The organism is Pantoea sp. B623 (assembly GCF_024814475.1).
GTDB lineage: Bacteria > Pseudomonadota > Gammaproteobacteria > Enterobacterales > Enterobacteriaceae > Pantoea > Pantoea ananatis.
Genome location: NZ_JANUXM010000004.1, coordinates 915914 through 973584 on the forward strand (window position 1 = coordinate 915914; position 57671 = coordinate 973584).

The following is a 57671-nucleotide window of genomic DNA, read 5'->3' on the forward strand; positions in this document are numbered from 1 at the left end:
CCCCGAACGCAGGCCAAATGGTGCGTTCCCTCCAGGCTGCTGCGCACCTTTATCCCAGGCCAGCGTTGCAGAATGGCAGCGAGCCCGCCGGTATGATCGAGATGTCTGTGGCTTAGGATAACCTCCTGCAGTACCAGACCTTTATGTTGTAACCAGGGCGTAATCACGCGTGTTCCTGCATCACTGTGTTGCCAGCGTGGCCCCGTATCGTACAACACGGCCTCACGGCCCTGACTGATGACCACGCTCAAGCCATGCCCGACATCCAGCATATCAATGCGCCATTCCCTTTCCGGTTTATAGTGGCGGGAAAACACCATGGCCAGTGCGATAGCGCTGCAGCTCCACGGCAGGCTGAACAGTGCACCAGTGCGCCAGACCAGCAAGCCGCCCCACACCATGAGCATAAAAAAGGCTGCCCCCTGCAATGGCCACCAGCCCGGCGGCAACAGCGCCAGGCTGGTTAACAGAAAACGAAGAGAGCCATCTGCCGCCAGCCAAAACCAGGTGGAGAGTGCCGGCACCGGTAGCAGCATCGCAACCAGTATTAACGGCACCGTGACAAATGACACCACCGGGATGGCCAGCAGATTGGCTATCAGCGCCGTTATACTAATGCCGTTGAACAAGCCCGCCTGTAACGGCAGCATCAAAATCATCATGCCTGACTGCAGGTGGAGAAGCTGTATCGGTAACCAGCGGCGTGCGTGCCGAAAGCGCGCCGCCAGTGGGAACCAGTGGTACCAGGTCAACAGCATGCCCACCGCCAACACAGAAAGCCAGAAGCTGTCAGAGAGTACCGTAAGCGGATCGACGGCAAGCAGTAAACCCACACACAGCGTCCAGACTTGCCAGCTACTCAACTGCACGCCAACGAAACGTGTTACAGCCCAGAGTGTCAGTGCCAGTAATGCTCGCTGCGCAGGTGCATGCGCGCCGGAAAGCCAGGTATACAGCGCGGCAAAAAGCCAGCCCATAATGACAGGATACAGATAGCTGACAGCGCGGGCCGGAAACAGAATCTGGCTTCCTCGTGCCAGTAACCACCCTGTCCCTGCTGCCAAAGCAATGTGCATGCCTGAAATTGCCATAAGGTGCGCGGTACCGGTCTCCCTTAACAGCTGTCGGGTCGCCTCGCTGAGGTTGTCCCGGATGCCAAAGGCTAACGCTTCAAGCGTGGCTGAGGCAGGCAAGTGGCCGTTTTGCTGACGATGGTGAGTGATAAATCGCCAGCGCACGCTGCAGGAGGCGTGCGTGATGGTCTGGGAAACAATACGGCCCTGCACGGGTGCATGATTCGCCATGGCGAAGCGCTGCGCATCAAACGCCCCTTCGTTGAGCCTGGCATGCACCGCTCTCAGCCTGAGCATCATCTTTCCACGCTGACCGGGGCAATACTCACTGGCGTTATCCGGCAACGAAAGCCACGCAAAGCGCGGCGGAAAGAGAATGTGATCGTCCACTTTTAGCAATCTGACTCTGATGCGCGAATGCGCCTGATGGACGTCCTCAATTTGCACATCAAACTTCCCCGGGGCAGCAATCATCATTTCGGTGTCTTTTACCAGTGATTGTGCATTAAAAAGCCCCCAGGCCGTGAACAGGAGCGCCACGCCGGCGATGCGGATCCTGCGATGAGACAAGGCAAGCAGGCAGACACCACTCAACAGCAGCACCACTATGGTGAAAGGGGAAGGAAGCCCGGGTAACACCAGTAAGGGTAACGTCGTGATCGCGGCGATTCTTGCCAGTAAAATCCATGTCAACATAATGCATCCCGCTCCTGTCGTGCCACAAGTATGCCGCACGACTTCTCAGGATAAAGCGTATTCGTTGTTCACCAGGTGAAGGATCGCAGTAAAAATCGGCCGTTGCAGCGAAGAGACATTTTTCTGGAAGAGAGATCCATCGCAGGTGACAGGCAAAAAAAAACGACATCCGGAGATGTCGTTTAGGCGGTTCGGTATCGGCTTAGCCGTAAATGTTTGCACGGTCACGCAGTTCTTTGCCCGGCTTGAAGTGGGGAACGTATTTACCTTCCAGATCCACTTTGTCACCCGTTTTCGGGTTACGACCGGTGCGCGGAGCACGATAATGCAACGAAAAGCTGCCGAATCCCCGGATTTCAATGCGTTCGCCCTGTGCCAGCGTCGTGGCCATGTGCTCCAGCATTTCTTTGACTGCATCCTCAACGACTTTCGCCGGTATATGAGTATGCTGTCCCGCCAGCCTTTCAATCAGTTCTGACTTGGTCATGTAACCTCCGGTTAATCCCTACAGGAATGTATGACAGCTTTTACCGAAACCGGGCGAATAAATCCGCCCGGTGCAAGGTCGATTACTCGCCTTTAGCCGCTTTGAACGCTTCAGCCATAGCGCTAGAGAAGTTGCCTTCTTCCTGTTTGGTGTTAACAGTATTGATGGCTTCTTTCTCGTCAGCCTGGTCTTTCGCACGAACAGACAGGCTAACAACGCGGTTTTTACGGTCAACGCCGGTGAATTTAGCTTCAACGTCGTCGCCTACGTTCAGAACCAGCGTAGCGTCTTCGATGCGGTCCAGTGAAGCTTCAGAAGCGCGCAGGTAACCTTCAACGCCGTCTGCTAATTCAACTGTAGCACCTTTAGCATCAACTGCAGTCACTTTACCGGTGACGATGGCACCTTTCTTGTTCAAAGTGATGTAGTTGTTGAACGGATCTTCTGCCAGCTGTTTAACGCCCAGAGAGATACGCTCGCGCTCTGCATCAACCTGCAGTACAACGGCAGCGATTTCGTCACCTTTTTTGTACTCACGAACGGCTTCTTCGCCAGTCGCGTTCCAGGAGATGTCAGACAGGTGAACCAGACCGTCGATGCCGCCGTCCAGGCCGATGAAGATACCGAAGTCAGTGATTGACTTGATTTTACCTTCAACGCGATCGCCTTTATTGTGAGTCTCGGCGAACTGCTGCCATGGGTTAGATTTGCACTGCTTCAGACCCAGGGAGATACGACGACGCTCTTCATCGATGTCCAGAACCATTACTTCAACCACATCGCCTACGTTAACAACTTTAGACGGATGGATGTTTTTGTTGGTCCAGTCCATTTCTGAAACGTGTACCAGACCTTCAACGCCTTCTTCGATTTCTACGAAGCAGCCGTAATCAGTCAGGTTGGTCACACGACCAGTCAGCTTGGTGCCTTCTGGATAGCGCTTAGCGATAGCCACCCATGGATCTTCGCCCAGCTGCTTCAGACCCAGAGATACACGGGTACGCTCGCGGTCGAATTTCAGGACTTTAACGTTGATTTCATCGCCAACATTCACGATCTCGCTTGGATGCTTAACGCGCTTCCAGGCCATATCAGTAATGTGCAGCAGGCCGTCAACGCCGCCCAGATCAACGAACGCACCGTAGTCAGTCAGGTTCTTAACGATACCTTTGACTTCCATGCCTTCCTGCAGGTTTTCCAGCAGCTGATCGCGCTCTGCACTGTTCTCAGATTCGATAACCGCACGACGTGAAACCACGACGTTGTTGCGTTTCTGATCCAGCTTGATCACTTTGAATTCAAGCTCTTTGCCTTCCAGGTGCAGCGTGTCACGCACTGGACGCACATCTACCAGTGAACCTGGCAGAAACGCACGGATACCGTTCAGCTCAACTGTGAAGCCACCTTTGACTTTGCCGTTGATAATACCGGTAACAGTTTCAGCTTCTTCGTAAGCTTTTTCCAGCGTGATCCAAGCTTCATGACGCTTAGCTTTCTCACGGGACAGCAGAGTTTCACCGAAGCCGTCTTCCACTGCGTCCAGAGCAACGTCAACTTCGTCACCAACCTGGATTTCCAGTTCGCCGGCTGCGTTTTTGAACTGCTCTGCAGGAATTGCAGATTCAGATTTCAGGCCCGCATCAACCAGAACAACGTCTTTGTCGATAGAGACTACGACGCCACGAACGATGGAACCCGGGCGGGTTTCGATTTCTTTCAGAGATTCTTCAAATAGTTGAGCAAAAGATTCAGTCATATTGATAATCTTAGGATTCTTCAATTTAACGTCCATCTGACTTCATGTCGGATGGGGTTGTTTCACATGCCCTGCACCGGATCCCTGGCACAGGGTTAATACAATTCGTTTAAACCAAAATGTTAAATGCCCAGCGTTTTGCGGGCATAATCTAGCGCTTTATCAATAACTTGCTCGATAGACATCTGTGTTGAATCCAACACTAACGCATCTTCAGCAGGCACTAATGGCGCTATAGCGCGGTTACGATCGCGGTCGTCGCGCTCTTTTATCTCGGCTAAAAGGCGATCAAAGTTAACATTAAAGCCCTTGTCCTGCAACTGTAGCATACGTCGTTCTGCACGGACTTCCGGGCTGGCATCAAGGAAAATCTTCACAGGCGCGTCGGGGAAAACAACGGTTCCCATATCACGCCCATCGGCAATCAGGCCGGGAGCCTCGCGAAAGGCGCGCTGGCGGCGTAACAGGGCTTCACGCACGCGAGGAAATGCCGCAACGCGCGACGCGGTATTGCTCACTTCCTGGGTGCGAATTTCGCTGGTGACTTCTTCGCCTTCAAGGATGACCTGCATCTCACCGTTCTGTGAGATGAAGCGCACATCAAGGTGAGCGGCAATCGGCACCAGTCCTTCTTCAGATTCGATATCAACCTGGTGATGTAATGCAGCTAACGCCAGAACACGGTAAATCGCGCCAGAGTCCAGTAAATGCCACTGCAATGCTTCCGCCATCGCTTTGCACAGGGTGCCCTTTCCCGCACCACTTGGCCCATCAATAGTTATGACCGGGGCAGTTGCTGTCATTATTCCCTCCTGTTGCTGCGCGCATTTTGGCCAGTTGGCCATCACAAATGTCGGGCATTATACGCTGCCCTGCGACACGGCGTTACCCTTAAGAGAGAAGGTTAGGCGAAATTTCGTCTGAAAAAGGGCTTTTTGACGCGAGAAATGAGACAGGGAAAACGGCCCGGTGAAATACTCACCGGGCACAGGACTCAGGCGTTATGGCTAATTTTTGCCAGCTGCTCAAAATAGTCAGGGAAGGTTTTAGCAGTACAGCCCGGGTCAAGAATTGTTACGGGCGTATCTGATAACGCCACCAGCGAAAAACACATAGCCATACGATGGTCGTTATAGGTTCCGATGTCAGCATGCATCAGCTTAGCCGGCGGGGTAACACGGATAAAGTCGTGCCCTTCTTCGACTTCAGCCCCGACTTTACGGAGTTCTGTTGCCATCGCCGTCAGGCGGTCGGTTTCTTTAACCCGCCAGTTGTAGATATTGCGCAGTTGGGTCGTGCCTTCAGCAAACAGCGCGGCAGTGGCAATTGTCATCGCGGCATCGGGAATATGGTTCATATCCATATCAATAGCCTGCAGCTTGCCCGCCGTACAGGCAATGAAATCGTCACCCCACTCGATGGTGGCACCCATTTTTTCCAGCACGTCGGCAAAACGAATATCGCCTTGTACGCTATGACGACCGATACCGGTCACGCGCACAGTGCCGCCTTTAATCGCGGCCGCCGCCAGGAAATAGGACGCAGAAGACGCATCGCCCTCCACCAGATACTCCCCCGGTGACTGATACTGCTGTTTTCCCTGGATCAGGAAATGCTGGTAGTGCTGATTTTCAACCTCCACGCCAAAACAGCGCATCAGGTGCAGGGTAATGTCGATGTAGGGTTTCGAGACCAGATCGCCTTTAATCGTGATTCGCGTGTCTTCTTGAGCTAACGGCGCCGTCATCAGCAACGCGGTCAAAAACTGACTGGATACGCTACCGTCAACGGTGACCTCTCCGCCCGTAAAGCCGCCAAGCAGACGAACAGGTGGATAATCCGTATTCTCAAGGTAATCGATTTGGGCGCCGCCCTGACGTAGCGCGTCAACCAGATGCCCTATCGGCCGCTCTTTCATCCGCGGTTCGCCCGTCAGCACCACATCCTGCTCGCCAAGGCACAGCGCCGCAGCCAGCGGACGCATAGCCGTACCAGCATTGCCCAGGAAGAGTTCAACGGGTTGTGACGCCTGAAGCGGTCCGCCCTTTCCGGTAACGTCGCAAACGGTACGATCGCTGGAAAGCGTGAAATCGACGCCCAGAGCCTTAAGCGCATTAAGCATGTGCTTAACATCATCACTGTCCAGCAGATTAGTGAGTCGGGTTTTGCCGTTCGCCAATGCGGCCAGCAGCAGCGCGCGGTTTGAAACACTCTTGGAGCCGGGCAAATTAACCGTGCCATTTACGCGAGCAATGGGCTGAAGGGTCAGGGAATCTTGCATGTGAAACTCTATCCTCAAAAAAACGACAACTCCGCCGTATGGCGGAGTCAGGTGTCAGCAATCCCACTGACTGGGGAATAATCAGCCGTGGCGGCGTTCGAAATCGATCATGAAGTCTGTGAGGGCTTTAACACCTTCCAGCGGCATCGCATTGTAGATGGATGCACGCATGCCGCCAACAACGCGATGGCCTTTCAAGGCATGCAAACCTGCTTTAAATGACTCTTCCAGGAACAGGCTGTCGAGTGACGCATCCGCAAGTTGGAAAGGAATATTCATTCGCGAACGGTTCAGCAGAGCGACATCGTTACGGTAGAAATCACTCTTATCAATGAGGTCGTAAAGCAAGCCCGCTTTTGCCTGATTAATTTTTTCAATTTCACCGACGCCGCCTTTCTGCTTCAGCCACTTGAATACCAGACCGCTCAGGTACCAGGCGAACGTTGGCGGCGTGTTGAACATGGAGTCGTTTTCCGCCAGAACACTGTAATCCAGAATGGAAGGCACACTTTGATGCGCTTTACCTAACAGATCGTCCCGGACGATGACCAGCGTAATGCCCGCCGGACCAATATTTTTCTGCGCGCCGGCATAAATCACGCCATAGCGGCTGACATCAATAGAGCGGGATAAAATCGTGGAAGAGAGATCGGCAACGACGACCTTGTCGCCAAAATCAGGTTCTTCATCAATGGCAACGCCGTCAATGGTTTCATTCGGGCAGAAGTGCAAATAGGCTGCCGCATCGCTGACGTCCCACTCACGCATAGGCAGAATGGCGCGTTTTCCCTCAAGGGTCGTTTTGACATCCAGCGTGCGGGGAGAACAATATTTTGCCGCTTCTTTAATGGCGCTGTGCGCCCAGTAGCCGCCGTCGGCATAATCCGCACTGGTGGCGCTGCCCAGCAGGTTACCCGGTACCGCAGCAAACTGCGCACGTGCGCCGCCGTGGCAGAATAAAACTTTGTAATTAGAGGGGATTTTTAGCAGATCACGGAAGTCCGCTTCCGCTTCCTCGGCCACCTGAATAAACTCCTTACTGCGGTGACTGATCTCCATTACTGAAGTCCCCAGACCATGCCAGTTTGTCAATTCTTGTTCTGCACGGCGGAGCACTTCGCTCGGCAGCATCGCTGGCCCAGAGCTAAAATTATAAATTTGCGTCATTTCCCTCACCACTGTCATATCGAACGGTTATGAATAACGATTCGGTTTTATCACTGCATTCTGGTGGCTGCAATCATAAATCTAACACCGGTCACATTTTTTCAGCACGGCGCACCGGAGGTTATGTTACCAATGCAAGCCAACACAAAATATTGTGAGGGACGTTCCTTTCACTCGCTGCCGGTATTGGCAGACAAACCCTGACATGAGAAAACGTCCAGTAAAATTGCAGCGACTTGATAGCGAACAGGCGGTAAAAAACGTATCATTGCGCGCTTTAGGCACCCTATTCACAGAGAGAGCGGCACCATGACGCAAACTTTTATCCCGGGCAAAGATGCCGCCCTGGAAGACTCCATTACGCGTTTCCAGACCAAACTGCAGGATCTGGGCTTTAATATAGAAGAAGCTTCCTGGCTTAATCCCGTTCCACACGTCTGGTCTGTGCATATTCGCGACCGCGACTGTCCACTCTGCTTTACCAATGGCAAAGGTGCCAGCAAGAAAGCCGCCCTGGCTTCCGCATTGGGTGAATATTTTGAGCGCCTGTCCACGAACTATTTTTTTGCCGATTTCTGGCTGGGTAACCGCATCGCTCAAGGCGATTTTGTTCATTACCCCAATGAAAAATGGTTTGCGCTTCCGGAAGATGACAGCCTGCCAGAGGGGATCCTGGACTCACGCCTGCGTGCCTTTTACGATCCTGAAAATGCGGTGGCCGCATCAGACCTGATCGATCTCCAGTCGGGTAACAGCGAGCGCGGTATTTGCGCCCTGCCTTTTACCCGCCAGTCCGATCAGCAAACCGTCTATATCCCGATGAACATCATTGGCAACCTTTACGTATCGAACGGCATGTCGGCCGGCAATACGGCCAATGAAGCGCGGGTGCAGGGATTATCCGAGGTCTTTGAGCGCTACATTAAGAACCGTATCATTGCCGAATCGATCAGCCTCCCAGCCATCCCTGAGTCAGTGATGGCGCGCTACCCTTCCGTGGTCGAGGCCATTGCGCGCCTGGAAGCTGAAGGCTTCCCAATCTTTGCGTATGACGCGTCGCTGGGCGGTAAATATCCGGTTATCTGTGTGGTCCTGTTTAACCCTGCCAATGGCACCTGTTTCGCGTCCTTCGGTGCGCATCCGGACTTTGGCGTTGCGCTGGAGCGCACCGTTACTGAACTGCTCCAGGGCCGCAGCCTCAAGGATTTGGACGTCTTTACCCCACCCACCTTTGATGATGAAGAAGTGGCAGAGCACGCCAATCTGGAAACCCACTTTATTGATTCAAGCGGCCTGATTTCCTGGGATATGTTTAAAGAAACGGCCGATTATCCGTTTGTTGACTGGACGTTTGCTGGCACTACCGAGCAAGAGTTCAGCACGCTGATGGCCATTTTTGCTGCCGAAGATCAGGAAGTTTATATCGCGGACTACGAGCACTTAGGCGTTTATGCCTGCCGCATTATTGTGCCGGGCATGTCCGATATCTATCCGGCCGAAGACCTGCTGCTGGCAAATAACAGCATGGGCGCAGGCATTCGTGACACGCTGCTTGCCCTGCCCGGCAGCAACTGGAATCCAGAAGAGTACCTTGATCTCATTTCGCAGTTGGATGAAGAAGGTTTTGATGACTTCACCCGCGTCCGTGAGTTACTTGGCCTGGCAACGGGTAAAGATAATGGCTGGTATACCTTACGCATCGGGGAGCTTAAAGCCATGCTTGCGCTGGCCGGCGGCGATCTGGATCAGGCATTGATCTGGACAGAATGGACCATGGAATTCAACGGCTCCGTGTTCAGCCCAGCGCGGGCAAATTATTATCGTTGCCTGCAAACTCTGCTACTTCTGGCCATGGAAGACGAGCGTAATCCACTGGAATATCACGCCGCCTTTGTCCGTATGTATGGCGCAGAGGCGGTAGAAGCGGCATCCGCAGCCATCAGTGGTGAAGCAGCCTTCAACGGTCTTCAGTCGGTAGACAGCGACCTGACCGCTTTCCCTGCTCATCAGGCGCTACTGGCGGCTTATGAAAAATTGCAGCGTGCCAAACGCCGCTACTGGGAAAATGCCTAAGCTGGCGTTGAACATTCACGCGGGTTAGCCTGACAATCATGCCTGAGGCACTGAACCTGTTCAGTGCCTTTTTATTGATCCTTATGTATTCCTGCCATTAATAGATTAATGTCATTATTTTTCTGCTAAATAGCGACACCAACAACCTATCTTATTAACAAATCTTCAATATTTCAGCCTTGATTACGCCCTCTCGTTAAACAAAACCTGTATTATTTAAAATAAATTTATTCATTATTTTTCATGACGTTAGTTCCAAAAACCACCTTTCTTGTTAAACCTTTACCGTTGTTGCTCTGCTGGACATGATCTATATCAACTTTAATCACAGGTGCATTTGTTATTATTTTTTTCAGACAACTTTTGGAGTGAGTTAGTGTGAAAGCTGACAATCCTTTTAATCTGTTATTACCCGCCGCGATGGCAAAAGTGGCTGAAGACGCTGGCGTCTACAAAGCCACCAAGCATCCGCTGACGACAACCTTTCTCGCGTTTACCGCAGGCATGTTTATCTCCATCGCTTTCGTGTTTTACATCACAGCCACCACCGGCAGCGGTGAAATGGCTTACGGCATGGCTAAGCTCGTCGGGGGGATATGTTTCTCACTCGGGTTGATACTCGTTGTGGTATGTGGTGCCGACCTGTTTACCTCCACCGTGCTGATCGTCGTTGCGAAAGCGAGTGGCCGCATCACCTGGGGGCAACTGGCACGTAACTGGATCAACGTTTATGTTGGTAATCTGGTCGGTGCGCTGTTTTTTGTCGCGCTGATGTGGTTTTCCGGTGAGCATACGGTGGCCAACGGCGCATGGGGTTTAAACGTGTTGCAGACTGCCGACCATAAAATGCATCACACGTTTGTTGAAGCGGTCTCTCTGGGTATTCTGGCTAATTTGATGGTCTGTCTGGCGGTCTGGATGAGCTATTCAGGACGGACCTTAATGGATAAAAGCCTGATTATGATTTTGCCGGTGGCGATGTTTGTTGCCTGTGGTTTTGAACACAGTATCGCAAATATGTTTTTAATTCCTTTCGCCATCGTCATTCGCGATTTTTCTGGCCCGGAATTTTGGCATGCTGCGGGCGCGACGGCAGCACAGTTTCCGGCCCTTTCTGTGAAAAACTTTATTTTCGACAATCTGATTCCAGTCACGCTCGGCAACATTATCGGCGGTGGAGTGCTGGTCGGATTGACCTACTGGGTAATTTACTTACGCGGTGGACACGAAGCGCACTAATCCAGCCTCGAGGGTTCATCCCAACCGGATCGACCCAAGAGCAAAAGTCTCCTTAAATAAGGCAGGTATAATATGACCGAACTTAACGCAAAACTGGCCTCAGCCTGGCAGGGTTTTACTGAAGGCGAATGGCAGAACAGCGTCAACGTACGCGACTTCATCCAGAAAAACTATACGCCGTATGAAGGCGATGAATCTTTCCTCGCTGGCGCCACCGAAGCCACCACTAAACTGTGGGAAAGCGTGCTGGAAGGCATTAAAGTTGAAAACCGTACCCACGCACCCGTCGATTTTGATACCGATCTTGCTTCTACCATCACCTCGCACGATGCCGGCTATATCAATAAATCACTGGAAAAAGTTGTTGGCCTGCAAACGGAAGCGCCGCTGAAACGCGCCATTATTCCTTTTGGCGGCATTAAGATGGTCGAGGGTTCATGTAAAGTTTACGGGCGCGAACTCGATGCTTCACTGAAAAAAATCTTCACCGACTATCGTAAAACGCACAATCAGGGCGTGTTTGATGTTTATACCCCTGACATTTTACGCTGCCGTAAATCAGGTATATTAACCGGCCTGCCTGATGCCTATGGTCGTGGACGCATCATTGGTGACTACCGTCGTATCGCCTTATACGGCATTGACTACCTGATGGCCGATAAGTTTGCTCAGTTTGCGTCTCTGCAAAGCGATCTGGAAAATGGCGTCAACCTGGAAGCCACCATTCGTCTACGCGAAGAAATTGCTGACCAGCATCGGGCGCTTGGACAAATCAAAGAGATGGCAGCCAAATATGGTCACGATATCTCAGGTCCGGCGACCAATGCAGTCGAAGCCGTTCAGTGGACCTATTACGGCTATCTTGCCGCAGTAAAATCACAGAACGGTGCAGCCATGTCCTTTGGCCGTGTTTCAACCTTCCTGGACGTGTTCATTGAGCGCGATCTCAACGCCGGTAAGCTGAACGAAGCGCAGGCGCAGGAACTGATTGACCACCTGGTGATGAAACTGCGCATGGTCCGCTTCCTGCGCACGCCTGAGTACGATGAACTGTTCTCTGGCGACCCCATCTGGGCAACGGAATCGCTGGCCGGTATGGGCGTTGATGGACGTACGCTGGTGAGTAAAACCACCTTCCGTTTCCTCAATACACTGTACACCATGGGCCCTTCACCTGAGCCTAATATGACCATTCTGTGGTCTGAGAAGCTGCCGGTTAACTTTAAAAAGTATGCGGCGAAAGTGTCTATTGATACGTCATCACTGCAGTATGAAAACGACGACCTGATGCGTCCCGATTTCGACAACGATGACTATGCAATTGCCTGCTGCGTCAGCCCAATGATCGTCGGTAAGCAAATGCAGTTCTTCGGTGCCCGCGCCAACCTGGCGAAAACCCTGCTCTACGCAATCAATGGCGGCGTGGACGAAAAACTGAAAATGCAGGTCGGACCAAAAGAAGCCAAGATTACCGATGAGGTGCTTGATTTTGACGTGGTAATGGCGCGTCTGGATCACTTTATGGACTGGCTGGCGAAACAGTACGTCACTGCACTGAACATCATCCACTTCATGCACGATAAATACAGCTATGAAGCCGCGCTGATGGCACTGCACGATCGTGACGTTTACCGCACCATGGCATGCGGTATTGCCGGACTCTCTGTCGCGGCCGACTCGCTGTCTGCCATCAAATACGCGAAGGTGAAACCGGTGCGTGATGAAGATGGCCTGGCCATCGATTTCGACATCGAAGGAGAGTATCCGCAGTTCGGGAATAACGATCCCCGCGTTGACGATCTGGCCTGCGACCTTGTTGAACGCTTTATGAAAAAGATTCAGCAACTCGAAACCTATCGCAACGCTGTACCGACCCAGTCTGTGCTGACCATTACCTCTAACGTGGTTTACGGCAAGAAAACCGGTAATACGCCAGACGGTCGCCGTGCAGGCGCGCCTTTTGGTCCGGGCGCTAACCCGATGCACGGTCGCGATCAGAAAGGTGCCGTGGCCTCGCTGACCTCGGTGGCGAAACTGCCCTTTGCTTACGCAAAAGACGGTATCTCCTACACTTTCTCTATCGTTCCTAATGCGTTAGGCAAAGATGACAACGTGCGTAAAACCAATCTGGCAGGCTTGATGGACGGTTACTTCCATCATGAGACCAGTATTGAAGGCGGTCAGCATCTTAATGTGAACGTAATGAACCGGGAGATGTTAATGGACGCGATGGATAATCCTGAAAAATATCCTCAGTTAACCATTCGCGTCTCCGGCTACGCCGTTCGCTTTAATTCGCTGACAAAAGAGCAGCAGCAGGACGTGATCACCCGTACCTTTACACAATCGCTGTAAGCGCTGTCGCCATCAGCCCTTTCTGAGGCTCCTTCATGGAGCCTCATATTCAAAGTCTGCTTTGGTCGTTGTCTGAGATACGGATAACCACCAAAATTGATTTCCTGTTCAGAGCACACCAGAGAGTGTGCCACCTGCTCCGCAGGCTTACCTGGAGAAACATCGCAATGTCAGCCATAGGTCGCATCCACTCATTCGAATCGTGCGGAACCGTAGACGGTCCCGGCATCCGGTTTATTACCTTTTTCCAGGGTTGCCTGATGCGTTGCCTTTACTGCCACAACCGCGATACCTGGGACACGCACGCCGGTAAAGAAATCACCGTTGAGGCGCTGATGGCGGACGTTCTGTCCTACCGTCACTTTATGAATGCCTCTGGCGGTGGCGTCACCGCATCGGGTGGCGAAGCCATTCTTCAGGCTGAGTTTGTGCGTGACTGGTTTCGTGCCTGCAAGGCAGAAGGCATACATACCTGTCTGGATACCAATGGTTTTGTTCGCCGCTACGATCCGGTCATTGATGAGTTACTGGACGCAACAGATTTAGTGATGCTGGACCTTAAACAGATGAATGACGAGGTTCACCAGATTCTGGTTGGCGTATCTAACCATCGCACGCTTGATTTCGCTCGCTACCTACAGAAAAAAGGCAAACGGACATGGATCCGTTTTGTCGTCGTGCCTGGCTACTCAGATGACGACGATACCGTTCATCGCCTGGGAGCGTTTACCCAGGATATGGCGAACGTTGAAAAGATCGAGCTTCTGCCTTATCACGAACTGGGTAAACATAAGTGGATCGCGATGGGCGAAGAGTACAAGCTTGATGGCGTGAAACCGCCCACTAAAGAGACGATGGAGCGGGTAAAAAACATTCTTCTCCGCTACGGACATGAAGTCATGTATTGAAAACGGGGCGGAGATCACTACCGCCCCGCAGGAACCTTTCAGGAAGGCGCACTGACCACCATGCAACAACGAGGCACAGTGCTGCCCTCTGCAGAAGGCATTCAGGCATGAGCCACGGGCGTGGCATGATGATCGGCTTTACGCAACAGCATCACCAGGTAAACCAGCGCCACTGCCGCAATCATAACGAACAGTAAGCGGTCTGAGTAACTCTGCATCAGCATTGCTGTCATGCTCGGCCCCGCCAGACTGCCCAGCGTATAGCTCAGTAACAGCGCCTGATTCATGGCCACCAGTTCGTGATGCGCCACGGTTTCGCAGGCCCACGACATCGCCACAGGGTAAAGCGTAAAACCCGCCAGCCCCAGAACAAACAAGGCAGGTGCCATCGCGGCATTGGTTAGCATCGCAATCGCGCCCAGGATTACCACAAATACCTGCACACGCAACACCATCATGCGGCCAAAGCGATCGGCAAGGCGCCCAATCGGCCACTGCCCGACAATACCTGAACTAACGAGTAACGCCATCCAGTAACCTACGTTTGCATCGCTCATGCCCTGATGGGAAAGATAGAGCGGCATCAAGCCATATAACGAACCTAAAACAATCCCGGAGATGATGCAGCCGTTGATGCCCAGGCGCGAACTGCGGCGGCGTAGCATGGGTAAGATACGGCCACCCGGCAAGGCTTCAGCCGGATCACGGCTGGCAGCAACCTGTGTGAAGATCAGCGGTAAAATGGCACAAATCACCGTCGCGGTTACCCAGGGGATCACACTTAACAGCTCTGTGGAAAGTTTGCTCACCAGTAGCTGCCCGGCAACCGTTCCCAGATAATAGACAATCATATAGGCAGCCAGGAGCTGCCCACGGTTACGCACCGTGCCGCTGCACAATAAAGCGCTTTCAACCACGACCCAGACTAAGGCGCAGCCGACACCCGCGCTAAAACGCAACAGCGTCCATGACCAGAAGCCTGCCAGCACCATCATACACAGGGTTGCCACCGCAAACAGGCCGGTTGCCAGATAATAACTACGGTTAAATCCATACTGTTTAATCAGCCAGCCCGCCAGCAACGTGCCAAGCAGATTGCCGGTGTAATACGACGAACTCACCACGCCCACCTGCCAGGTAGCCAGAGCATCATGCGTCAGCCAGAGAGGCACTAACGTATTCAGCACAGCAATTGAAACTGTCATTAACAGCAGGCCGCAAAGCAGCAGTATCACAGGACGTGACCAGGTCGACATAGGGAATTAAAACCAAAAGAAATGAAGGAAATTGCGCGCAGTTTGCCACTGCGTTATTTAAAGTCAACGGGGCCAAACGCACCGCAGCACATTTTGCTGCCCGACAATTTAATTTATTTATCTTCAGTAAGTTAGCGGCATATTTTACGTCAGGGAAAATAAAGCTATCTTACTGATAATGTAGATTTTTACGCTTTCGGCATCGGGATATATCGATGACGTTTATTTGTGATAAATTCTGATACCGTCCTTTGGCATCGATCCGTCTTTCGGACCAAAAAAAAACCCAGCAGCCGCTGGGTTTTTCAGAGAATAACGGGCGATTAACCAATAAATTCCAGGCCCTTCATATAAGGACGTAATACTTCAGGCACGGCGATGCGGCCATCCTGCTGCTGGTAGTTTTCCAGCACCGCCACCAGCGTGCGTCCCACGGCCAGACCGGAACCATTTAATGTATGGACCAGACGCGGCTTTTTATCCTGCTTACCGCGGGTCCTTGCCTGCATACGGCGAGCCTGGAAATCACCCATGTTTGAACAAGAGGAGATTTCACGGTACGTATTCTGCGCCGGTAACCACACTTCTAAATCGTAGGTTTTGGTCGCACCAAAGCCCATATCGCCGGTGCACAACAGCACTTTACGATAAGGCAGATTCAGCAGCTGTAAGACTTTTTCGGCGTGGCCGACCAGCTCTTCCAGGGCATCCATTGAGGTTTCAGGCGCCACTATCTGTACCATCTCGACTTTATCGAACTGGTGCATACGGATAAGCCCGCGCGTGTCACGGCCATAGGAACCCGCTTCAGAGCGGAAGCATGGCGTGTGAGCCGTCAGCTTAAGCGGCAGGTTTTCTTCCTGGACGATTTCATCGCGTACCAGATTGGTCAGCGGCACTTCGGCAGTAGGAATCAACGCATAGTGGCTGCTTTCTGACTCTTCTTCCAGCGGCCGGGTGTGAAACAGATCTTCACCAAACTTTGGCAACTGTCCTGTTCCGTACAGGGTCGCATGGTTGACCAGATAAGGCACATAGGTTTCCAGATAGCCATGCTGCTCGGTATGCAAGTCAATCATAAACTGGCTGAGCGCCCGGTGCAGGCGGGCAATCTGGCCCTGCATCACGACAAAGCGTGAACCGGTGAGTTTGACCGCCGCAGCAAAATCCAGGCCTTTCGCGGCTTCGCCCAGCTCAACATGATCTTTCACCTGAAAATCAAACTGACGCGGCTCACCCCAGCGGCTGATTTCCAGGTTCTCGGTATCGTCTTTACCCAGCGGTACAACATCTGCAGGCAGATTCGGCAGCGCCAGGCTGAAGTCACGAATCTGATTTTGCAGTTCATCCAGTTCTGCTTTGGCAGCATCCAGGCGTTCGCCCAGGCTGTTCACTTCCTGACGCAGTGGCTCGATGTCTTCCCCACGTGCTTTGGCCTGACCGATGGATTTGGATCGGGAGTTACGCTCGGCCTGCAGATTTTCAGTTTCTACCTGCAAGACTTTGCGACGCTCTTCGAGCGAACGCAGCATTTCCACATCCAGTTTGAATCCTCGGCGTGCCAGTTTTTCTGCGACTGCGTCTGGCTCATTACGCAGCAGATTGGGATCGAGCATGCTTATCCTGTGTATTTATGAGTTGAAAGAAGGGACGCATTCCAGCTGGAATGCGTTGAAAACATTGACCACATTACCGCAACGTCTGTTTTAGCGGTAGCGTTTTGTCTGGCTATTTTGATCGAGTTCAGTAAGCCAGGCCAGCTTTTCGCCAATTTTGCCTTCAAGACCGCGTTGGGTGGGATGATAGTAACGTGTTTGTGCCATTTCCGGAGGGAAATAGACCTCACCAGCCGCATAGGCGTTGGCTTCATCATGGGCATAGCGATAGCTTTCACCCAGGCCCATTTCTTTCATCAGCTTAGTGGGGGCATTGCGCAGATGATCGGGAACATCAAAATCAGGGTGGTCGCGCGCATCGCGCATCGCCGCTTTAAAGGCGGTATAAACGGCATTACTTTTTGGCGCACAGGCGAGATACACGATGGCCTGAGCAATCGCCCGCTCCCCTTCTGCCGGACCCACGCGGGTGAAACAGTCCCACGCCGATATCGCCACCTGCATGCCGCGCGGATCGGCATTGCCCACGTCTTCAGAGGCAATGGCCAACAGACGACGCGCGACATACAGCGGATCGCCACCTGCGGTAATAATACGGGCGTACCAGTAGAGGGCAGCATCGGGTGCTGAACCGCGAACAGACTTATGTAACGCAGAAATAAGGTCGTAAAAGCGGTCACCCTTGTTATCAAACCGTGCAGATCGCTCCCCGGCAACTTCAGTCAGCAGTTGTGGCGTCAGTTCTCTTTTGCCTTGCGCGTTGGTTTCGGCCATATCGGCCATCATTTCCAGCGTGTTAAGCGCACGGCGCGCATCGCCGCTCACCAGCTCAGCGATCATGCGGCGCGTATTATTCGGTAACAGGATATCGCTGTTGCCATAGCCGCGATCGGCATCTTGCATGGCCTGGTCAAGCACCTGCTCAATGTCTTCTGTGGTCAGGGATTTCAGTAGATAAACGCGGGCGCGTGACAGCAGTGCGGAATTAAGCTCGAAACTGGGATTTTCAGTGGTGGCGCCAATGAAGGTAATGGTGCCGTCTTCAATATGGGGCAAGAAGGCATCCTGCTGACTTTTATTGAAACGGTGCACCTCATCCACGAAAAGGATGGTGCGCCGGCCGGCCTGCTTGCTCAAGCGCGCACGCTCTATCGCTTCACGAATTTCTTTGACGCCGGAGGTGACGGCAGAGATGCGTTCAACGTCCGCGTTACCGTAGTGCGCGATAATCTCGGCCAGCGTGGTTTTGCCTGTTCCCGGCGGCCCCCAGAGAATCATGGAATGCAAATGGCCAGCCTCAATGGCGCGCGGCAGCGGTTTCCCCGCAGCCAGCAGGTGCTGCTGACCAATATAGTGCTTCAGGGTTTCTGGCCGCATACGCGCGGCCAGAGGTTTAAAATCTTCGCTGGAGAAATCCAGAGACAGGTTGCCCACTACCACCTCACTGACGTTGATCATCCACCGTGACGCCTTTCGGCGGGGTGAAAGTGAATTTATCCGGGCTGATAGGGCCGTTTTTCTGGCTCTTCAGCTGGTAGTTACTGCGCTGTCCATCCTGCTCTACGGCGCTGAACTGATTAATAGTGCCATCTGGCGTTACGTCGATAGTGAACTGCTTGAGGTTGCCGTCGCTTTTCTTCGGGGTCAGTTCAAATTTATCGCCCTGCTGCTTAACGTTGTATTGCTGCCAGTCGCTGGACTGATTGCGGGCAATTAACATAAACGGCGTATTGCTGGTAGCATTCTTTAACAGACTTACCGTAGCCTGCTCTACAAACGGGTTGTAGAACCATAACGATTTTCCGTCAGAGACAATGACGCTCTCGTCAGGCGCGGTCATGTGCCAGTTAAACAGGCTTGGGCGCTTGACCCACAGTTCACCTTCTCCATCCTGCACGTTAGCACCGCTGCCATCGGTCACCTTTTGCGTAAAGCTGGCGTGGAAGCTGTTTACTTTATTCAAACGCTGTTGCAGGTCACTTGATGCATCAGCGAAAGCGCTGGCTGAACCCAAAGCGGCCAACAGGCCTAAGGCAATTACGCGTAATTTCATCTGCTTAAATCCTTATTAAATCGTTTCCCGTTGATAACGCTACTAAGCCTGGTCGCTGTCCTGCGTTTAATACAGGAGAAAAAACCGAAAGCCTAATCAACTATGGGGGTAAACGGCTAAAAAACAATGAGCCAGCAAGAACTGGCTCATTGATTTATGTTTCAAAGCTTATCGTTCAGGCTCTACATATCGTGGGGAGGCGGTGACAGCACTTCGCGGTTACCGTTATGTCCCGGTGCCGAAACGATGCCCTGGGCTTCCATCTGCTCAATGATGCGCGCGGCGCGGTTATAGCCAATACGGAACTGACGCTGAACGCCTGAAATCGAGGCGCGGCGCTTGTCCACCACGAAACCCACCGCCTGATCGAACAACGGATCCAGTTCTTCATCGCTGTCGATGCCGCCCGCACCTTCGCTCTCTTCGCCCGCTGTAATGCTTTCAATGTATTGCGGACGTCCACGCGCTTTCCAGTCCTGGACCACCGCATGCACTTCCTGATCGCGTACAAAAGCACCGTGAACACGAACCGGCATGGAGGAGTTTGGCGGCATATAGAGCATGTCACCCATGCCCAGCAACGACTCCGCGCCGCCCTGGTCGAGGATGGTGCGCGAGTCAATTTTGCTCGACACGGTAAAGGCGATACGGGTTGGAATGTTGGCCTTGATCAGGCCGGTAATCACATCCACCGAGGGACGCTGGGTGGCCAGCACCAGGTGGATACCGGCCGCACGTGCTTTCTGCGCCAGGCGGGCAATCAGCTCTTCCACTTTTTTACCCACGGCCATCATCAGGTCGGCGAACTCATCCACCATCACCACAATGTAAGGCAGTTTTTCCAGCACCGGCGGCGTCATGTCCATACTGTCGCCCGGTTTCCAGAACGGATCGGGGATTGGACGGCCCATCGCCTCAGCCTGCTCAACTTTCTCGTTGTAGCCCGCAAGATTACGCACGCCAAGTGCCGACATCAGTTTATAGCGGCGCTCCATCTCACCAACGCTCCAGCGCAGCGCATTCGCCGCATCTTTCATATCGGTGACGACTTCGGTGAGTAGATGCGGAATGCCTTCATAGACCGACAGCTCAAGCATTTTCGGGTCGATCATAATAAAGCGCACTTCTTCCGGCGTGGCTTTATACAACATGCTGAGAATCATGGCGTTCACACCGACTGACTTACCCGAACCGGTGGTACCCGCTACCAGTAAGTGTGGCATCTTCGCCAAATCGGCCACTACCGGCTGACCAGCAATGTCTTTACCCAGTACCACGGCCAGAGGTGAAGGATTGTCACGGAATTTTGGACAATCCAGCACTTCACGTAAGTAAACGGTCTGACGGTGCTTATTCGGTAATTCCAGTCCGACATAGGGCTTACCCGGAATCACTTCAACAACGCGCACCGCCGTGGTGGACAGTGAACGGGCCAGATCGCGCGACAGGTTAGAAATACGCGCGGCTTTCACGCCCGGTGCCAGATCCAGTTCAAAGCGGGTAATGACCGGGCCGGGAGAGATGCCGACGACCTCAGCCTTAACACGATAATCGCCCAGGCGCGATTCAACCAGGCGCGCCGTCTGCTCAAGGGCAAACATGTCAACCGGCTCTTCTTCTGCAGGCGGTGCGGTTAACAGATCCAGAGAAGGCAAAGGCGTAGAGGGTTTTTCCAGCGGCTGTTCATGGCGCATCAGGAAAGGATGAATCAGGCTGTCATGCAACGACGGCTTCGCCTCTTCCACAGGTTCGGGCTGCTCGACAGGTGCCGCGAAGGTATCCGACGCAACGTTCTGCGTCGGCATGCTTCTCTGCGCGGCCGCATGCGTCGGCGCAGCCTGTACTTGCTGCCACGGCTCATGTTTTGCCGCGACCTCATCCGTTTCCGGCGTTGCCGCAATGGTGAACAGCGGCTCAACCGGGCCGTCGTCAACCAGATCTTTCATCGGTGAGAAATCAAAGGCCGCAGACGTGTCCAGGTTGAATACCGGCGCATTGTTGGCAGGTTCGGTCTCATAACGCTGTTGCTGCTGCTCGGCGAACTGACGGGCCAGGGATGCCTGCTCTAGAGCCAGTTCATCGTCTTCACTCTGTTCATCCTGTTGCCAGCTCTCGCCATAACGCTGTTGCTGCTCAGACTGAAACGCCTGACGTAACTCAGCCTGTTGCAGAGCATCCTGCTCCTCCGCTGACCAGTCTGGATTATGCGGCTGATCGGCAGCCTGTGGAGCCGCCGGGGCTTCAGACAGTCTGGCTTTCTCTTCTGCCATGCGCTGGGAAGGAAGTTTAATTCCGTAAGAAGCCAGTTCGCGTCGGGTCGGTAATTTAACCGGGTTTGGCCGCGGTAACGCCGGACCTATCCCCTGCTTCACCTGTGGATTCGCCTGATTTTCAGGCACAGGTTCAAACAGCGGCGACATCGAGGCCGCGGCTTTTCCTGCCGCGCCTGCCGTTACCGCACTGCTCAGGGTTGCGGCAGAGGCTGCCTCGCGCCAGTTGCCCATCTTCGGCGCATCATCCTCATAGGCCGTAAAGGGTGCTGAGGATGCGGGTGTTTCATCCGGCATTTCAAACCGGTACAGAGGCGGTTCACTGACCGGTTTATCCTGCGGAACAGGATCACGCGGTGCAAAATGACGCTCTGGAGCAGGATGAGGTACAGCCGCTTCCTGGGCGGGCGCGGCGACAGAATTTACGGGCGCAACCGCAGGCTGAGCTGCAGATGGGGCTGACGGCGGCACGGTAGCCGTGGTAAAGGTTGACGCCACGCTGGCTGCAGGTTGCTGGACGGGTGCCACCGGCATTTCAGCAGCGTCGGTGGTTGCCGCGACGGCAGCGCGAGTCGCTGTTGCGGCCTTAGCCAGCAGCGGATCGTGCTCGTCCAGATCGGGCTGCGCCTTACGGGGCGCAGAAAGCAGAACGTCATCGTCGTCATGGGGCTGCGCGTGAAGAACAGGCACATCATCTTCATGATGTTCGGCCTCATCCTCTTCCTGCCAGGGTTCGTCGTGACGTGAACGGTTGCTGGCAAATGTCAGTACGCCCATGACCACGCCACCGATTCGTTCTGCAATGGTCAACCACGACCAACCGGTATACAGCGTAATGCCCGCTGCCCAGATGCAAAGCAGAGTGAGGGTGCCACCAGCAGGACTAAACCAGGGTGAAATCGCATTGCTGACGAGGCTGCCGATCACGCCGCCTGAAGCAAAGTACCAGATGTCGTCAGCATTCAGTGCAGCCATGCCGCAGGTCGTCACGACCAGGGCCAGCACGCCAATTAAGCGCAAACCTACGGCGAAATAGTCGAAGTAGTCCTGATTATCGCGCTGGCGAAAGGCTATCCAGCACAATCCAAGGATCACCGGTGGAATGGCGTAAGCCATCACGCCAAAGATGAACAACAGCGTGTCAGCCAGCCATGCCCCTACCGTACCGCCGATATTATGGATAGGCTCGTGCCAGGCCGTCTGCGACCAGCTCGGGTCGGAAGGATTAAAACTGACCAGGGAAACCATCAGGTAGACGGCAAATAACGCCACCAGAATGAGCAACGCTTCCAGCAGACGGCGTCCACTGCTCAGCGACTGTAACGAAACGTCTTTATCTTCTGTGTATTCCTGGCTCAAGAGAACTCTCCAGGTGCCTGTAAAGTAAGAAACAACAGCGTCGGGCTCACCCGACGCTGGTCCTGTATGTATTCACAGGAGTGTACCGAAATTTCACAGGCTTTGCACCTGCCACGCATCAGCGCGTTTTGATCACCAGACGGTTACTCTGTTTGACCTCTTCCATCACCACGTAAGTACGCGTGTCGTTTACACCCGGCAGGCGCAGCAGGGTTTCCCCCAGCAGCTTGCGGTAGGCGGACATATCGGGCACGCGTGTTTTCAGCAGGTAGTCGAAATCACCAGAAACCAGGTGACACTCTTGAGTTTCCTCAAGTTTTTGCACAGCGGCGTTAAATTGCTCAAACACATCTGGTGCGCCACGATTCAGAGTAATCTCAACGAATACCAGTAATGAGGCGTCCAGGTAGTGAGGGTTAAGTTGCGCAGTGTAACCAAGGATGAATCCCTGGCGTTCAAGACGACGTACACGCTCAAGACAAGGTGTAGGCGATAATCCTACACGTTTGGAAAGTTCCACGTTTGAGATACGACCGTCTTTCTGCAATTCATTCAGAATATTTCTGTCGATCCTGTCGAGGTCTTTACCGGGGCGTTTCTTATTATCTACCATTATTATTGTCTCTCTTAATTCCTTCCCTTTACCTGCCATCCCCTGAAAACGCTCATTGTTCGGGGCATTTTTTGAAGTGAAATAACGGCGTCTCAGTGCGGTCGCACCTATGTGTATGACGCATGTTGTCTGTCCACATCATGCGTCATGACTCATATCAGACGACAAAATTCGTTCGGCACATTGCCCAAAACCCGGCGGCAAAACCCGTTTTGTTCCGAAGATGTCATTCGCTTCTCACACTGTTTTCGCAAATGCGCAGGCGATTGTCAAAGTAAAATGTCTAAATTCAGGACAAGATGCCAGACACATCGCTGGGTCCCTGTTTTTAAATGAGTATTTTCGGGCGATAAGGTGCAACAACGTGAATTTTTGCCCCCTTTTGGCGCAAACCGCAGGCAAAAAGTGCAATCATCGTCTACGCCGTTTGCAGTAATCGCTAACAAACGCGCGCAAGTGTTGTCAATGACACGGCTTATTCCCTACAATCGCAGGCTATGTCAGACGAATGAAACTGAGGAACGCATGAGTACGGCTAAACACAGTAAGTTGCTCATTCTGGGCTCTGGTCCAGCAGGTTATACCGCAGCCGTTTATGCTGCACGCGCGAATCTGAATCCGGTGTTGATTACCGGTCTGGAAAAAGGCGGACAGCTGACGACCACGACGGAAGTGGAAAACTGGCCGGGCGACCCGCACGATCTGACAGGTCCATCGTTAATGGAACGCATGCATGAGCATGCCGAGAAATTTAACACTGAGATCATTTTTGACCACATCCATTCCGTGGATCTGCAGAATCGTCCGTTCCGTTTAACCGGTGACAGCGGCGAATACACCGCAGATGCCCTGATTATTGCCACAGGTGCATCGGCACGCTACCTCGGCCTGCCGTCAGAAGACGCGTTTAAAGGCAAAGGCGTTTCGGCCTGCGCTACCTGTGATGGTTTCTTTTACCGTAATCAGAAAGTCGCCGTGATCGGGGGCGGTAATACGGCGGTAGAAGAAGCACTTTATCTGGCCAATATCGCCGCTGAAGTGCATTTAATTCACCGTCGCGACAGCTTCCGCGCCGAGAAAATTTTGATCGATCGCCTGATGGAAAAAGTCAGCAACGGCAACATTGTGCTGCATACCCACCGTACGCTGGAAGAAGTGGTTGGCGATCAGATGGGCGTGACCGGACTGACGCTGCGTTCAACGCTGGACGACAAAACCGAGTCGCTGGAAGTCGCTGGCCTGTTTGTGGCGATTGGCCACAGCCCAAACACAGCGATTTTCGACGGCCAGTTAGCGCTGGAAAATGGCTATATCAAGGTTCAGTCTGGCCTGCACGGCAATGCAACCCAGACCAGCATTCCGGGTGTGTTTGCTGCAGGTGATGTGATGGACCATATCTATCGCCAGGCCATTACCTCTGCGGGCACCGGCTGCATGGCTGCTCTGGATGCAGAACGTTATCTTGATGGTCTGGTTAAAAACGATAAGTAAGTTGTTAATAACCTGATCTTAATTGTTTGAGGCGACTGTTTTTCAGTCGCCTTTTTTATTATCACCATGCTAAATTCATGCGCCAGGCGGGAGGGGCTCGCCTCTTTTCCTTTGTCTTCGCCACTGTGGGTTTCGCATGAACAAATCGCGGCAGCAGCACCTTACCCGTTGGCTTCGTCAACAGCGGCATCATGCCGGTCCCTGGTTACGGCTCGCCTCACTGTCAGGTTCCGCCAGTGCGTTGCTGATTATCCTGCAGGCCTGGCTGCTGGCGTCGTTGCTTCAGGCATTGATTGTGACGCACCAGTCGCCCCCGTCGCTTCTTTCACAGTTTATGTTACTGCTGCTGTGCTTCGTGCTGCGGGCGATGCTGAACTATGCGCGCGAGCAGGCAGGATTCCGTGCCGGTCAGGCTATTCGCCAGGCGCTGCGCAAACAAATTCTGGACCGTTTATCCGCGCTGGGCCCCGCCTGGATTCAGGGCAAACCGGCCGGCAGTTGGGCAACCTTGCTGCTGGAACAGACAGAAGATATGCAGGCGTACTATGCGCGCTACCTGCCGCAGATGACGCTGGCGGCCGTCATCCCCTGCGCCATTTTGATAGCGCTGTTTCCTTTAAACTGGGCCGCCGGATTGATTCTGCTGGCTACGGCACCGTTGATTCCGCTGTTTATGGCGCTGGTGGGCATGGGCGCGGCCGATGCTAATCGGCGCAATTTTCTGGCCCTGGCGCGCCTGAGTGGTGACTTTCTTGATCGCCTGCGCGGCCGGGAGACGCTGAGGCTGTTTCATCGGGCCGAAGCAGAAAAACAGGCCATTGCTGCTACCACGACAGACTTTCGTCAACGCACCATGGACGTCTTACGGCTGGCTTTTCTCTCCTCCTCCGTTCTGGAGTTTTTTGCGTCATTAGCTATTGCTGTGGTCGCGGTTTATTTTGGTTTTTCCTACCTGGGTGAGTTGCACTTTGGCGATTATGGCAAGGGCGTTACGCTGTTTGCTGGTTTTCTGGTGTTGATTCTGGCCCCGGAATTCTTTCAGCCTTTGCGCGATCTCGGCACCTTCTACCATGCTAAAGCGCAGGCAATCGGCGGCGCCGATGCCATTGAGCGCTTTATGCAGGCGACGCCACAGTCAGAAGCGCGCAACGGCACTATCCCGTTTGCCGCCGCCGCACCACTGGAGCTGGTTGCTGACAACCTGATGGTCTGCGCGCCCGGCGGTAAAATCCTGTGTGGTCCTTTACATTTCACTCTGCGCTCGGGCGGACGCATCGCGCTGGTCGGTAAAAGCGGCGCAGGCAAAACCGCGCTGTTGAATGCGCTGCTGGGATTTTTACCTTATCAGGGCTCGCTTAAAGCCAATGGGATTGAGTTACGCGATTTGGTTCAACGCGACTGGCATCGGCATCTTGCCTGGGTCGGACAAAATCCCCAGTTACCGGCAGAAACCTTACGTGAAAATATCCTGATGGGCGCGCCCCTCGACGCCGCACGTCTGGATGCCTTAATCGCGGCTTGTGGCATCCACGAGTTTCTCTCACGACTGCCTGACGGGTTGAATACCGCACCGGGCGATGCCAGCAGCGCGCTGTCCGTTGGTCAGGCACAGCGCATTGCGGTTGCGCGGGCGCTGTACAAACCGGCTCAGCTATTGCTCCTTGATGAGCCTGCAGCCAGCCTGGATGCGCTGAGTGAACATCATGTCATGCAGGCACTTCATCAGGCCGCGCGACAGCAAACCACCCTGATGATTACGCATCAGATCGATTCGCTGCGCGACTGGGATGAAATCTGGCTCATGGAGGCGGGAAAACTGGTACAGCAAGGCAGTTGGCAGGCACTGACGGCCCAGCCCGGCCCTTTCCGTGCACTGCTGCAACATCGTCAACAGGAGTGCATCTGATGTCTGCTCTGCGTCCTTTTCTGCGGCTGTGGCTGCGTCATCCCTTCCGGCTGGCGCTGGGGATTATACTGGCGATAGTCACGTTGCTGGCCAGTATTGGCCTACTCACCCTGTCTGGCTGGTTTCTGGCGGCATCGTCCGTTGTTGGCGTCGCGGGCCTGTACAGTTTTAACTATATGCTCCCGGCCGCCGGCGTGCGTGGCGCGGCCATTATACGTACCGCGGCACGTTACTTCGAACGGCTGGTCACGCACGATGCCACGTTCCGGGTGCTGCAGCATTTGCGCGTTTTCACCTTCAGCCGATTGATTTCACTGGCACCGGGTCAGCTTGCGGCCTTTCGCCAGGCGGATCTGTTAAACCGTTTTGTTGGGGATGTGGATACGCTGGATCACCTCTACCTGCGGGTAATATCGCCGCTGCTGGGCGCATTTATCGTTATTGTGGTGGTGACAGCCGGTTTAAGCCTGATTGATCCGCAGCTGGCAGTGCTGCTGGGCGGTACCCTGCTTGCCCTGCTCTGTCTTTTTCCTCCCCTGTTTTACCACCTGGGCGCCCCGGCGGGCGTGGCGATAACCCGGCAGCGTTCGCACTGGCGCGTGCAGTTAATGCACTGGCTGGCAGGCCAGGCTGAACTGACGTTGTACGGTAACGCCTCCGCCTGGCGCGCGCGGCTGGACAGCAGCGAACAACAGTGGCAGAACGCGCAGCGCCAGCAGGCACGTTTAGAGGCACTGGCGCAGAGTTTGTTGCTGATGTGCAGCGGTATCACGGTGACCGCCCTGCTCTGGCTTAGCGCCGACAGCATTGCGCAGCAGCATCTTCCCGGTCCCTTTATTGCGCTGGTGGTGTTTTGTGCCCTGGCCGCTTTTGAAGCGCTGGCCCTGGTCGCGGGTGCCTTTCTGCCCCTGTCTCAGGTGATCACCGCCGCCCAGCGCGTCAATGAGATCATCGAGCAAACGCCAGCGATCGTTTTCCCCTCCGCAGCCGCTGTCCCGCCCGGCGCGCTCAGCATGAGCGTGCAGGCGCTTGAATTCAGCTATCCGGGGCGGCCGGAAAACGTGTTAAACCAGTTTTCCCTGCACATTAAGGCGGGTGAACATGTCGCGCTACTCGGGCCTACCGGCTGCGGAAAATCCACCCTACTTGGCCTCCTGACGCGCGCCTGGGATGTTGAGCATGGCGAGATAGCGCTGAACAACGTCCCGCTTGCCGAGTGGGATGAAGCGCAACTCCGTCAGCGCATCAGCGTTGTCACCCAGCGCGTTCATCTTTTCAGCCAGACCCTGCGTGATAATTTATTGCTGGCCTGCCCCGATGCCAGTGATGAAACCCTTACCGTGGCGTTAATGCAGACCGGCCTGCAGAGTCTGCTGGATAATGAAGAAGGATTAAATGCCTGGCTGGGCGAAGGCGGCCGGCCGCTGTCGGGTGGCGAACTGCGACGCCTGGCGATTGCCCGTGCGCTGCTGCACAACGGCGACCTGTGGTTGCTGGATGAGCCGACGGAAGGGCTGGATGCCGCGACCGAGCAGCATATTCTGTCCCTGTTGCAGCAGCTGACAGCGGGCAAGACCGTGATTATGGTTACCCATCGTCTGACCGGACTGGCGCAGATGGATAAAATTTGCGTTATGGACGGCGGGAAGATCATTGAGCAGGGAAATCATTCCGAATTAGTCGCAAAAGGTGGACGTTACTGGCGTTTCCAGCAACGCTTTGCGTTATAGTTTTGTAAAAGCTGATGGATAACTTAACGCGATGAGACTGGTTCAACTGTCACGGGAATCGTTGCTGTTTCCTCCTCCGGACACGGCGCTGCGTGAGCCCAATGGCCTGCTGGCTATGGGCGGTGATCTCTCGCCTGCGCGCCTGCTCAACGCCTATCAGCAGGGGATTTTCCCCTGGTTTTCCCCTGGCGATCCGATTCTGTGGTGGTCACCCGACCCTCGCGCGGTGTTACTCCCAGACCGTTTTCACCTCAGCCGCAGTATGAAGCGCTTCCACCAGCAATCACCTTATCGGGTTACGATGAATGAAGCCTTTTCCGACGTGGTCGAAGGCTGTGCGGCCGGTCGGGAAGAAGGGACATGGATTACTTTTGAAGTCAAACGCGCGTGGCTGAAGCTTTATGAGCTTGGTCATGCCCATTCCATTGAAGTCTGGCGCGAGCAAGACCTGGTGGGCGGCATGTATGGTCTGGCGCTGGGCCAGATATTTTGTGGCGAATCCATGTTCAGCCTGCAGACCAACGCCTCGAAAACCGCACTTTGGGTTTTCTGTCAGCATTTTATTAAGCACAAAGGACGCCTGGTGGATTGCCAGATACTGAATCCCCATACGGCTTCACTCGGCGCGGTCGATATTCCCCGCGAAGCTTACCTGGATGCGGTAAAAAACCTGTCCTCGCAGCCCGTTGACAGCGGCTGCTGGCGGAATCAAACCCTTTTTTAATCCGCGCGCAGATGTTTTGCACACATAAACCCGGTTAAGTGATATAATAGCGGCGTTTGGTATGTCGTCCGCGCTTGATTTTCAAGCCGGAATTGCCAGGCTGGGAATCTCATCGCACTCTCGGAACTGTTTCAATCGTGCGCGTGTTACCGGTTGATTCAGATTCTTAGCCCGCTAATCCCCCGCAGACGTCACATAAACACCCGAATTTAACCGACATGCTCGCGTTATAACGCGAAGCACGGCGATGCGTTGGCTTTATTGCCGACGGTTCTTTACATAACTTGTTGAATTGGGCATTATCTTGCCGGTTCAACTGAAAGGTAGTACACCCAGAGGATTCGATGGCCAAAGAAGACAATATTGAAATGCAAGGTACCGTACTGGATACGTTACCTAACACCATGTTCCGCGTAGAACTTGAGAACGGACACGTGGTTACCGCTCATATCTCCGGTAAAATGCGTAAAAACTACATCCGCATCCTGACGGGCGACAAAGTGACTGTCGAGCTGACCCCGTACGACCTGAGCAAAGGCCGCATTGTCTTCCGTAGTCGCTGAGTTGCGTTGATGCCGTTGCCTGCGCCTCGTGTGCGGGCAAACAAAAAAAGGCCGGATATTATCCGGCCTTTTCTCTTTCTGTCATACCGCGCTTAGTGCACGGTGCCTTCCGTTTTACGTTTTTGCGCACTCAGGAAGTGATAGGTCAGTTGCCCCTTCTCTTTATCCAGCGCAACAGAGACCGATCCACCGTCAACCAGCGAACCAAACAGCAGTTCGTTCGCCAGCGGTTTCTTCAGGCTCTCCTGAACGGTACGCGCCATCGGACGAGCGCCCATCGCTTTGTCATAGCCCTTCTCTGCCAGCCAGTCACGCGCTTCGTCACTGACCTCCAGTGAAACACCTTTCGCATCCAGCTGTGCCTGCAGTTCAACAATAAACTTGTCGACGACCTGATGAATAACGTCCGTTGACAGGTGGCTGAACCAGATAATGTTGTCCAGGCGGTTACGGAATTCAGGAGTAAAGATTTTCTTAATCTCTTCCATGGCATCCGTACTGTTGTCCTGATGGATCAGGCCAATGGATTTACGCTCGGTTTCACGCACGCCGGCGTTGGTGGTCATCACCAGCACCACGTTACGGAAGTCGGCCTTGCGGCCGTTGTTATCGGTCAGCATACCGTTGTCCATCACCTGCAGCAGCAGGTTGAACACATCCGGGTGCGCTTTCTCAATCTCATCCAGCAGCACAACGGCGTGAGGATGCTTGATTACCGCATCGGTCAGCAGGCCGCCCTGATCGAAACCCACATAGCCCGGAGGCGCACCGATCAAACGACTGACGGTATGGCGCTCCATGTACTCAGACATGTCGAAGCGCAGCAGCTCAATTCCCAGCGCTTTCGCCAGCTGAACGGTAACTTCGGTTTTACCGACGCCCGTTGGACCAGCAAACAGGAACGATCCCACCGGCTTGCGATCCTGCCCCAGCCCTGCACGGCTCATCTTGATGGCTTCGGTCAGCGCTTCAATGGCGTTATCCTGACCAAACACCAGCATTTTCAGACGGTCGCCCAGGTTCTTGAGCGTATCGCGATCGGTTGCTGAAACACTCTGCTCTGGAATACGGGCAATACGCGCCACCACGGTTTCGATGTCAGCCACGTTAACGGTTTTCTTACGTTTGCTCGCGGGCATCAGACGCGCACGGGCACCGGCCTCATCGATCACGTCGATGGCTTTATCCGGCAGATGGCGATCGTTAATGTATTTCACCGCCAGCTCAACGGCCGCACGCACGGCTTTGGCCGTATAGCGAACGTCATGGTGCGCTTCGTATTTGGTTTTCAGGCCGTTAAGAATCTGCACCGTTTCTTCCACCGACGGCTCGGTGATATCGATTTTCTGGAAACGACGCGCCAGCGCACGATCTTTTTCAAAGATGTTGCTGAATTCCTGATAGGTGGTAGAGCCCATCACGCGGATCTTACCGCTGGAGAGCAGCGGTTTGATCAGGTTTGCCGCATCGACCTGCCCACCCGATGCCGCACCCGCACCGATAATGGTATGAATCTCGTCAATAAACAGGATGCTGCTGTTATCCTGCTCCAGCTGTTTTAACAGCGCTTTGAAACGTTTCTCAAAGTCACCCCGGTATTTGGTGCCCGCCAGCAACGAGCCGATATCGAGAGAGTAAATCGTGCAGTCTTTCATCACTTCAGGCACGTCACCCTGCACAATGCGCCAGGCTAAGCCTTCCGCAATGGCGGTTTTCCCGACGCCGGATTCACCCACCAGCAGGGGATTGTTTTTACGGCGACGACACAGGACCTGAATAGTTCGTTCCAGCTCTTTGTCGCGACCGATCAGCGGGTCAATTCCGCCGACGCGAGCAAGCTGATTGAGATTGGTGGTGAAGTTTTCCATACGTTCCTCCCCGCCTGCTTGCTCTTCGTTAACCGGATTTTCAGCACCAGGTGCCTGGCCGGGTTCGTCTTTACGCGTGCCATGAGAGATGAAATTCACCACATCAAGGCGGCTGACTTCGTGTTTGCGCAGCAGATAAGCCGCCTGCGACTCTTGCTCGCTAAAGATGGCAACCAGCACGTTAGCGCCGGTAACTTCACTGCGTCCGGATGACTGAACATGGAAAACCGCACGCTGCAATACACGCTGGAAACTGAGCGTAGGTTGTGTGTCACGCTCTTCTTCGCTGGCTGGCAGCACAGGCGTGGTCTGTTCAATGAAGGCTTCGAGTTCCTGCCTTAGAGCCACAATGTCCACCGTACAGGCTTCCAGTGCCTCTCTGGCCGACGGGTTACTGAGCAACGCCAGTAACAGATGCTCGACGGTCATAAACTCATGACGGTGCTCACGCGCTCTGGCGAAAGCCATGTTTAAACTGAGTTCCAGTTCTTGATTGAGCATTAGGCACCTCCTCCAGTTAATCGCTCTGACCTGCTTCCTGTATGGAGAGAGGCTCAGGCTTTTTCAAGCGTACACAGCAACGGATGATGATTGTCCCGCGCGTAATTATTCACCTGCGCCGCTTTGGTCTCAGCGACCTCTGCGGTAAATACACCACAGATTGCTTTACCGTGGTAGTGAACTTTCAGCATCAGTTGCGTTGCACGTTCAATATCATAAGAAAAGAACTTTTGCAGAACGTCAATAACAAATTCCATAGGTGTATAATCGTCATTATTCAGAATGACTTTATACATGGAAGGCGGCTTTAACCCTTCGCGTACTTTATCGTCAGCTAATTGTTCAAAATTTAGCCAGTCATTTGTGTTTGCCATAGTGTTCCGTTGTGATTCTGTACATCGTCATAAACCCGGTTCATCTGTAGAGTTTAACACGTGTGTCAAGTGCACAGTCGCTAATGAATCATTCCGCTAAAAATGCCACACGCGACCTGTATCACAAAATTTCAAATAGCGTTAACTACCTCAAATTTTGATGATTTTTTCCCCGCCTTGCCGGGTGGTTTGCTTGACGACCACGCCAGTTTCTCTACATTCTACCTTCACAAGCTGATTGAGTTTTAATCAAACCCGACTCACGGCTTCAGTGACCTCACCTACTTATAAAATGTCTTGCGAGGGAAGTAAAAGCATGGAGACAGGTACCGTTAAATGGTTCAATAACGCCAAAGGTTTCGGCTTTATCTGTCCAATCGGGGGCGGAGAAGATATCTTCGCACACTACTCAACGATACAGATGGATGGCTACAGAACGCTAAAGGCGGGCCAGCAGGTCCATTTTGACGTTCATCAGGGCCCTAAGGGCAACCATGCCAGTCTGATAGTACCCGTTGAAGCGCAACAGGCTGTCGCCTGAGATCACCCCAACGTTGGACCGCTCCGTTGAAAATGCCAGCCTGCCGTGCTGGCATTTTTACTTGCGAATCGCTAACCCGCTTTACCCTGCGCCAGTCTGATAACGCGTGCAAACATGTCCCGCAGGCGTTCCGGTATGGCCTCGGTGCCGCGTTCGGCTGCCGCCATCGCGACCATAATGGCCAGTTCAGGTTTAGATGCACGATGAATCGCTTTGGTAATAATACGCCTGGGTTTCATCGGCACGTTTAACGGCAGGTGCGCTGCTTGTTGATAAATATCGCTAAAGCCATGCTGATAAAGGAAGTGCTCTATATCCGCCGCCGGTAGCGCCGTTAAGTGATGCTTCTCAACGTCAGGCGGCAGCAGCTGACTGCGCGCCGTGGCCGCATATTTTTTCCCTGCCATATCGCCGTCAGTCAGCACATGCCAGGCAATGCCCATACGCCGGGCAAATTTTAACAGCGGTTTTAATCCTGACTGGGCGAACTCAATCACCTTTATGCCTTCCGCGGCAAAGTGAAAGCCGCATTGTCGCGCCATCTCGTTAATGATCCAGACTTCGGTTTCGCCTTCAACCAGGAGCCAGCAGCGGGCAAACAGCGCCGAATGCCGGTTAACTTTAATATGGAAGCCGATTCGCCGGCTCTCTTCAGCACTCAGCCCTTCGGGACCGACGCGCCATGCGGCCACGCGCGCGGGCTCGCGAACCAGCCGGCAAACATGCTCGATCGCGACCTGAGAAAGCAGCTCTCCGGAATTGGTTGTCGCGATCTTCTGCAGCGGCAGCAGCGTCAGCAGATTCCACGCCACGGACAGCATAATGGGATGCAGGCGGGTCTCCGGATCCTCAATCAGCAGCAGCGGCCGTGCGCCCGGCGCCAGAGGTTCGCTTCCCCGTGCCTGCACCAGCAGGGTAAACATGCGCAACAAAATAAGCTGACGGCTGCGAACGTCGGTGGCGGCAATCAGATGATTGAGCTGATCCAGCGAATGCCAGCCCCGGGCACCTTCACGGGACTGCGGCTCAACGCGGTGCGGCTCGCTGCCCCGCTCAGGATGCTGGATCAGGAAATAGTGTTCTACGAGCTGCTGCATCGTCTGCAATCCTTGCCGCAGCATGGCATTACTCATCTGCTGCGGGTGCTGCTCCAGATCTCGCGTGAGGGTATCCAGCTCTTTCGCCAGTTGGTTTAAGGTAGAGAGGCGGGCATCAATACCGCTCTCAACCGGTCGGATGCGGCGGCTGAAGCGGGCATCGCGCAGCCGTAATACCGGGTTCATGCGCAGCAGGTAATCTATCGCCGCCGCGCTTCCCGCTTCCGGTAATACCTGCCCATTCCCGTCGATAAAGCGGCGCGTCGAGGTAATCTGATCGTCACGCCGTCTGGCCTGCACGCTATAGCTCAGGCGGCGCTTTCCCTGCTCGCCGGGTTGCCAGAATGGCTGCAGCAGCTCGCTGGTGTCCGCTTCGTCATCCGCAAAGTGGAAAACAACCGACAACCGATGCACCCGATCCTTAACCTCACCCGGCGTAAAATGAAAATCATCAAGGGAGAACGCATAGTCGCGCGTGCGGGGAGAGAGCAGCAGGCTGAGCGCGTCGAGCAGGCTGGATTTCCCCCAGGCGTTTTCACCAATCAACAGGTTGATGCGCGTCAGCGGTAAAGAGAGTTGATTGATGCCGCGGAATCCCCGGATATCGATATGTTCCAGAATCATAGCGTTTTTATCCTCTTTGCTTTCCGAAGAATGGAGCGGCTTCATCAGGGGGTCAAGAGACTTTATGACAAAGGTTTACTCCCCTACGCTTTTTCGCTAGCGTGTCGTGACTTTCGACATGGACGAACCTTTCATTATGTATTCCGGACTCTTAATTATTCTTCTGCCTCTGCTGGCAGGCTGGCTGTTACCGCTTCGGCACGTTGCGTTCCTGAAGGCCGTAAACCGGCTGCTGGGTTGGATGGTCTACGTCATCCTGTTTTTTATGGGCATCAGCCTGGCCTTTCTCGATAATCTCAGCAGCAATCTGGTGACGGTGTTTTATACCGCCGCCGTGGCAACGGCTTGCATTCTACTGTGTAACCTGCTGGCGCTACGCTGGCTTGAGCATCGCCTGCCCTGGCAGCACAGTCACAAACAACAAAAGCTGCCCTCACGTTTGCATATGGCGCTGGAATCGCTGACGTTATGCGGCGTCGTGATCGCCGGCTTTGTGCTGGGCCTGACCCAGTGGCCCTGGCTGCATCATGCGTCAGCCGCCAGTCAATATGCATTACTCTTTTTGCTTCTGCTGGTGGGGATTCAGCTGCGCGGCAGTGGGATGACGCTGCGGCAGATTGTGTTAAACCGCCGTGGCATGATGGTGGCGGGTGCGGTGCTGTTGAGCGCGCTGCTGGGCGGAATGATCGCGGCGCTGATACTGGGGCTGCCGCTGAAAACCGGTCTGGCCTTAGCCAGCGGCTTCGGCTGGTACTCGCTTTCGGGGATTCTGATGACGGAAGCCTTTGGCCCGGTGATCGGCAGCGCGGCATTCTTTAACGATCTGTTGCGAGAGCTTATCGCCATCATGCTGGTGCCCGCGCTGATTGCCCGCCACCGCAGCACAGCGCTGGGCTTATGCGGCGCCACCTCGATGGATTTTACCTTACCGGTATTGCAACGGGCGGGCGGTTCAGAAATCGTTCCGGCTGCGATTGTGCACGGTTTTGTCATGAGCCTGCTTGCGCCGGTCTTGATCGCGCTGTTCTCTGCCTGATGGCTGAATTCAACTTTTGATGCAATTTTTTACGGTTAAGTTGAATCAGCGTCGTCTACGCTTCTTGTGAGCTGTTTGATTCTGCTATCCGGTGGATGGCGACGGATGACCAAGGAGAAGAAGATGAAACAAACCGTAGCGGCGCTGGTGGCCAAAACGCTGGAAAACGCCGGTGTAAAACGTATTTGGGGCGTCACGGGTGACTCATTAAACGGCCTGAGCGACAGCCTGAACCGAATGGGCACCATTGAGTGGATGCCCACCCGCCATGAAGAAGTGGCCGCCTTTTCTGCTGGTGCAGAAGCGCATGTCAGTGGGGAACTGGCAGTATGTGCGGGTTCATGCGGACCCGGTAACCTGCACTTGATCAACGGCCTTTTTGACTGCCATCGCAACCGCGTGCCGGTCCTGGCGATTGCGGCCCATATTCCTTCCAGCGAAATCGGCAGTGGTTACTTTCAGGAAACCCATCCTCAGGAGCTGTTCCGCGAATGCAGCCACTACTGTGAGCTGGTATCGAACCCCGAGCAGTTGCCGCAGGTGCTGGGCATTGCGATGCGTAAAGCCATCCTGAATCGTGGCGTATCGGTGGTTGTCCTGCCGGGCGATGTCGCGCTGCAGGCCGCACCCGAATCCGCCCGCGCTGACTGGTATCCACCGCAGTTGCCGCTGGTGCTGCCGTCCGCCGATGAGCTGACCACCCTGGCGCAAACCCTGAACGACGCGAAAAATATTACGCTGATGTGCGGCAGCGGCTGCGCAGGCGCGCACCGGGAAGTCGTGGAGCTGGCGGCAACGCTGAAAGCGCCGGTGGTCCATGCCCTGCGCGGCAAAGAGCACATTGAATACGATAACCCGTACGATGTGGGCATGACCGGGCTGATCGGTTTTTCCTCGGGCTATCATGCCATGATGAATGCCGACACCCTGGTCCTGCTTGGCACCCAGTTCCCCTATCGCGCCTTCTACCCGGAAAAAGCGAAAATTATTCAACTCGACATTAATCCGGGCAGTCTGGGCTCGCACTGCCATGTAGATCAGGCTTATATCGGCGATGTCAAAACCACGCTGCGCGCGCTGCTGCCAAAGCTGCAGGTCAAAACCGAGCAGCGTCACCTGGACAGCGCACTGAAGCATTATGCCGAGGCGCGTAAAGATCTGGATTCGCTGGCAACAGCCAATGATAACCAGCCGATTCATCCGCAATATGTGGCCCAGCAAATCAGTCAACTTGCCGACGACGACGCGATCTTTACCTGCGACGTGGGCACGCCAACCGTCTGGGCGGCTCGCTACCTGAAAATGAACGGTAAACGCCGCCTGCTTGGCTCCTTTAACCACGGTTCAATGGCGAACGCGATGCCGCAGGCCATGGGCGCGCAATCACTCAACCGTGACCGTCAGGTCGTGGCGCTATGCGGTGACGGCGGATTCAGTATGCTGATGGGCGATTTCCTGACCGTCGCCCAGTTGAAGCTGCCGGTAAAACTGGTGATTTTCAACAACAGCTCGCTGGGCTTTGTTGCCATGGAGATGAAGGCCGGCGGTTATCTCACCGACGGCACCGATCTGCACAATCCTGATTTTGCCGCCATTGCTCAGGCCTGTGGTGTTAAAGGCATTCGCGTTGAGAAAGCCTCTGAACTGAATGGCGCGCTGGAACAGGCCTTTGCCCATGATGGCCCGGTCCTGGTCGATGTGATTACCGCAAAAGAAGAACTGGCGATGCCGCCGGAAATTAAGCTGGAACAGGCCAAAGGCTTTAGCCTCTATATGCTACGCGCCGTTATTAACGGCCGCGGTGATGAAGTGCTTGAACTGGCAAAAACCAACTGGCTGCGGTAAAACAGACGGATGTTACAGGCGGGTTCTCCGCCCGCCTGGCATTTTGCTGCCCAGGAGCACAATGTGATTGATCTACGCAGTGATACCGTGACCCGTCCCAGTGCCGCCATGCTACAGGCGATGATGGCTGCTGAAACCGGGGATGATGTTTATCGGGACGATCCTACCGTTAACGCACTGGAAGCCGAAGCGGCGAGGCTGAGTGGTAAAGCCGCTGCGCTGTTTCTGCCCACTGGCACCCAGGCCAATCTGGTGGCGTTGCTGAGCCACTGTCAGCGTGGTGAAGAGTACATTGTGGGCCAGCAGGCGCATAACTATAAGTACGAAGCAGGCGGCGCGGCGGTACTGGGGAGCATCCAACCCCAGCCGATTCTGGCGGCGGCCGACGGCAGCCTGCCGCTGGATGTGGTGGCCGACTTCATCAAACCTGACGATATTCATTTCGCCCCGACCCGGCTCCTGAGCCTGGAGAATACCCATCATGGCAAAGTCCTGCCCGCGGGCTATCTGGAGCAGGCGTGGCATTTTACCCGCGAGCGTAAGCTGGCGCTGCACATTGACGGCGCACGTATTTTCAATGCCGTCGTGGCGCAGCAAACCACGCTGGAAAACCTTGCCCGTTATTGCGATACCTTAACCATCTGCTTGTCAAAAGGACTGGGCGCGCCCGTGGGTTCACTGCTCTGCGGCGATACAGATTATATTGAACGCGCGCGTCGCTGGCGCAAGATGACTGGCGGCGGTATGCGTCAGGCGGGGGTGCTGGCAGCGGCGGGGCTGTATGCGTTGCAACACAACGTCGCACGGTTACAGACCGATCACGAGAATGCGGCCTGGCTAGGAGAGGCGCTGCAGAAGATCGGCATTGAGGTCACGGAGCAGCAGACGAATATGCTGTTCGTGCGCGTCCCGGCAGACCAGATTGACGCGCTGGGTCAGTGGATGAGAGCCCATGATGTGCTGATGAGCGTGGGTCCCGTGACCCGAATCGTCACCCATCTGGATGCTGAGCGCCCGGCGCTGGAAAAGGTGCTGTCGCACTGGCGGGCGTTTTTGGCACAGCATCGTCCCGGAGCTCCCGTCACGCCGTCTTCCCTTGCCGCGTCACCTTACGCGAGTCGCTAGATGTTGAGCGCGGTAACCACCGGTTATTGCGCTTCCCCGTATTTTTCCAGCAGCGCCTCTGTAATCGCCAGGGTTTCAGCATCCGCTAAACCCTGATAATTCGCTGGACGGAAATGCATCTGAAACGCCGCAATCAAATTCCGTTGCTGGTTCGCGCTCATCCCTTCCGTGACCTCATAGCCGTAGCGCTGCAGGCGATCAAGCACTGTGGCAACCGGTACGGCGGCATCTCGATGCTGCCCGGCTAAGTAAAAAGCGACGCGCTGCGGATCGGGCCAGGCGCCAATGCCCTGCTCAGCCAGCTCCCGCCAAGGGAACCGCGGGCCAGGATCCTGTTTACGCTGAGGGGCGATATCGCTGTGGCCCACGATATTTTCCGGCGCGATACCATACCGGCGGGCGATATCCTTGATGAGGGCGCTGAGCACACGGGTTTGTTCGGGAGGAAAAGGCTGCCATTCCAGGCCGGTCAGGGTACGGCGATAGCCGTTGTTCACCAACTCAATGCCGACTGACGTATCGTTGATACGGGTTGCGCCGCGCCAGAAGCTCGGCCCGGCATGCCAGGCCAGATCCTGCTCCGGTACCAGTTGCCAGATAATGCCCTGCCCCTTACGCTGCGGCGGCTGGCGAGGAATAAGATAATGGACGCTGACGTCACGATCGGTCAACGTGGCCAGGGAAGAGGAAAAGTCTTCTGCGGTATAGTGAATCACCACTACTTTTACGCGCGGTCGCGCGCCCTGAGCGGGATGACGCAGATCGACCCAATAGCCCGGTCGTGATTCTATGCCCGACTGGCAGCCCACCAGCACCCAGAGCGCCAACAGCAGCAGAATACGTTTCAACGAATCACAACCGCCGTGCCGGTCACGCTCACCATCAGCATGCTGCTGTCTTTACCCACGGTTTCGTAATCGATATCAATGCCGACGACCGCATTGGCACCCAGCGCGCTGGCCTGCTCTTCCAGCTCTTTAAAGGCAATCTCGCGCGCTTTGCGCAGTTCCTTTTCATACGCGCCCGAGCGGCCACCGACAATATCGCGAATGCCGGCGAAAAAATCGCGGAAGATGTTGGCACCGAGAATGGCTTCCCCGGTGACCACGCCACAGTAATCCGTAATACTGTGTCCTTCCAGGGTTGGCGTCGTCGAAAATTTCATCGTTTTCTCCTGTTACGTAAACCGGCCAAAGGCTCTTTCACCTAAAAGCAGAACTATACTCTATGTTAAAAAGGCACCTTGCCAGAGAACAATAAGGAAATCGAGATGAGAAACAAAGGTTTTGCGCTTTTGCTCCCGGCCGCGCTACTGCTGAGTGCCTGTACGACAGTAGAGCCGGTAATTAAGGATAACGGCCCACGACTCGCCCCTTGCGTTGAAGGCGGCCCCGACACCGTGGCACAAAAGTTCTACGATATGCGGATCGCACATCCCACCGCCGGTCTGCCTGACACCACCACGCTGGCAAACTATCGTCCTTACCTGAGCGAAGGCCTCTATCACGCCCTTCAGGAAGCAAGCCAAAGCCAGAACGCAACACAATGGCACAGCGGCGATCTGTTCTCCAGCCTGGCACAGGGGCCAACTCAGGCTGATGTTGCTGATGCGTCGACCATTCCAAACCGGGATGCCCGCAATATCCCGCTGCGGGTAAACATGAGCCGTGACGATAAGCAGTGGCAGGATGAAGTGTTGATGATCCATCAGGGCAGTTGCTGGGTGGTGGACGATGTCCGCTACGTCGCAGACGTGCCTCACCCGGCAGGCGGTTCTCTGAGCCAGATGCTTGAAAAGGCGAAAAAATAAATAACCTTTACCTCCACGTCTGAACGCGCGGGCTTAACCGCCGGACGCGTTCAGACGGCATTCAGCCTGCCTTTCCAGAAATGCCCGCCGTTCGCCTCACAACATCTTGTGCTAATCTTTTGGGTGTTTACCGCTTATTCGTAAATTTTAAGCCACCTTAATTGCATAACTATTTTGGTGACGTTAAAATCCGCAAAACTAATAGCTATTCAAAATTGGCGCATGAGTATTCAACTAAACGCGATTAACTGTTTCTACGGTGCTCATCAGGCGCTGTTTGACATTAACCTGGAATGTCCGCAAGGCGAAACCCTGGTGCTGCTTGGCCCAAGCGGTGCAGGGAAAAGCTCGCTGTTGCGTGTGCTGAATCTGCTTGAGCACCCGCGCTCTGGTCAGTTGCACATTGCAGGTCACGATTTCGACTTCAGCAAAACGCCTTCGACGGCAGCAATACGCGAGCTGCGCCAAAACGTAGGCATGGTTTTTCAGCAGTACAATCTCTGGCCCCATCTGACGGTACTGCAAAACCTGATGGAAGCGCCCTGCCGTGTACTGGGCTTAAGCAAAGCCGATGCCCGGGCCCGAGCCGACAAGCTGCTCGATCGTCTGCGTCTCACCAGCTACAGCGACCGCTTTCCCCTGCACCTTTCTGGCGGACAGCAGCAACGTGTTGCGATTGCCCGCGCGCTGATGATGGAGCCGCAGATCCTGTTATTTGATGAACCGACCGCTGCGCTCGACCCCGAAATCACCGCACAGATTGTCAGTATCATTCGCGAACTGGCCCAGACCCAGATTACCCAGGTGATCGTGACCCATGAGGTGGAAGTGGCGCGTAAAACGGCCAGCCGTGTGGTGTACATGGAAAACGGTCATATTGTGGAACAGGGCGATGCCAGCCGCTTTACACAGCCGCAAACCGAGGCGTTTGCACATTATCTTTCGCACTAAGTCAGGATGCTAAAAATGAAAAAAGTCGTACTTGCTGCACTGCTTGCCGGATTAAGTCTGAGCGCTTCCGCTGCCGAAACCATTCGTATTGCTACTGAGGCTTCCTATCCTCCTTTTGAATTTGTTGATGCGAATAACAAAATTCAGGGCTTTGATGTCGATCTGGCTAATGCGCTGTGTAAAGAGATGGATGCGACCTGTACATTCACCAACCAGGCCTTTGACAGCCTGATCCCCAGCCTGAAATTCCGCCGCTTTGATGCGGTGATGGCAGGCATGGACATCACCCCTGAACGTGAAAAGCAGGTCCTGTTCAGCAAACCTTACTATGACAACTCGGCGATCTTCGTTGCGCAGAAAGGCAAAGTGGCGAGCGTTGAGGCGCTGAAAGGCAAGCGCGTCGGCGTGCAGAATGGCACCACGCATCAAAAATACCTGACGGACAAGCACGCGGATATTACCGTGGTGCCTTACGACAGCTACCAGAATGCGGTACTGGATCTGAAAAATGGCCGCATCGATGCCGTCTTTGGTGACAGCGCCGTAGTCAACGAGTGGCTGAAGCAGAACGCTAACCTGGCCCCGGTGGGTGAGAAAGTAACGGATAAAGCGTATTTCGGTACCGGTCTGGGCATTGCTGTGCGTCAGGGAAATACCGAGCTGCAAAGCAAATTCAACACGGCACTGGACAAAATCAAAGCCGATGGCACCTACAAAACCATCTACAGCAAATGGTTCCAGCAGTAATCTCTGATGAATGAAATAATCCCGCTTGCAAGCGCCGCCGGCATGACCGTCGGCCTTGCTGTTTGTGCCCTCATCGCTGGCCTGGTGCTGGCGATGATCTTTGCCGGCTGGGAGTCACTGCGACTGAAACCGCTGGCGTGGATCGGAACCACGCTCGTCACGCTGATTCGCGGCCTGCCGGAAATCCTGGTCGTGCTGTTTATCTACTTCGGCGCATCACAGCTGCTGCTGACCTTATCCGACGGCTTTACGCTGAACTTCGGCCTGTTTACGCTGCCGGTTCAGATGCACATTGAAAACTTTGACGTTAGCCCGTTCCTCTGTGGTGTTATTGCTCTGGCCATGCTTTATGCGGCCTATGCTTCGCAAACCCTGCGCGGCGCGCTGAAAGCCGTCCCGATTGGACAGTGGGAATCCGGCCAGGCGCTCGGCATGAAAAAGTCAGCGATTTTCTTCCGACTGATTATGCCGCAAATGTGGCGCCATGCCTTGCCAGGCCTGGGAAACCAGTGGCTGGTTTTGCTAAAGGATACGGCGCTGGTGTCGCTGATTAGCGTTAACGATCTTATGTTGCAGACGAAAAGTATCGCGACCCGCACCCAGGAGCCTTTCACCTGGTTTTTAGTGGCGGCGGCCATTTATCTGGCGATCACGCTTTTCAGTCAGGCCGTACTGCGCCGAATTGAACTGCGCACCACGCGTTTTGAGCGGGGGAACAGCTGATGCTGAGCTATCTACCCGAACTGCTTAAAGGGCTTAACACCAGCCTGAGCCTGACCGCGGCCTCGCTCGTAACCGCGCTGCTGCTGTCGCTGCTCTTTACCATCGTACTGGCCTTGAAAACCCCGCTGTTTTCTCCGCTGGTAAAAGGCTTTATTACCCTGTTTACCGGCACGCCGCTGCTGGTGCAGATCTTCCTGATCTACTACGGGCCGGGCCAGTTTCCCAGCCTGCAAACGCTGCCCTGGTTATGGCATCTGTTATCACAGCCCTGGCTCTGCGCCATGCTGGCCCTGTCGCTTAACAGCGCGGCCTACACGACTCAGCTGTTCTACGGCGCCGTTCGTGCCATTCCCGCTGGTCAGTGGCAGTCCTGTGAAGCCCTGGGCATGACGCCCCGGCAAACCCTGCGTATTTTGCTGCCTTATGCGTTTAAGCGCGCCCTGTCTTCTTACTCCAACGAAGTGGTGCTGGTGTTTAAGGGCACATCCCTGGCGTTTACCATTACGCTGATGGAGGTCATGGGCCATGGTCAACTGCTGTATGGCCGGACCTATGATGTCACGGTCTACGCGGCTGCCGGGCTGATTTACCTCTGTGTCAACGGGCTGCTCACCATTATGATGCGCCTGATCGAGAAACGCGCCCTGGCGTTCGAACGGCGAAATTAACCCGCAGGCAGGGCAACCTGCCTGATTAATTTTATAATCATATTTATTGCATAAAAATTCATTTGCTGGCATCGTGTGGCGCATTCACCTGCTGTGTTATTGATGGCTAACGGGAGCCTGTAATGAAAAAATGGATGATTGCCGCTGCACTGGTAAGCCTGGCCGTAAGCGCTCAGGCTGCTGAGAAAATTCGCTTCGCGACCTCTGCCACCTACCCACCTTTCGAATCGCTGAACAGCGATAATCAGATTGTCGGTTTCGATATCGATCTGGCGAAAGCGCTGTGCGAACAGATGAAAGCGGAATGCTCGTTTACCAACACGGCCTTTGACAGCCTGATCCCCTCACTTAAGTTCCGCCGCTATGACGCCGTGATTGCCGGTATGGATATCACCGCTGAACGCAGTAAGCAGGTTGACTTCACTCAGCCCTATTACGCGAACTCCGCCATTGTGATTGCGCCTAAAGGGAAATTTACCGCTATTGATGCGCTGAAAGGCAAACGTATCGGCGTTGAGAACGGTACAACGCACCAGAAATATCTGCAGGACAAGCATCCGGAAATCAACGTCGTCGCGTATGACAGCTATCAGAATGCGATTCTGGACATGAAAAGCGGACGTCTTGACGGCGTATTTGGCGACAGCGCAGTTGTCAATCAGTGGTTAAAAACCAACAACGATCTGGCCAGCGTCGGTGAACACGTTACGGACCCGGCGTACTTTGGTACCGGCCTGGGGATTGCGGTGCGCAAAGGTAACGCCCCACTGCGGGATAAATTTAATCAGGCGCTGGCGGCCCTGAAAGCCAACGGCAGCTGGCAGAAAATCAATCAGAAATGGTTCCCTGAATAACGCTCATGGGCCAGCGGCGTATCTGCTGATCGGTTCTGCACTCTCCTCCGTTCAGCAGAGGATCAGGCTGGCCCGCCTGACCGTTGACGCGTCAGTAGCGTCAGCACTTCAAAATGCGCCGTGTGCGGAAACATATCGAACAGCTGTACCTGGGTAACCTCGTAATCCTTCAGCCGGGCAATATCCTGTGCCATGGTCTGCGGATTGCAGCTTGAATAGAGCACATAGTCAGGCGCCATGGCGCTGAGATAATCACACAGCGCTTCCCCAATCCCGCGACGCGGCGGATTCACCAGCACCAGCTGGGGCACCCTATCCCGCTCAGTGGCAAACGCGGTGGAATCCAGTGCGGCAAAACTGACGTTGTTCAGACCCAGCATCTGCGCAGAGCGCTGCGCGCACTGGATGGCTTCGGGACTGATCTCAATACCGGTAAGCGCTAACGTGGGTGAGGCACAATGCAGGCCAAATCCGCCCACGCCGCAAAACAGATCCCACATGCTGGTCACCGGCAGTTGACGTACCCAGTCGCGCGCCGTCGCGTACAGCGCACTGGCGACCTGAGGATTGGTCTGGAAAAAGCTTTGTGGTCGAATCCACAACGGCACGCCGTTAAACTCGTCCGCCAGCGCCTGAGTGGATGTCAATGCGACCTCCTCGTCCCCTTCCAGAATAGCCATATGCACCGGCTGTATGTTGGCTGAAATGACCTTTAGCTGTGGGAGTTGCTGCTGTAGCCACGGCAGGGCGTTACGCAGCTGTGTCAGTTTGGTGTGCGACCGCAGGACAAAACGCAGCATCATGCCGCCCTGGGTACTTTCGGTGAGCAGCAAATACTTCAGTTCACCGCGCTGACGTTCAATGTTATACGGCGTTAAACCGGCACGCGCGATAAAGGGTTTTAAGGTCGCCAGTACCGGGGAAAAGCTGTCGGGATAGAGCGGACATGCGCAAAGATCTGTCGCCTCGCCGTTGCGCTGCACCATGCCGAAAACCGGACGCTCAACGCTGCCGCTTACCACCATCTTTGCTTTATTGCGGAACCCTTGCTGCGCTGAGGTTACCGGCGGCAGCCACTGTTTAACCGGAAACGCGGCCAGCAGTTGGTTCAGCCGGGCCCCTTTATCATCAAGCTGCTGGGGATAGGGTTTTTCAAGCCACTGGCAAGAGCGGCAACGGTGAGCGTCATAGAGCGCGCAGTGCATGGTAAAGCCTGTATTAACTGTCGGGAAGGTTGGCGGAGCGCGATTGTATCACCGCTTGCGGAAAAATGCGCGGCTGCTGGCGGGCAGAAAAAGCAGTAATAACACCATCAGATCGGGCAGTTTTTGCAGCAGCGTGAGGTGAATAATCTGCAGATTATTTTCACCTGCAATACTGTAGATTTCCGGATAGATCCCGCCTGTGGAGGCCATCAACATATATAACAGCACCACAATTTGCGCCGCCACGAATCCCCAGCGTCCCCGGTTGCTTCCGCGCATCAGCGTGAAGGCACAGCGCAATTCAAATAAGAAAATGACCTGACTGGCGATGAAGATCAGCGTGGAATCCCATGACTGCGCACTGCGATGGACAAAGTTGGCCAGCTCGGTATAACCCAGTTCATTCGCCAGCATCAACACGCTCAGGCAGCGCGTCGCGATAATCGCCACGCCCGCCACTGTGACGGGGACCGGGGCAGCCGGTAAAACAGCGCCGTGTTTAAGCATTTCCGACATGTCTTTCACTCCACCATGACGATAAAAAGGCTGGATTAACCAGCCCTTCTATAGAATGGCAAAAGTCGGGGATTTCAGCCACGTTTCGCTTTCTGAATATCGCTTAAACGCTGTTTTTCTTCATGTGCCATGACGCGCCAGGCAATAAAGCCCACGATGCCCACAACGAACAGGATCAGGGAAGCCAGCGCGTTGATCTCCGGATTAACGCCACGTCGTACCGTGGCAAAAATCGCCATCGGTAAGGTGGTGGCACCCGGGCCGGTCACAAAGCTGGCAATCACCAGGTCATCCAGTGACAGGGTAAAGGCCAGCAGCCAGCCGGTCACGATGGCCGGCGCAATCATCGGCACCGTGATCACAAAGAAGACCTTCAACGGCGTCGCGCCAAGATCCATTGCGGCTTCCTCAATTGACCGGTCCAACTCGCGCAGGCGCGAATTGATCACCACCGCCACGTAAGCGGTACAGAAGGTCACGTGCGCCAGCCAGATGGTGAGCGTACCGCGTTCTGTCGGCCAGCCCAGCGCATTGCCGAGCCCGACAAACAGCAACAGCAGCGACAGGCCGGTAATCACATCGGGCATGACCAGCGGTGCAGTGAGCATAAAGGCAAAGCCGTTATGGCCGCGAAAACGCCCAAACCGCACGATGATCACCGCCGCCATGGTACCCAGCACCACCGCCATGGTGGCGGAAAGCGCGGCAATGGTGAGGCTCAGCAGCACCGCATCGATCATGGCATCGTCCTGAAACAGCACCTGATACCAGTGAAATGAAAACCCTTCCCAGACCGTAACCAGTTGGGAACTGTTAAAGGAGTAAACCACCAGCAGCAGCATGGGCGCGTACAGAAACATAAAGCAGCAGGCCAAAATCGCCGTGCGCCAGGGAGAGCGGATCGTTGGCAGATTATTCATCCCTTCTCTCCCATTTCTCGGTTTTGATGTTTATGGAACCAGATAATCGGCAGAATCAAAATCAGCAAAATGATCACCGCCAGCGCGGAGGCCACGGGCCAGTCGCGGTTGTTAAAGAACTCCTGCCAGAGAATACGGCCAATCATGATGCTGTCCGGTCCGCCCAGCAGTTCGGGAATCACGTACTCGCCGACCGCCGGGATAAACACCAGCATGGAACCGGCAATGATGCCGCCTTTGGTCAGAGGCACGATCACGCTGAAGAAGGTTTTCAGCGGGCGCGCGCCCAGGTCCAGCGAGGCTTCCACCAGCGAGTAATCGATACGCGTCAGCGCGGTATAGATGGGCAAGACCATAAACGGCAGATAGCAGTACACAATCCCGATATAGACCGCCGTATTGGTGTAGAGGATCACCAGTGGATGATCGATCACGCCTGTCCACATCAGAAAACGATTAAGAATACCGTTATTGTTCAGCAGCCCCATCCAGGCGTAAACCCGCACCAGGAACGACGTCCACGACGGCAATATGACCAGCAGCAGCAGGACAGACCGCATCGAGGGCTTACTGTGCGCGACGGCCCAGGCCAGCGGATAACCAATCAGCAGACAGATGACAGTGGAGATCGCGGCCACTTTTAACGACTGCAAATAGGCGTCGATATACAGCGGATCATCACTGAGCGTCACATAGTTGCCCAGATTCAACACCAGACTCAGCTGATCGTCAGCCCAGGTGACCAACTCGGTGTAAGGCGGAATAGCACGGGCAATATCCGCAAAGCTGATTTTTAAAACAATCAGGAACGGCAACAGAAAAAACAGAATCAGCCACAGGTAAGGCAATGCAATGACGAGCTTGCGCCCGTGCTGCATTTTTATGCGCGTTGCCCAGCGCTGCAACGGTGTACCGAGCAGCTTAGCCGGGGCTTTCGTGCGTTGAAAAATCTGGCTCATCGCGCCTCCTTAAACTGTCAAAACCACGCAGCTGTCACTGTCCCAGCACAGGCGCACCTGGTCGCCCCAGGTCGGCATACCTTTGCGGTAGCGATGTTCATTTTGTAGCTGGGCACTGAGCATCTGACCGCTGTGCAGGCGAACATGGTAAATGGAGAGATCGCCCAGATACGCGATGTGTACCACCTCACCGTCCGCGACGTTACAGCCATCGGCAGGGATCTCTTCACACAGCATCACCTTTTCCGGGCGCAGGGCAACGTGAACCGGCACGTTATCGACGACCGACACATCGGAATCCACTTTCAGAGGATGCTTGAGGCCCGGACTGTCAATCACCAGGCCGTCTTCCTGACGTTCACGCAGCAGACCGTCGAACACGTTGACTGAACCGATAAACTCGGCGCTGTAGCGGCTGGTAGGATGCTCGTAAATCTCTTCCGGCTCACCAATTTGCACGAATTTGCCCCGGTTCATGATGGCAATTCGCCCCGCCATCGTCATGGCCTCTTCCTGATCGTGCGTCACCATCACGCAGGTCGCCCCGACCCGCTCCAGAATATCGACCACTTCCAGTTGCATACGGTCGCGTAGCTTTTTGTCCAGCGCCCCCATGGGTTCATCCAGCAGCAGCAGTTTAGGCCGCTTTGCCAGGCTACGCGCCAGCGCCACGCGCTGCCGTTGTCCCCCTGAAAGCTGGTGCGGCTTACGTTTGGCAAATTCCTGCATGTGCACCAATGACAGCATTTCTTCCACGCGGCTGGCGATTTCGCCCTTTGCCAGTTTGTCTTGCTTTAGGCCAAAGGCGATGTTCTGCTCCACCGTCATATGGGGGAACAGCGCATAGCTCTGAAACATCATATTGATCGGCCGCTGATAGGGCGCGACATGGGAGAGATCGTGCCCATCCAGCACAATCTGGCCGCTGGTGGGCTGTTCAAAACCCGCCAGCATGCGTAACAGGGTAGATTTGCCACAGCCGGACGCGCCGAGCAGAGCGAAAATCTCCCCTTTGTAAATGGTCAGGCTGACATCATCCACGGCATGCTGGCCGTCAAACGATTTGGTCAGGTTGCGAATTTCCAGCAGCGGCGTTAACGCTTTTGCGGTTTTATTTTGCGGGCGAGGGATGGCATCGTTCACGAATGTAGTTCTCCGGAGCCAGGCGGAACAACGCGGCAAACAGTGCCGCTAAAAATGGCACAACAGAGGCCTGCACTGCGCCTCTGTTGCTGTCACAAAACATATGCTGTCGAATTACTTACCGCTTTTAACCTTAGTCCATGCACGCGTACGCACACGATCCAGTTTTGGATCCTGGACCTTCAGCACAAACAGTTTGGCCATGGCATCCGGCGTCGGGTAAATACCCGGGTTATTACGGATATCGGCATTAATCAGCGGCAGTGACGCTTTATTGCCGTTGGCGTAATTCATTTTATTGGAGATGTCAGCAATCACTTTCGGATCCATGATGTAGTTCAGCCAGGTGTAAGCGGCATCCACATCTTTCGCGTCTTTTGGAATCGCCATCATATCGAAGAAGGCCAGTGCGCCCTCTTTCGGTACGCTGTAACCAATGTTGACGCCATTCTTTGCTTTCTCCGCACGGTTTTTCGCCTGAAGAATATCGCCTGACCAGCCAATAGCCACACAGATATTGCCGTTCGCCAGATCGTTAATATATTGCGAAGAGTGGAAGTAACGAATATTCGGACGCAGCTTAAGTAGCAGATCCGTCGCGGCGCCAGAATAATCTTTTGCATCGCTGCTGTTAGGATCTTTGCCCAAATAATTAAGTACGGTTGCGAAGATCTCTTCAGGCGCATCCAGGAAAGACACGCCACAGCTTTTCAGTTTTTCCAGGTTTTCCGGCTTCAAGACCAGATCCCAACTGTTTACCGGCGCATCCGCGCCCAGCGCAGCTTTCACTTTTTCGACGTTATAGCCAATGCCGGTGGTGCCCCACAAATAAGGAATCGCATATTTGTTACCCGGATCGTGTTGCGCCACTTTCGCCATTAACGCGGGATCCAGATTTTTATAATTTGGCAGTTTGCTTTTATCCAGCGGCTGAAACACGCCGGACTGAAGCTGACGCGCCAGGAAACTGGAAGAAGGCACCACGACATCGTAACCCGTACTGCCGGCCATCAGTTTGCCTTCCAGCACTTCATTGGAATCAAACACGTCGTAGACGACTTTAATGCCGGTCTGCTTTTCGAAATTAGGCACGGTATCTGGCGAAATATAATCCGACCAGTTATAAACGTGCAGCGTCTTATCTTCCGCCATGGTACTGGCTGAAGCAGCCATCAGCACCCCAGCAACCACACCTGACAACCATTTTTGACGTTGGTTGAACATGCTTTTAATCCTCCTGAGCGGGTTATAACAACGCTGCACATCAGTGATTCAGTTTTGCGTTTCGTGATTAAAATTCAGTGACACAATGAATCATTATTCAGTGGACGTTTAATAGTAAAAACCTATACCTGCGCGGCAATCTAAGGCTTGTCGCCGCCCCGCAAGCATAGCCCCCCCGTTAAGGGTTCACCAGACCTCAGCGTAAAAAACGCCTGAACTCAATATTTTAGGCATGTTTAAGCTATGAGGTTCGGCTTTTATGGCATAAAGAACGTCATAAATCTGGCAATAAAGGGCTTAATGCAGAATAAAACATTACGGTTATAAATTAATCTATGTCGTTCACAATTGATAATATTAAGAATTACGCGTGCCGGAGACAGGGATCTTTGCGGCTGCATCGGGGGGCGGGAAATAGCGCGGGTCAGCAAGTAGACATTCGCCGGGAATAAAAAAAGCCGTCACGGGTGACGGCTTAATCAGATCCTGTTCTTAGTGCAGAACAGAATGGATGCTGCTGCTTGAGACGTGCTCTTCGTCTTCACCTATCATCAGCAGATTATTGGCAAAGGCTTCCATAATGACCATGGAAATTTCTTCTTCGCTCTGCTTCATAAAATGTGCAAACTGCCCGAAGGTTAACCCGGCAGTGGTCATCATTGACTGACAAACAATAAGCTTAGGCAGGTTGTCATCCTGTATATCGATGAACGCCTTCACCGTGAGCGAACTGGCGTTAATTTGCGATAAGTCACCCACCAGCGGAATAAGCGCCGTCGGTTTTACTTCGGCCAGTGCCGAAAACAGAATGACGTTATCGACCAGGTCGATTTTAGCGTCAAACACCCCGTCGAAGTTTTGCATGTGCGGCAAATGAAGTGCCTGACAAGCATCACATTCAAACCAAGTGATATTTTGCTGATCCAGCCAACGACGCAGCAGGTCGATATCCGGAACGACAAGAGAATCCATTGTAAAATCCCATGGGGTGATAAATAAGCGACCTAGCTTACGGAAAAACGTGGTGAGATTCCACGAAAACCACTGAAAAGCGCGGGTCAACCCGTGGTTTTAGGACGGAGCCCGGGGGTAGCATGCCGTTCAATGTGGTCAATCATCATGCCGGCGATGTCAAGACCGCTTGTGGTTTCAATCCCTTCCAGACCTGGTGAAGCATTCACCTCCATTACCAGCGGGCCGCGCGCCGAGCGCAGAATATCCACCCCCGCGACGTCCAGCCCCAGAACCGCGGCGGCTTTGACTGCCATCTCGCGCTCCTGCTCGCTAATGTCAACCGTGCAGGCTTTGCCGCCGCGATGTAAATTCGAGCGAAAATCGCCCTCTTTCGCCTGGCGCTCAATGGCCGCCACGACCCGATCGCCAATGACCAGACAGCGCACATCGCGTCCGCGCGCTTCCTGAATAAACTCCTGCACTAAAATGTGTGCATTCAGCCCACGAAAGGCATCGATAACGCTTTCTGCCGCCTGGCGCGTCTCTGCCAACACCACGCCGATCCCCTGCGTGCCTTCGACCAGTTTCACCACCAGCGGCGCGCCGCCTACCATGGCGATCAGATCCTGCGTGTCGTCAGGAGAAGAGGCAAATCCCGTTACCGGCATATCAATTCCGTCCCGCGCCAGCAGCTGCAGGGAACGCAATTTGTCACGCGCGCGGGTCACGGCGGCGGATTCATTTAAAGGATAACTGCCGCACATTTCGAACTGGCGTAGCACCGCCGTGCCGTAGAAGGTAATCCCGGTGCCAATGCGCGGAATAACGGCATCGAAGTGCCCCAGCGGCTCGCCACGGTAGTGAATACCGGGCGAGGCGGGGTTGATGTTCATGTAACACGAGAGCGGATCGATGATTTGAACAAAATGACCGCGCTGTTCGGCGACGTCACGTAAACGGCGACAGGAATAGAGCGTTCCATCGCGCGACAGAATGGCCATTTTCATCAATCAAAATCCTTGCGTTAAATTAGCGTGTTGCCCAGCCCTGCTGATGCAGGTAATCCAGCATAAACGGGCGCGTCTCTTTGATGATCAGGCGCTGAATCAACTGGCTCCAGGTTTCGCTACGCTGGTTGCTGTCGCGTTGTTCATAGTAGATCGCCGTGCGGCTATCGTAATCAGCCAGCACCGCAGGATCCACTGGTTGATAACGATTTTCGTGCACCAGCATCGACTGCGGGATGCGCGGTTTAACATCCGGTATGGATTCAGGATAGCCAAGACAGAAACCAAACAGCGGCAGCACAAATTTTGGCAGGCCCAGCAGTTCGGTAACCTGAGCGATATTATTACGAATGCCGCCAATAAAGACGCCGCCCAGCCCCAGGGATTCCGCTGCCACCATGGCATTTTGCGCCATCAGCGCCGTATCCACACAGCCCAGCAGCAGCTGTTCTGCCCGGCCTAACTGGGCATCAGGGCAGATTTGCAGGTGACGATTAAAGTCAGCGCAAAATACCCAAAACTCCGCCGCCTCGGCCACCCATGTCTGACCGCCCGTCAGGGTAACCAGTTGGTCACGTAACGCCGGATCGGTGATGCGTACAATAGATGAGCACTGCAAAAAGCTGGATGTGGACGCCGATTGGGCCGCAGCAATAATCGCCTCACGCTGTTCAGCACTCACCTTTTGATCCGTAAAAGAACGGATGGAACGGTGGCTGCATAATAAATCGATAGTCGGTGTCATAAAATCTCCAGCTAATTATCTTTTTTTTCAGAAAGGTTGAACAACTGCGGCGCAAGTGCTTTGGCACAGCGCCACATCAATAGCCAGGCGGCAGGTAACATCAGCAAAATGCCAATAATAAACAGTGCGGTCGCCAGGCGCGTGCTCCCGGCACCGGCAGGCAGTGCGGGTAACCACTCGTTAACGACCAGCAGCGCGCTCGCGATAAGTACGCCGCCCAGCGCCTCCATTGCCAGTATGGTCTTGGGCAATTTTGCGACATTCCGCATGGTTTCCTCCTGCCTCAGGGCTGACTGAGTCTCAATTATGGATAACATCCTTAAAATTGCCCATCAGCGGTTTCGGAGAGTGCCATTGCAGAGCACCGGGCCCGGCTTTGCGACGTCATAGGATGCGGGCATCAGACTAACAGGTAAATCCTGCTTTCTTTAAGCACGACGAGCGGGCATCATTACCGGCTTTCCAGACTTTGTCGTGTGATCGTCATCACACACTGACCTCGCAAGGAGTTCTCAATGATTGCTGTTATTTTTGGTCGTCCCGGCTGCCCTTACTGTGTTCGGGCGAAAGAACTGGCGGATAAGCTGCAGGCCGGGCGTGACGATTTCAATTACCAGTATGTTGATATTCAGGCGGAAGGCATCACTAAAGCCGATCTGGAAGCCAGTGCAGGTAAACCTGTCAGCACCGTACCGCAGATTTTTCTGGATGAGCAGCATATTGGTGGCTACACCGAATTCGCCGCCTGGACAAAAGAGAATCTGGGATTTGTTGCCTGAGCAACGGATGTATCAGAACTGACGTCCTGAAAAGTGCGCGCTGGCGTGATGCCAGCCGCGCCTTGATGATCGGTTAAGCCAGCCCCCGCGTGCGTTAACGCGACAACGGCAGAATGCAGCTCAACACAGTAGCCTAACGCTTTGACGCCGCGATCAGTCGCAGCAACCGCACCAGCAATGCCCCGCATCCCGCCCAGAACATACCGCTCATGCTCCAGACAGCAATATAATTCCAGCTGGCACTCCCGGCAAACACGCTATGTAGCAGCAGCGCAGCCAGCACCGTTCCAGTAAACGCCATCACCAGCGTGCTTTTTAGCGGCGCCTCCCGCTGCATGAGCGCCATGACGGCACCCGGCAGTAAAAAAAGCAGCAATTCAGGCTGGCTGTGTAGCGTCTGCGTGCCTGACAGCCGGAAATCCTGGGTAAACATAAACACGACACAATAAAACACGCCACCTGATACGCAGGTTGCCCAGAAATAATAACGCTGCGGCATAACTCCCCACTCATTAAAAACATGCCAAAACTTCGCCTTTGACCTTGCCGAGCCTGGTGGAAATAAAAAGAAACAGTCGTTTTGAGAACGAATGAAAGTCGCCAATGGCTGAGAATGATTTTTCTGATTAGAATATTGGCCGCGTTACCTTTTCAGACATCAGTGATAGCTGGAGGTAATCTTACGGCCTGCTCAAGATAGCGAAAAACAGGCCTCTCTTCAATAGGTTACAAGTAAACAAGAAGTTAAAATGTTGAATGTTAACATCGCAGAATTGTTAAGAGGTAATGACATTCTGTTATTATTTTTCGTACTGGCACTGGGACTTTGCCTGGGAAAATTACGTTTTGGCTCGATACAACTCGGAAATTCCATTGGCGTATTAGTGGTTTCATTATTATTAGGTCAGCAACACTTCTCGATGAATACGGATGCCCTGAGCCTGGGTTTCATGTTGTTTATTTTCTGCGTCGGCATTGAAGCAGGCCCCAACTTTTTTTCCATTTTCTTTCGGGATGGCAAAAATTATTTCATGCTCGCCATTGTGATGGTGGTCAGCGCCCTGCTGCTGGCCCTGGGATTCGGCAAGCTTTTTGGCTGGGACATCGGCCTGACCGCAGGCGTACTGGCCGGCTCCATGACGTCCACGCCGGTCCTGGTTGGCGCGGGTGATACGCTGCGCCAGAGCATCAGCGATCCCAGACAGCTGAGCATCATGCAGGATCAACTCAGCCTGGGTTATGCCGTAACCTATCTTGTCGGGTTAGTCAGCCTGATTTTCGGCGCACGCTATCTGCCCCGTTTACAACATCAGGACTTACCCACCTGCGCCCAGCAGATTGCGCGCGAACGCGGTCTTGACGCTGACAGCCAGCGCAAAGTGTTTCTGCCGGTGATTCGCGCTTACCGCGTCGGCCCGGAACTGGTGGCGTGGAGCGGCGGCAAAAACTTGCGTGAGCTCGGTATATACCGGCAGACCGGCTGCTATATCGAACGAATTCGCCGCAATGGCATCCTTGCCAGCCCGGATGGTGATGCGGTGCTGCAACTGGGGGATGATATTTCCCTGGTGGGCTATCCGGATGCCCACGCGCGCCTGGATGCCAGCTTTCGTAACGGCAAAGAAGTTTTTGACCGCGATCTGCTGGATATGCGGATTGTGACGGAAGAGATCGTGGTGAAAAACCACAATGCCGTCAACAAACGGCTAAGCAAACTCAACCTTACCGATCACGGCTGCTTTCTCAACCGCGTGATTCGCAGCCAGATCGAGATGCCTATTGATGACAACATCATGCTGAACAAAGGTGATGTGTTGCAGGTCAGCGGCGAAGCACGACGGGTGAAGAGCGTAGCGGATCGCATCGGCTTTGTGGCGATTCACAGTCAGATGACCGACCTGCTGGCATTCTGTGCTTTTTTTATCATCGGTCTGATGGTCGGGTTAATTACGTTCCAGTTCAGCAACTTTAGCTTTGGCATCGGTAACGCCGCAGGGTTGTTGTTTGCCGGCATTATGCTGGGCTTCCTGCGCGCTAACCATCCTACCTTTGGCTATATTCCGCAGGGTGCGCTGACGATGGTGAAAGAGTTCGGGCTGATGGTATTCATGGCGGGCGTCGGGCTGAGCGCCGGCAGCGGTATCGACCACGGTATATCGGGTAACGGCGCGCTGATGCTCTTGTGCGGCCTGCTGGTCAGCCTGTTACCGGTGGTGATTTGCTACCTGTTTGGCGCCTATGTTCTGCGCATGAACCGCGCGCTGCTGTTTGGCGCCATTATGGGTGCACGCACCTGCGCGCCAGCCATGGAGATAATCAGCGACACGGCTCGCAGTAACATCCCGGCACTCGGCTACGCCGGGACCTATGCTATCGCGAACGTTTTGCTGACGCTGGCGGGAACATTAATCGTTATTATCTGGCCGTTATTGCCCTTATAAAATTTTTTTACTGACGTCCAGAACTTTTTTTCCCGACCACAGTCTGAATAAGTGCCACTGCTTTTCTTTGAAATCCCCAAATTGTGGAGCCCGCTGGTCTTTTTCCCAGCGGGTTTTTTTATGCCTTTCTCCTGCCCGCCCTGCCTGGACACTAAAACATCATTAAACTTAAACCGTTTTGCAACCTTAACGCAGATTAAGAACCTTGTGATGGACTCTCCGACCGTCTGCACGCAGGATAGGCAGCTTATTTTGTTAGCAGTATGTGCTAGCAGATGCGACAGACTCAATCCGGTTTCGCTCGTTGGCTTAAGCCCTTTTTCCCGGATTGAGAGAATCTGAACATCAGTAAGAGGAACCGATCCCGTAATGGAAGAATTGAACCGCACCCTGTTTATGGCAATTAACGCAACACCGGATTCGCCTCACTGGTTATTGCAGCTTGCCATCTTCATCGCCAGAGACTTAATCGCCATCGTTCCGCTGCTGATTGTGGCACTGTGGCTGTGGGGACCGCGCGATCGGGTTGCCTCACAACGTGTGCTGGTATTAAAAACCGGCATTGCGCTGCTGTACGCGCTCGCCATCTCCTGGTGCGTTGGGCAGCTGTTACCGCATCCGCGCCCTTTCGCGATCAATTTTGGTCATCAGTTTCTTGCGCACGCGGCCGATGACTCCTATCCCAGCGATCACGGCACCACGATTTTCACCTTTGCGCTGGCTTTCCTGTTCTGGCATCGGCTCTGGTCGGGCATCATTCTGATGGTGGTCGCCACCGCAATCGCCTGGTCCCGTGTTTACCTTGGGGTTCACTGGCCAATGGATATGCTGGGCGGTTTTCTGGTGGGAATGCTGGGTTGCCTGGCGTCACACCTTGCCTGGCAACTGTATGGCGAACGCCTGCTCAATATCATCAACCCGCTCTATCGGGCGCTGTTCGCTTTACCGATTCGTAAAGGCTGGACACAAGGTTAAAAAAAAGGGACGCCACGGCGTCCCCTGTTTTTAGCTGAACCACTTCCCGAACCAGCCATTAAATTTCATCATGACGAAATCAATGATGCGGCTGAAGAAGCCGCCTTCCGGCACATCCTGCAGCACCACCAGCGGACGTTGTTCGATCGTTTTACCGTCCAGCTGAAAATCAATGGTGCCCACGACCTGATTTTTCTTCAACGGCGCCTCAAGCTGCGGCGATGTCAGGCTGTAGCTGGCTTTGAGGTTTTTCATCTGCCCTTTAGGAATGGTCAGTGCCGCGTCTTTTTCCACGCCCAGGTTGACCTGATTGTGTTCGCCAAACCAGACGCGCTGCTGGGCAAAAGGCGCACCCGCTTTAATTGGGGTCACGGTTTCAAAGAAGCGGAAGCCCCACGTCAGTAATTTTTCACTTTCCCGGAA

51 protein-coding genes (2 of these 51 running past the window's edge) are annotated in these 57671 nt (G+C 54.2%); 22 read left to right on the forward strand and 29 right to left on the reverse strand.

Annotation, left to right across the window (positions count from 1 at the left end; all coding sequences use genetic code 11):
- The 6 genes from NXS97_RS06190 to serC all read right to left on the reverse strand — a co-directional run.
- Positions 1-1769: the 5' portion of a DNA internalization-related competence protein ComEC/Rec2 gene (locus tag NXS97_RS06190; RefSeq protein ID WP_078828578.1), read on the reverse strand. Its footprint begins 487 nt before the window's first position; 1769 of the gene's 2256 nt are visible here — the first part of the coding sequence; the start codon lies at positions 1767-1769; the stop codon falls past the left edge of the window.
- A 202-nt stretch (positions 1770-1971) separates the two neighbouring features.
- Entirely contained in the window at positions 1972-2256 is a 285-nt protein-coding gene (ihfB, locus tag NXS97_RS06195) for an integration host factor subunit beta (protein WP_003849360.1), read from the reverse strand.
- Between the two features lie 82 nt (positions 2257-2338).
- The gene (gene rpsA, locus NXS97_RS06200; RefSeq protein WP_026021040.1) at positions 2339-4012 is read right to left on the reverse strand and encodes a 30S ribosomal protein S1; all 1674 of its coding nucleotides are present in this window, start codon (positions 4010-4012) and stop codon (positions 2339-2341) included.
- Between the two features lie 122 nt (positions 4013-4134).
- Entirely contained in the window at positions 4135-4815 is a 681-nt protein-coding gene (gene cmk / locus NXS97_RS06205; RefSeq protein ID WP_014606194.1) for a (d)CMP kinase, read from the reverse strand.
- A gap of 191 nt (positions 4816-5006) precedes the next feature.
- A complete protein-coding gene (gene aroA / locus NXS97_RS06210) occupies positions 5007-6293 on the reverse strand; it encodes a 3-phosphoshikimate 1-carboxyvinyltransferase (protein WP_019106189.1) in 1287 nt (428 codons plus the stop codon).
- Positions 6294-6374: 81 nt separating this feature from the next.
- Positions 6375-7460: a 3-phosphoserine/phosphohydroxythreonine transaminase gene (gene serC, locus NXS97_RS06215; RefSeq protein ID WP_015700652.1), complete on the reverse strand. Its 1086-nt coding sequence runs from the start codon at positions 7458-7460 to the stop codon at positions 6375-6377.
- 309 nt (positions 7461-7769) lie between these two features.
- Between serC and ycaO the strand changes: the two genes are divergently transcribed.
- The 4 genes from ycaO to pflA all read left to right on the forward strand — a co-directional run bounded on the left by ycaO (position 7770) and on the right by pflA (position 14035).
- Positions 7770-9533, forward strand: a complete 1764-nt coding sequence (gene ycaO / locus NXS97_RS06220; protein WP_013025236.1) for a 30S ribosomal protein S12 methylthiotransferase accessory factor YcaO — start codon at positions 7770-7772, stop codon at positions 9531-9533.
- A gap of 378 nt (positions 9534-9911) precedes the next feature.
- On the forward strand, positions 9912-10772 hold the full coding sequence (focA, locus tag NXS97_RS06225; RefSeq protein WP_013025235.1) for a formate transporter FocA: 861 nt from the start codon (positions 9912-9914) through the stop codon (positions 10770-10772).
- Positions 10773-10844: 72 nt separating this feature from the next.
- Positions 10845-13127, forward strand: a complete 2283-nt coding sequence (pflB, locus tag NXS97_RS06230; protein ID WP_013025234.1) for a formate C-acetyltransferase — start codon at positions 10845-10847, stop codon at positions 13125-13127.
- Between the two features lie 167 nt (positions 13128-13294).
- Complete coding sequence (gene pflA, locus NXS97_RS06235; protein ID WP_014606197.1) at positions 13295-14035, forward strand: pyruvate formate lyase 1-activating protein; 741 nt, start codon at positions 13295-13297, stop codon at positions 14033-14035.
- 101 nt (positions 14036-14136) lie between these two features.
- On the opposite strand, the gene NXS97_RS06240 is transcribed toward pflA, so the two are convergent.
- The 6 genes from NXS97_RS06240 to lrp form a co-directional block, all read right to left on the reverse strand.
- Positions 14137-15291: an MFS transporter gene (locus tag NXS97_RS06240; RefSeq protein ID WP_013025232.1), complete on the reverse strand. Its 1155-nt coding sequence runs from the start codon at positions 15289-15291 to the stop codon at positions 14137-14139.
- A 323-nt stretch (positions 15292-15614) separates the two neighbouring features.
- Complete coding sequence (gene serS, locus NXS97_RS06245; protein WP_105091919.1) at positions 15615-16907, reverse strand: serine--tRNA ligase; 1293 nt, start codon at positions 16905-16907, stop codon at positions 15615-15617.
- Positions 16908-16997: 90 nt separating this feature from the next.
- Positions 16998-18341, reverse strand: coding sequence for a replication-associated recombination protein A (locus NXS97_RS06250; RefSeq protein WP_026021039.1), 1344 nt, complete (start codon positions 18339-18341; stop codon positions 16998-17000).
- Between the two features lie 7 nt (positions 18342-18348).
- Positions 18349-18960 (reverse strand): outer membrane lipoprotein chaperone LolA, encoded by a 612-nt coding sequence (gene lolA, locus NXS97_RS06255; RefSeq protein WP_014593314.1) that lies wholly within the window; start codon positions 18958-18960, stop codon positions 18349-18351.
- A 182-nt stretch (positions 18961-19142) separates the two neighbouring features.
- Positions 19143-22589: a DNA translocase FtsK 4TM domain-containing protein gene (locus NXS97_RS06260; RefSeq protein WP_072138661.1), complete on the reverse strand. Its 3447-nt coding sequence runs from the start codon at positions 22587-22589 to the stop codon at positions 19143-19145.
- Positions 22590-22707: 118 nt separating this feature from the next.
- Positions 22708-23202 carry a leucine-responsive transcriptional regulator Lrp gene (lrp, locus tag NXS97_RS06265; RefSeq protein WP_006118610.1) on the reverse strand — a complete coding sequence of 165 codons (495 nt, stop codon included), beginning with the start codon at positions 23200-23202 and terminating at the stop codon, positions 22708-22710.
- Positions 23203-23727: 525 nt separating this feature from the next.
- Between lrp and trxB the strand changes: the two genes are divergently transcribed.
- The 5 genes from trxB (at position 23728) to infA (ending at position 29616) form a co-directional block, all read left to right on the forward strand.
- Positions 23728-24693: a thioredoxin-disulfide reductase gene (gene trxB / locus NXS97_RS06270; RefSeq protein ID WP_014606200.1), complete on the forward strand. Its 966-nt coding sequence runs from the start codon at positions 23728-23730 to the stop codon at positions 24691-24693.
- 136 nt (positions 24694-24829) lie between these two features.
- Complete coding sequence (locus tag NXS97_RS06275; RefSeq protein WP_042678341.1) at positions 24830-26599, forward strand: heme ABC transporter permease/ATP-binding protein CydD; 1770 nt, start codon at positions 24830-24832, stop codon at positions 26597-26599.
- Positions 26599-28329, forward strand: a complete 1731-nt coding sequence (locus NXS97_RS06280; protein ID WP_105091920.1) for a heme ABC transporter ATP-binding protein/permease CydC — start codon at positions 26599-26601, stop codon at positions 28327-28329. Before NXS97_RS06275 ends, NXS97_RS06280 begins: the two co-directional genes overlap by 1 nt.
- Positions 28330-28360: 31 nt before the next feature.
- Entirely contained in the window at positions 28361-29053 is a 693-nt protein-coding gene (gene aat, locus NXS97_RS06285; protein WP_014606203.1) for a leucyl/phenylalanyl-tRNA--protein transferase, read from the forward strand.
- Between the two features lie 344 nt (positions 29054-29397).
- A complete protein-coding gene (gene infA / locus NXS97_RS06290; protein WP_002211347.1) occupies positions 29398-29616 on the forward strand; it encodes a translation initiation factor IF-1 in 219 nt (72 codons plus the stop codon).
- 92 nt (positions 29617-29708) lie between these two features.
- Here the strand turns inward: infA and clpA are convergent, their stop codons facing one another.
- Positions 29709-31985 (reverse strand): ATP-dependent Clp protease ATP-binding subunit ClpA, encoded by a 2277-nt coding sequence (gene clpA, locus NXS97_RS06295; RefSeq protein ID WP_013025222.1) that lies wholly within the window; start codon positions 31983-31985, stop codon positions 29709-29711.
- 53 nt (positions 31986-32038) lie between these two features.
- On the reverse strand, positions 32039-32359 hold the full coding sequence (gene clpS, locus NXS97_RS06300; RefSeq protein WP_013025221.1) for an ATP-dependent Clp protease adapter ClpS: 321 nt from the start codon (positions 32357-32359) through the stop codon (positions 32039-32041).
- Between the two features lie 316 nt (positions 32360-32675).
- Between clpS and cspD the strand changes: the two genes are divergently transcribed.
- Complete coding sequence (gene cspD, locus NXS97_RS06305) at positions 32676-32900, forward strand: cold shock-like protein CspD (RefSeq protein WP_006118603.1); 225 nt, start codon at positions 32676-32678, stop codon at positions 32898-32900.
- Between the two features lie 71 nt (positions 32901-32971).
- Here the strand turns inward: cspD and NXS97_RS06310 are convergent, their stop codons facing one another.
- On the reverse strand, positions 32972-34621 hold the full coding sequence (locus NXS97_RS06310; RefSeq protein WP_259231818.1) for an ATP-dependent endonuclease: 1650 nt from the start codon (positions 34619-34621) through the stop codon (positions 32972-32974).
- A gap of 136 nt (positions 34622-34757) precedes the next feature.
- Between NXS97_RS06310 and NXS97_RS06315 the strand changes: the two genes are divergently transcribed.
- The 3 genes from NXS97_RS06315 to ltaE all read left to right on the forward strand — a co-directional run bounded on the left by NXS97_RS06315 (position 34758) and on the right by ltaE (position 38627).
- Positions 34758-35657, forward strand: a complete 900-nt coding sequence (locus tag NXS97_RS06315) for a lysine exporter LysO family protein (RefSeq protein ID WP_116219783.1) — start codon at positions 34758-34760, stop codon at positions 35655-35657.
- Between the two features lie 123 nt (positions 35658-35780).
- A complete protein-coding gene (poxB, locus tag NXS97_RS06320) occupies positions 35781-37502 on the forward strand; it encodes a ubiquinone-dependent pyruvate dehydrogenase (RefSeq protein ID WP_014606205.1) in 1722 nt (573 codons plus the stop codon).
- Positions 37503-37565: 63 nt separating this feature from the next.
- On the forward strand, positions 37566-38627 hold the full coding sequence (ltaE, locus tag NXS97_RS06325) for a low-specificity L-threonine aldolase (RefSeq protein ID WP_258873257.1): 1062 nt from the start codon (positions 37566-37568) through the stop codon (positions 38625-38627).
- A 23-nt stretch (positions 38628-38650) separates the two neighbouring features.
- Here ltaE and NXS97_RS06330 read toward each other — a convergent pair whose 3' ends face one another.
- Both NXS97_RS06330 and NXS97_RS06335 read right to left on the reverse strand, forming a co-directional pair.
- A complete protein-coding gene (locus tag NXS97_RS06330) occupies positions 38651-39475 on the reverse strand; it encodes an N-acetylmuramoyl-L-alanine amidase (protein WP_116219559.1) in 825 nt (274 codons plus the stop codon).
- A complete protein-coding gene (locus NXS97_RS06335) occupies positions 39472-39792 on the reverse strand; it encodes a heavy metal-binding domain-containing protein (protein WP_013025214.1) in 321 nt (106 codons plus the stop codon). Before NXS97_RS06335 ends, NXS97_RS06330 begins: the two co-directional genes overlap by 4 nt.
- Positions 39793-39897: 105 nt before the next feature.
- Here NXS97_RS06335 and NXS97_RS06340 point away from each other — a divergent pair, with 105 nt between their 5' ends.
- From NXS97_RS06340 to NXS97_RS06365, 6 genes are all read left to right on the forward strand, one after another.
- Complete coding sequence (locus NXS97_RS06340; RefSeq protein ID WP_014593303.1) at positions 39898-40437, forward strand: lipoprotein; 540 nt, start codon at positions 39898-39900, stop codon at positions 40435-40437.
- A 222-nt stretch (positions 40438-40659) separates the two neighbouring features.
- Positions 40660-41388 carry an arginine ABC transporter ATP-binding protein ArtP gene (gene artP / locus NXS97_RS06345; RefSeq protein ID WP_014606209.1) on the forward strand — a complete coding sequence of 243 codons (729 nt, stop codon included), beginning with the start codon at positions 40660-40662 and terminating at the stop codon, positions 41386-41388.
- 15 nt (positions 41389-41403) lie between these two features.
- On the forward strand, positions 41404-42135 hold the full coding sequence (artJ, locus tag NXS97_RS06350; protein WP_014606210.1) for an arginine ABC transporter substrate-binding protein: 732 nt from the start codon (positions 41404-41406) through the stop codon (positions 42133-42135).
- A 6-nt stretch (positions 42136-42141) separates the two neighbouring features.
- Entirely contained in the window at positions 42142-42858 is a 717-nt protein-coding gene (artQ, locus tag NXS97_RS06355) for an arginine ABC transporter permease ArtQ (RefSeq protein WP_015700667.1), read from the forward strand.
- The gene (gene artM / locus NXS97_RS06360) at positions 42858-43526 is read left to right on the forward strand and encodes an arginine ABC transporter permease ArtM (RefSeq protein ID WP_013025209.1); all 669 of its coding nucleotides are present in this window, start codon (positions 42858-42860) and stop codon (positions 43524-43526) included. Before artQ ends, artM begins: the two co-directional genes overlap by 1 nt.
- Before the next feature lie 122 nt (positions 43527-43648).
- Positions 43649-44380 (forward strand): arginine ABC transporter substrate-binding protein, encoded by a 732-nt coding sequence (locus NXS97_RS06365; protein WP_013025208.1) that lies wholly within the window; start codon positions 43649-43651, stop codon positions 44378-44380.
- 62 nt (positions 44381-44442) lie between these two features.
- On the opposite strand, the gene rlmC is transcribed toward NXS97_RS06365, so the two are convergent.
- The 10 genes from rlmC to NXS97_RS06415 form a co-directional block, all read right to left on the reverse strand.
- Positions 44443-45585, reverse strand: a complete 1143-nt coding sequence (rlmC, locus tag NXS97_RS06370) for a 23S rRNA (uracil(747)-C(5))-methyltransferase RlmC (protein WP_015700669.1) — start codon at positions 45583-45585, stop codon at positions 44443-44445.
- 48 nt (positions 45586-45633) lie between these two features.
- Positions 45634-46101, reverse strand: a complete 468-nt coding sequence (locus NXS97_RS06375) for a YbjO family protein (RefSeq protein ID WP_105077339.1) — start codon at positions 46099-46101, stop codon at positions 45634-45636.
- Positions 46102-46175: 74 nt separating this feature from the next.
- Positions 46176-47021, reverse strand: a complete 846-nt coding sequence (gene potI / locus NXS97_RS06380; RefSeq protein ID WP_013025205.1) for a putrescine ABC transporter permease PotI — start codon at positions 47019-47021, stop codon at positions 46176-46178.
- Positions 47018-47980: a putrescine ABC transporter permease PotH gene (potH, locus tag NXS97_RS06385; RefSeq protein ID WP_116219558.1), complete on the reverse strand. Its 963-nt coding sequence runs from the start codon at positions 47978-47980 to the stop codon at positions 47018-47020. Before potH ends, potI begins: the two co-directional genes overlap by 4 nt.
- A gap of 9 nt (positions 47981-47989) precedes the next feature.
- Positions 47990-49123: a putrescine ABC transporter ATP-binding subunit PotG gene (potG, locus tag NXS97_RS06390; RefSeq protein WP_014606214.1), complete on the reverse strand. Its 1134-nt coding sequence runs from the start codon at positions 49121-49123 to the stop codon at positions 47990-47992.
- Between the two features lie 114 nt (positions 49124-49237).
- Positions 49238-50347 (reverse strand): spermidine/putrescine ABC transporter substrate-binding protein PotF, encoded by a 1110-nt coding sequence (potF, locus tag NXS97_RS06395; RefSeq protein WP_014593294.1) that lies wholly within the window; start codon positions 50345-50347, stop codon positions 49238-49240.
- A 492-nt stretch (positions 50348-50839) separates the two neighbouring features.
- Positions 50840-51319, reverse strand: coding sequence for a YbjN domain-containing protein (locus NXS97_RS06400; RefSeq protein WP_014593293.1), 480 nt, complete (start codon positions 51317-51319; stop codon positions 50840-50842).
- Between the two features lie 86 nt (positions 51320-51405).
- Complete coding sequence (rimK, locus tag NXS97_RS06405; RefSeq protein ID WP_014593292.1) at positions 51406-52308, reverse strand: 30S ribosomal protein S6--L-glutamate ligase; 903 nt, start codon at positions 52306-52308, stop codon at positions 51406-51408.
- Between the two features lie 22 nt (positions 52309-52330).
- The gene (gene nfsA / locus NXS97_RS06410) at positions 52331-53053 is read right to left on the reverse strand and encodes an oxygen-insensitive NADPH nitroreductase (RefSeq protein WP_014593291.1); all 723 of its coding nucleotides are present in this window, start codon (positions 53051-53053) and stop codon (positions 52331-52333) included.
- An 11-nt stretch (positions 53054-53064) separates the two neighbouring features.
- Complete coding sequence (locus tag NXS97_RS06415) at positions 53065-53322, reverse strand: DUF1418 family protein (protein WP_116219557.1); 258 nt, start codon at positions 53320-53322, stop codon at positions 53065-53067.
- Positions 53323-53568: 246 nt separating this feature from the next.
- Here NXS97_RS06415 and NXS97_RS06420 point away from each other — a divergent pair, with 246 nt between their 5' ends.
- The gene (locus tag NXS97_RS06420; protein ID WP_013025197.1) at positions 53569-53832 is read left to right on the forward strand and encodes a GrxA family glutaredoxin; all 264 of its coding nucleotides are present in this window, start codon (positions 53569-53571) and stop codon (positions 53830-53832) included.
- A gap of 133 nt (positions 53833-53965) precedes the next feature.
- Here NXS97_RS06420 and ybjM read toward each other — a convergent pair whose 3' ends face one another.
- Complete coding sequence (gene ybjM, locus NXS97_RS06425) at positions 53966-54331, reverse strand: inner membrane protein YbjM (RefSeq protein WP_014606215.1); 366 nt, start codon at positions 54329-54331, stop codon at positions 53966-53968.
- A gap of 253 nt (positions 54332-54584) precedes the next feature.
- Here ybjM and NXS97_RS06430 point away from each other — a divergent pair, with 253 nt between their 5' ends.
- Together NXS97_RS06430 and ybjG are read left to right on the forward strand one after the other, a co-directional pair.
- The gene (locus NXS97_RS06430; RefSeq protein WP_024470916.1) at positions 54585-56273 is read left to right on the forward strand and encodes an aspartate:alanine antiporter; all 1689 of its coding nucleotides are present in this window, start codon (positions 54585-54587) and stop codon (positions 56271-56273) included.
- Positions 56274-56642: 369 nt separating this feature from the next.
- Positions 56643-57248, forward strand: a complete 606-nt coding sequence (gene ybjG / locus NXS97_RS06435; RefSeq protein WP_013025194.1) for an undecaprenyl-diphosphate phosphatase — start codon at positions 56643-56645, stop codon at positions 57246-57248.
- 30 nt (positions 57249-57278) lie between these two features.
- Here the strand turns inward: ybjG and NXS97_RS06440 are convergent, their stop codons facing one another.
- On the reverse strand, positions 57279-57671 hold the final stretch of the coding sequence (locus tag NXS97_RS06440) for a serine hydrolase (protein WP_019106175.1). The gene runs 810 nt beyond the window's last position; only the last 393 of its 1203 coding nucleotides appear in the window; its start codon lies off the right edge, out of view — the gene reads right to left on this strand; the stop codon is at positions 57279-57281.

Coding starts and splice junctions, on each gene's coding strand:
- potH (WP_116219558.1), bottom strand. CDS start 47,980: ATGAGCCAGATTTTTCAACGCACGAAAGCCCCGGCTAAGCTGCTCGGT.
- NXS97_RS06315 (WP_116219783.1), top strand. CDS start 34,758: ATGTATTCCGGACTCTTAATTATTCTTCTGCCTCTGCTGGCAGGCTGG.
- ycaO (WP_013025236.1), top strand. CDS start 7,770: ATGACGCAAACTTTTATCCCGGGCAAAGATGCCGCCCTGGAAGACTCC.
- rimK (WP_014593292.1), bottom strand. CDS start 52,308: ATGAAAATGGCCATTCTGTCGCGCGATGGAACGCTCTATTCCTGTCGC.
- ybjM (WP_014606215.1), bottom strand. CDS start 54,331: ATGCCGCAGCGTTATTATTTCTGGGCAACCTGCGTATCAGGTGGCGTG.
- artP (WP_014606209.1), top strand. CDS start 40,660: ATGAGTATTCAACTAAACGCGATTAACTGTTTCTACGGTGCTCATCAG.
- ihfB (WP_003849360.1), bottom strand. CDS start 2,256: ATGACCAAGTCAGAACTGATTGAAAGGCTGGCGGGACAGCATACTCAT.
- aroA (WP_019106189.1), bottom strand. CDS start 6,293: ATGCAAGATTCCCTGACCCTTCAGCCCATTGCTCGCGTAAATGGCACG.
- infA (WP_002211347.1), top strand. CDS start 29,398: ATGGCCAAAGAAGACAATATTGAAATGCAAGGTACCGTACTGGATACG.
- clpA (WP_013025222.1), bottom strand. CDS start 31,985: ATGCTCAATCAAGAACTGGAACTCAGTTTAAACATGGCTTTCGCCAGA.
- artQ (WP_015700667.1), top strand. CDS start 42,142: ATGAATGAAATAATCCCGCTTGCAAGCGCCGCCGGCATGACCGTCGGC.
- NXS97_RS06420 (WP_013025197.1), top strand. CDS start 53,569: ATGATTGCTGTTATTTTTGGTCGTCCCGGCTGCCCTTACTGTGTTCGG.
- cspD (WP_006118603.1), top strand. CDS start 32,676: ATGGAGACAGGTACCGTTAAATGGTTCAATAACGCCAAAGGTTTCGGC.
- pflA (WP_014606197.1), top strand. CDS start 13,295: ATGTCAGCCATAGGTCGCATCCACTCATTCGAATCGTGCGGAACCGTA.
- ybjG (WP_013025194.1), top strand. CDS start 56,643: ATGGAAGAATTGAACCGCACCCTGTTTATGGCAATTAACGCAACACCG.
- serC (WP_015700652.1), bottom strand. CDS start 7,460: ATGACGCAAATTTATAATTTTAGCTCTGGGCCAGCGATGCTGCCGAGC.
- NXS97_RS06375 (WP_105077339.1), bottom strand. CDS start 46,101: ATGTCGGAAATGCTTAAACACGGCGCTGTTTTACCGGCTGCCCCGGTC.
- clpS (WP_013025221.1), bottom strand. CDS start 32,359: ATGGCAAACACAAATGACTGGCTAAATTTTGAACAATTAGCTGACGAT.
- trxB (WP_014606200.1), top strand. CDS start 23,728: ATGAGTACGGCTAAACACAGTAAGTTGCTCATTCTGGGCTCTGGTCCA.
- potI (WP_013025205.1), bottom strand. CDS start 47,021: ATGAATAATCTGCCAACGATCCGCTCTCCCTGGCGCACGGCGATTTTG.
- aat (WP_014606203.1), top strand. CDS start 28,361: ATGAGACTGGTTCAACTGTCACGGGAATCGTTGCTGTTTCCTCCTCCG.
- nfsA (WP_014593291.1), bottom strand. CDS start 53,053: ATGACACCGACTATCGATTTATTATGCAGCCACCGTTCCATCCGTTCT.
- NXS97_RS06340 (WP_014593303.1), top strand. CDS start 39,898: ATGAGAAACAAAGGTTTTGCGCTTTTGCTCCCGGCCGCGCTACTGCTG.
- rpsA (WP_026021040.1), bottom strand. CDS start 4,012: ATGACTGAATCTTTTGCTCAACTATTTGAAGAATCTCTGAAAGAAATC.
- NXS97_RS06365 (WP_013025208.1), top strand. CDS start 43,649: ATGAAAAAATGGATGATTGCCGCTGCACTGGTAAGCCTGGCCGTAAGC.
- cmk (WP_014606194.1), bottom strand. CDS start 4,815: ATGACAGCAACTGCCCCGGTCATAACTATTGATGGGCCAAGTGGTGCG.
- serS (WP_105091919.1), bottom strand. CDS start 16,907: ATGCTCGATCCCAATCTGCTGCGTAATGAGCCAGACGCAGTCGCAGAA.
- NXS97_RS06280 (WP_105091920.1), top strand. CDS start 26,599: ATGTCTGCTCTGCGTCCTTTTCTGCGGCTGTGGCTGCGTCATCCCTTC.
- pflB (WP_013025234.1), top strand. CDS start 10,845: ATGACCGAACTTAACGCAAAACTGGCCTCAGCCTGGCAGGGTTTTACT.
- lolA (WP_014593314.1), bottom strand. CDS start 18,960: ATGAAATTACGCGTAATTGCCTTAGGCCTGTTGGCCGCTTTGGGTTCA.
- NXS97_RS06400 (WP_014593293.1), bottom strand. CDS start 51,319: ATGGATTCTCTTGTCGTTCCGGATATCGACCTGCTGCGTCGTTGGCTG.
- NXS97_RS06275 (WP_042678341.1), top strand. CDS start 24,830: ATGAACAAATCGCGGCAGCAGCACCTTACCCGTTGGCTTCGTCAACAG.
- NXS97_RS06415 (WP_116219557.1), bottom strand. CDS start 53,322: ATGCGGAATGTCGCAAAATTGCCCAAGACCATACTGGCAATGGAGGCG.
- poxB (WP_014606205.1), top strand. CDS start 35,781: ATGAAACAAACCGTAGCGGCGCTGGTGGCCAAAACGCTGGAAAACGCC.
- lrp (WP_006118610.1), bottom strand. CDS start 23,202: ATGGTAGATAATAAGAAACGCCCCGGTAAAGACCTCGACAGGATCGAC.
- NXS97_RS06310 (WP_259231818.1), bottom strand. CDS start 34,621: ATGATTCTGGAACATATCGATATCCGGGGATTCCGCGGCATCAATCAA.
- potF (WP_014593294.1), bottom strand. CDS start 50,347: ATGTTCAACCAACGTCAAAAATGGTTGTCAGGTGTGGTTGCTGGGGTG.
- rlmC (WP_015700669.1), bottom strand. CDS start 45,585: ATGCACTGCGCGCTCTATGACGCTCACCGTTGCCGCTCTTGCCAGTGG.
- artJ (WP_014606210.1), top strand. CDS start 41,404: ATGAAAAAAGTCGTACTTGCTGCACTGCTTGCCGGATTAAGTCTGAGC.
- artM (WP_013025209.1), top strand. CDS start 42,858: ATGCTGAGCTATCTACCCGAACTGCTTAAAGGGCTTAACACCAGCCTG.
- NXS97_RS06335 (WP_013025214.1), bottom strand. CDS start 39,792: ATGAAATTTTCGACGACGCCAACCCTGGAAGGACACAGTATTACGGAT.
- NXS97_RS06240 (WP_013025232.1), bottom strand. CDS start 15,291: ATGTCGACCTGGTCACGTCCTGTGATACTGCTGCTTTGCGGCCTGCTG.